The following is a 55,800-nucleotide window of genomic DNA, read 5'->3' as shown; positions in this document are numbered from 1 at the left end:
TACCGCATCACCGAACTGATTCGCCGCAACTTCGGCACCCAGCGTGAACTGGATGCGGCCATTGCCCGCACCGACGATCTGCAGGCGCAACTCGACAATGCGCAGTTCGAGCTGGACAACACCGTGGTTCGAGCGCCGAGCAAAGGCTTTGTCACCCACGTTTCGCTGCGCCCGGGAATGATGGCGAGCAAGCTGCCGCTGCGCCCGTCGATGGTGTTTATTCCGCAGGAAGGTCAGTACTTCGCCGCTTGGATGCGTCAGAACAGCCTGTTGCGTCTGACCGTGGGCGACGAGGCCGAAGTCGCCTTCGATGGCATTCCCGGCAAGGTCTTCGCCGGTCGGGTGAAAAGTGTGATCGGGGTCATCGCCGAGGGCCAGGTGCAACCTTCCGGCACGCTGATCAGCTACACCGGTTCGCCACCGGCCGGACGGGTGCCAGTGATCATTGAAATCACTGACCCGGCGTTCGCCGAATACAGCGCGCTCATGCCGGGCGGCGCCTACGGGCAAGCGGCGCTTTACAGTCAGCACTTTCATCACATCGGCGCGATGCGCAAAATCCTGCTGCGCATGTCCGCCTGGATGAATTACATTTTCCCCTTCCATTGATTTGACTGACTCACGAGGTTCGCACTGACTACTTACAGCACCCACCGCCTGCCACCGCTGTTGCGCCGTATCCTGCGTCCGCTGCTGGACCCGTATCGGCGCTACCGTCACGCCCGCCTGATCCATTCCGTGCGGGTGGCCTTGGGATTGTTGGCGACGATTCTGCTGACCACTGGCATCAATCTGCCCCACGGCGAATGGGCGTCAGTGACCATGCTGGTGGTGATCGGCGGTTTGCAGCACCACGGCAACATCGGCAAAAAAGCCGCCGAGCGCGCCATCGGCACCTTGATCGGCGCGGGGGTCGGATTGGCCCTAGTGGCGCAGCACGCCTGGCTGGGCATGCCGTGGCTGACCTACTTTTCCATGGCTGTGGTCTGTGGGTTCTTCTCGTATCACGCGATTGGCAAGGGCGGCTACACCGCCCTGCTCTCGGCGATCACCGTGTTCATCGTTGCCGGGCATGGCGACAACCCGATCACCGATGGACTGTGGCGCGGCGTCGACATCCTGATCGGCATCGCCCTCGCCCTGGCGTTTTCCTTCGCCCTGCCGTTGTACGCGGTCTACTCGTGGCGCTACAACCTCGCCGACGCCTTGCGCGATTGCGCCACGGTATACGGGCGCATCATCAACGGTGAAGCGGTCAGCGCCGACGAGCATGTACGACTGATGAGCAAGGTGGGTACGGTGATGGTGCAGTTGCGCTCGCTGATGCCGTCGGTGTCCAAAGAAGTGAAAATCTCCATGACCGAACTCGACGCGATTCAGCGCAACCTGCGCATGTGCATCAGCACGCTGGAGATCCTCGGCAATATCCGTCCCAATGCCAGCGACCCGCAGGCCAAGGCACATCTGCAAACGGCGCTGAAGGCTGAGCACCGGCAGATTCGTGTGCAGCTGATCGGCATGGCTCGCGCGTTGAAAACCGGGGCCTCGCAACGGCTGGAGCGACCGATGGAGCTGCCAGCAGCGGACCTCGACGCGCCAGTTGCCAACACGCTCGACGGCTACCGGATGCTGACCCGACAACTCGCTGCCAATATCAGCGAGATGCGCCAGCGCCTGGCAGCAACCGCACCGCGCTGGAACATCTGATCCTTATTGCGCCGCCAGCCGCCGGGCTTTCCAGCCCCAACCTTGTTGCATGCCGGCGGCGGCCAGCAGGATCGCCGCGACGCCTATCCATTGCAGCAATTCGAGGCGATGGCCGAAGGCGAACCAGTCAACGAAGATCGCAGCGATCGGATAGATAAAGGACAGCGCGCCGGTCAATGCCGTCGGCAATTTTTGAATCGCGCCGTACAGCAAAACGTACATCAGACCGGTGTGCACGATCCCGAGAGTCAGCAGACTGGCCCAGGCATCTACGCCTTGCGGCAACGCATCGAAATGCGCGAACGGCGCGAGCAACAACACCCCGGTGCAGACTTGAATCAGCGCGATCAGATGTGGCGGCGTGCCGGTCAGGCGCTTGATGATCAGTGCCGCGATCGCATACAGAAACGCCGCGCCCAACGCCAGGGCAATTCCCATCAAGTAATCGTTACCCTCCTCGCCTTGCGTGCCATGGGCACTGACAATCGCCAGCATGCCCATGAACGAAATCACCAGCCAGAACAGCTTTTGCAGGGTAATTTTCTCGCCGAGAAACAGTGCCGCCAGACCGACCAGCATGAATGGCTGCACGTTATAGACTGCGGTGCCGATGGCAATCGAGGCGCGGGAATAGGACGCAAACAGCAGCACCCAATTGCCGACAATCGCTATTCCACTGAGCACCGCCAGCAGAAACGTTGTGCGGGTCAGAATCCCCGGACGTAGGAATCCGAACGCGGCGCAGACCAACAGCAAGGTGCCAGCGCCGAACACGCAGCGCCAGAACACCACGTCCAGCACCGGTTGCCCGGACACCAGCACAAACCAGCCGATCGTCCCGGATATCAGCATGGCGGCGGTCATTTCCAGCGAACCGCGGCGGATTGCGTTGTCCATCATGTTCTCCTGAGGCTGTGAGCGAAGCATGGCAAAAGTATGCCAAGCGCGCCGCGAGCTGCTCCAGCGCATAAAGCAGGCTAAACTTGATTTTCGCCTTTTTTATCGAGGGTGATTTGCGCCCTTTGCCTAATCCGGAGTTCGAATGTGACTGACGATATCGATCAGATCCTCATCAGCGCCCTGATGGAAGACTCGCGTCGCTCGCTCAAAGCGCTGGCGCAGATCAGCGGCCTGTCATCGCCCAGCGTGGCCGAGCGGTTGCGGCGTCTGGAAGAACGCGGCGTGCTCAAGGGCTACACGGTGGAGATCGATCCGAAATGCTTCGGCTATCAGTTGCAGGCGATCGTCCGTGTGCGGCCGCTGCCAGGGCAATTGCAGGAGGTTGAGCGGCAGATCATGTCGATTCCGGAGTTCACCGAATGCGACAAGGTCACCGGTGACGACTGCTTTATCGCCCGCCTGCACGTGCGCTCGATGGAGCAGCTCGATACCCTGCTCGACCGCCTGAATACGTTGGCTGAAACCAACACCGCGATCGTCAAGAAGACCCCGGTCAAGCGACGTCTGCCACCGATGGCGTAGATGCCTTTTGCCTTTGATCGGCGTAGATTGTGGTTTTTTCGCGGCTAAGGAATGGCGATATGAAAATTCAGGCAATACTGCTGGCCGGCATGCTGCTCGGCGGCTGTGGCACGATTCATACGGTGGCGCGCGACGACCAGGCTGCCATTGACGGGCTCAAGCAGCAGAAAAGTTATTGCGGCGCGGTGCCGAGAATCTACAGCGGCCTCGCTTATGACTTCTGTTCTTTGAATGCGCCGCTGGCCTCGGGTGTCGATGCCGATAATCATCGCAACACTGCGATCCCGGGGCTGTTGGTTGATGCAGTGGTCTCCGGTGCCCTCGATACGCTGCTGCTGCCGTACACGATCTACCGTCAGCAAGTGGACGGCAGCATCGTCATCAATTGAGCAGACACTTTTCTCCAGACGATAAAAAACCCGCCGAAGCGGGTTTTTTATTGCAGCCATTACGATCAGTCGTCGCGGCTCATGATGCCGAACAGTTGCAGCAGGCTGACGAACAGGTTGTAGATCGATACATACAGGCTGATGGTCGCCATGATGTAGTTGCGCTCGCCGCCGTGGATGATCGCGCTGGTCTGGAACAGAATGCACACCGACGAGAACAGCACGAAGCCGGCGCTGATCGCCAGTTGCAGGCCGCTGATCTGGAAGAAGAAGCTCGCCAGCGTAGCGCCCAGCAGGACAAAGAAACCGGCGGTGATGAAGCCACCGAGGAAGCTCATGTCCTTGCGGGTGATCAGCACGTAGGCCGACAGACCACCGAACACCAGTGCAGTCATGGCGAAAGCCGAGCTGACCACTTCAGCGCCGCCCTGCATGCCCAGGTAACGATTGAGGATCGGGCCGAGCAGGAAACCCATGAAACCGGTCAACGCGAAGGCGGAAACCAGGCCCCACGCGGAATCACGGAGTTTGTTGGTGAGGAAGAACAGCCCGTAGAAGCCGATCAGCACCACGAAAATGTTCGGGTAGCCGACACGCATCTGCTGGGCTACGAAGGCCATCACGCCGCTGAATGCGAGGGTCAGGGCCAAGAGACCATAAGTGTTGCGCAGGACGCGGCTAACCTCTAGCTGCTCAGCCTGCACGCTGTTATTAACTGCGTAATCCTGTTCGCGCATGGCGACACTCCTGTTGGTTTGAAACGTTCAGTCGCAAAGATCATAACAGACGCTCTGTAACAAGCCATGCAGAGAGTTTGACAGTGTGTTTCATTCAGGTATTATGGCGCCCGCAACGCAAACGGAGGTGTGGCCGAGTGGTTTAAGGCAACGGTCTTGAAAACCGTCGACTGTAACAGGTCCATGAGTTCGAATCCCATCGCCTCCGCCATCTTTATACGACAAAGCCCTGATTATTCAGGGCTTTGTCGTTTCTGCAAGACATGTTTTGCGCAGCAGCGTTTGCGCATCTATTGAGTCATTTCTCAGCAGTGCCTCGTACACCTGAGGCGCTGCTGTCCAGATAGCCAATGCGTACTCCCTCAGCCAAGCGACTCAAAGACCGCCTTCGCACGCTGTTGCACCGACGCCTGAGGTCTGAGCATTTGCTGCCAGGCGAGCTGCGCCTGGACCTTGGCCACCGAATCCAGCACTTTCTGCGCCCAGCGATCATCCTCGGGATGCACCACGACCACCCGGAAGCCATGATCCTTGCCTTCAATCTGCACGCCCTCCGAATCATCGACATGCAAGTCGATATCGAACGCTGGCGGATACTTGGAAGGCGCATTCGACATTCCGTGCGCCGTCAGGGCACGGTTGTGCAGCACGCTGTTGACCACGCCGTCGACGCGGATGCCGTACAGCGCCAGCCAACGCCTGATATAGGACGGCGTGCGCCCGGACGACGTGTAGACCCAGACACTGCAATCCTGGCGACGCAGCTCGCGGATCAGCGATCGTGTGCCCATCCGCAAAGGTTCACCCAGCCAGCGATGAATACAGGCCGGTAGTCGACTGTTCTCGACTGCGCAGTGATGAAGCTGGCAGGCGAGCGTGTCATCGATATCGAACGAAATCCGTATGCGCTGACGTTCGAACAACTGCGGCAAAGCGCAGCGGATAGCCTGCCCTGCCCGGCTGCCGAAGGTTTTCAATCTGGCAAATGCTGGTGCCCAGTTCATCAATGGCCACCTTGAGAGAGAGGCAAAGGCTTGCCTTTGAGAAAGAACTTCATTGGATCGGGCGCCTGTTCTTCTAAGAATGCTGCATATTTTTTCTTGATCTTTGGCAATTCGTACAACGCCTTGACGCCATGCTTAGCGGAGTTGCGGATGACCGAAGACGGGTTGAAATAGCCCTCGGCGTTTTCCAGGGTCAACACGAATGGAGGCAGCCCTGCCCGCATGAGCAAGTAGCTGACAATCAGCGAGCCACTGCGGTTGTTGCCTTCGATAAACAGCTGCGGCTTGCTCAGAATGCGCACATAGACACCCGCTGCACGCTTCCAGACTGACTCACTACGATACGCGCAATACCAGTTGTACAAGTCCTTGATGCCGCCCTCGACGTTGTTGAAGAAGTGCGCCTCAGTGGCCGCCAGATGCTGGGCGTATTCGAGCCGGCGTGCCGGATCCCGGCCGCAAAGCACTGTGGCATTGATCTCCAGCATCAGGTTCAGTTGCTGCAGATCGAACAGGTCGACGCCGCGGGCAACATATTCGTCAACCAACGCATAGCCTTCAAGCACATTGTGCAGAACTTCGTCAGTGAACGGGTCCCGAGGCTCGGTGAAGTGCCGGCTGAGCTCGGCGAAACGGCTCTGCACTTTCCGCAGTGCGCGTTCAATCGCAGGCAAATCAAGGCGATGCGTGGCAGGCATTGGAGCTCCTTGGAAACGCTTGGTAAATGTCCACCGATGCCCGCCAAATCCATTTGGCTTGTGCAGGTAGGCGGCCGTGACCGGTGTTGAGGCTTAGCTGAACTTGCCGCTGATGTAATCGCCGGTCATCTGTTCACGCGGATTGTCGAAGATCTGCGCCGTCGGGCCCATCTCGACCAGATAACCGGTGCGTGTGCCCTGGGAAATATCCACCGAGAAAAACGCCGTGGTGTCAGCAACACGGATGGCTTGCTGCATGTTGTGGGTCACCAGTGCGATGGTGTAGTCCTTCTTCAACTCGACCATCAATTCTTCGACGCGTCGGGTGGCGATCGGGTCGAGTGCCGAACAAGGCTCATCCAGCAGCAGGACTTCCGGCTCAGTGGCGATCGCCCGGGCGATACACAGGCGTTGTTGCTGGCCACCGGAGAGCGACAGGCCGCTGACCTTGAGCTTGTCCTTGACTTCGTCCCACAGCGCGGCGCCTTGCAGCGCATGCTTGACCCGGTCGCCGATATCGCCCTTGTAGCGATTGAGGCGAAGACCAAACGCCACGTTGTCGAAGATGCTCATCGAGAACGGGTTGGGCTGTTGAAACACCATGCCGATGTAGCGGCGCACGACCACCGGGTCGACGCCCTTGCCATAGACATCCTGCCCGAGGAAATGCACATGGCCCTCGAAACGAAAGCCCTTCACCAGATCGTTCATCCGGTTGAGGCTGCGCAGCACGGTACTTTTGCCGCAGCCTGAGGGACCGATGAATCCGGTGATCTTGTTTTTCTCGATGGGCACGTGGCTGTCACGTACTGCCATGAAGTTGCCGTAGAAAATCTTGTCCAGTTTGCAGTCCATGACTACAGGCGCCTGGGTGACAAACGGAGCGGCAATTTGCGCAGTGGATACGTTCAAAATCAGATGCTCCCGTTCTTAATACTTGGGCTTGCCGAAAATCCGGCTGATGATGTTCACGAACAGCACGATCATCACCAGCACCAACGAGGCCGCCCATGCGAGCTCGAGCTGGTTATCGAAAGGCATGCCGGAGAAGTTGTAGATCAGCACCGCCAGCGAGGCAGTCGGGTTCATGACATCGAGATTGCCCTGGTGGTAGATCCAGTAGTTGCTGAACAGCGCGGTGAACAACAGCGGTGCCGTCTCGCCTGCGGCACGCGCCACGGCGAGCATCACACCAGTCAGGATCGCCGGCATGCCGGTCGGCAAGATGATTTTCCAGATGACCTGCGAGCGAGTGCAGCCCATGCCATAAGCAGCATCTTTCATGATCTTGGGCACCATCCGCATCGATTCTTCGGCGGTCAGCACCACGATAGGCAGCATCAGGACGGCGAGCGCCACGCCACCTGCCGGTGCCGAATACGTGCCGGTGGTCATCACTACCAAGGCGTAGGCAAATACACCTGCCAGGATTGATGGCAGGCCCGTAAGCATCTTGGCGGCAAAACGCGCGGCGTTGCCCAGCTTGCTATCCGGCCCCAGTTCAGCCAGAAAAATGGCCGCCATGATTCCGACCGGCACCGCGATTGCTGCCGCGATACCGACCATCACAAAGGTACCCGCCATCGCGTTGCCGAAACCGCCGCCCATCTCGAAGCCGGTCGGCGGCAGTTCGGTGAAGACTTCCAGGTTCAGACGCGCGCCACCACGAGTGATCAGCATGTAGAGCACGGAAATCAGCGGTACGCTGGCGAGCAAAGCACCTGCCCAGACCAGGGTGGTCAGGATCAGGCTACGCAGCGCGCGGCCTTCGAACCTGCGTTGCAAACTGGGCATCGCACCGGTTGGCGCCGTCAGGTCTGTTGCTGCGGTCAGATCAGTCATCACTTGTTACCCCGTTGGGCGTACATCATGATCATCGAGCCGAAAATGTTCACGATCAGCGTAATCAACATCAGCACGAGCGCGGCATACATCAACACCTCGATCTCGTTCGGCCCGGCTTCGGGGAAGTTCAGCGCCAGCAGAGCGGCAAGCGTGTTAGCGGGTGCAAACAGCGAGAGGGAAATGTTGTTGGCATTGCCGACCAGCATGGCCAGCGCCATCGTTTCACCCAGCGCGCGCCCCAGGCCCAGCACCAGCGAGCCGAAAATGCCGGTGGCGGCCGAAGGCACCATCACTTTGAGAATCGCTTCCCAATGGGTTGTGCCCATGCCGTACGCGGCCTGTTTGGTTTTCATCGGCACAGCCGTCAGCGCGTCCTGCGACACGGCGGCAATGGTCGGCAGAATCATGATCGCGAGCACCAGCGCTGCGGGCAGCAGGCCCGGACCGCTCAGGGACGTGCCGAAAAAAGGTATCCAGCCCAGTTCGCTGTTCAACCAGGTCGTCAGTGGCCGAATCGCCGGGATCACCACATAAATTCCCCACAGGCCATAGACCACGCTGGGAATGGCTGCGAGCAGTTCGACGATGGTGCGAAACAGCGCAGCGAGCTTGGTTGGCAGGAAATCCTGGGTCAGGAAAATCGCCATGCTCACGCCAAAGACACCGGCGATCAGCAAAGCGATGAAGGCGCTGTAAAGCGTGCCCCAGATGGCCGGCAGGATGCCGTATTTGCCCTGGTTGACGTCCCACACGCTGCCCAGAAGCACATCGAAGCCGTGCTTCTCCATACCGGGAAGTGCCTTGCGTCCGACTTCGAACACCAGTGCAAATACCAGCGCCAGAATCAGTACCACACCGATGCGTGCGAGCGCGCGGAAGGTACGATCAACCAGAAAATCCTTCGTCGAGGGTGGCTGGCAGGCAGAGTCGGGATTAACCGGTACGACAAAAGGTTTGTTCATGGGCTAAGTCCGGAACAGGGGGAAAACTCTCCCGGCGTGGCGCAGACGCACACGCCGAGAGAGACCTCACGGCGTTACTGAATGTTGGCGGACGCTTTGCGAACCTGTTCGACGACCGATTGTGGCAACGGGATGTAACCCATCGAATCGGCAATCTTCTGCCCCTCGGTCAGGCTGTATTCGACCATTTCACGCATGGCCTTGGCCTTGGCCGGGTTGCCATTGTCCTTGCGGAAAATCATCCAGGTATAAGAGGTGATCGGATAGGACTTGGCACCGTCCGGATCAGGCAGCCAGGCCACCAGGTTTTCCGGCATCTTCACCGCTGCCAGGGCCTCGGCACCGCTTTCGGCGTTTGGCACGACGTAATTGCCGGCCTTGTTCTGCAACTGGGCAAAATCGACCTTGGCGAGCTTGGCGAAGCCATATTCGATGTAACCAATCGCTCCAGGGGTCTGGCGTACGGTCGCCGTCACGCCATCGTTTTTCGGCGATTTGATGAACTTGTCGCTGGCCGGCCAGTTGACGGTGTTGCCCTCACCCAACGCCTGCTTGAACTCGGCGTTGACGGTTGCCAGGTGCTTGGTGAATACCGCGGTCGTACCGCTGGAATCTGCACGCACGACAACGGTGATCGGCGTATCGGAGAGTTTCAGGTCCGGGTTGGCTGCGACGATCTGCGGATCGTTCCAGCGCGTGATCTTGCCCAGGAAAATGTTGGAATAGACGTCGCGTGGCAGCTTCAGGCCCTTGGGATTGCCCGGCAGGTTATAGGCCAGCACGATTTCCCCGGCGGTCATTGGCAGCAACTGCACGCCTTCGGCGACCTTGGCGATATCTTCGTCTTTCATTGCCGAGTCACTGGCAGCGAAATCCACGGTTTTGTTCAAGAAGTCCTGTACGCCCGCGCCACTGCCCTTGGATTGGTAATCGACAGTGACGCCATCGGATTTCTTGCTGAAATCCTTGAACCAGGTCAGATAGATCGGCGCCGGGAAACTTGCTCCGGACCCCGTCAGGCGAACATTTTCTGCTGCAAAGGAGGCCGAGGTAGCACAAAGAGATACCGCAATGGCGAGCGCAGCAGACTTCATCAAACTTTTCATTAAATGACACCTAGTGATTACGGGCTCCCGAACTCTGCAGCAGTTTTGTGACGATTTCATGAAAGCAAAGTGGCAAGCGTTACCCTCATGGTCCGCAGCAGCGCCTATGGATGTAATCGGCTTCCGGGTTTCGAAAAATCGAATCTTCCTGTGCCGGGCTTGTCACTACCCCCTGATCCCGAGCAGTCACGTGCCAGGTTCACATTGCAAAAACGCCACTTTTCCCCAGCCTTTATGGCCCTCAACCGGAAATGGCGTTAGCATTTCACTCATTCGGCTGAACAAGCCTGTTTATTCAGATCAGGGTCGCATTGTGGAAAAGCTAAAACGCCTTCAAAGCGGGATCGAAGGGCTCGACGCGCTGCTTCAGGGGGGCTTTGTCGCCGGCGCTTCATACATCATTCAAGGGCGCCCGGGCTCCGGCAAGACCATCCTTGCCAACCAGCTAGGGTTTCACCATGCCCGCAACGGCGGCCGTGTGCTGGTCGCCACGTTGCTGGCCGAGTCCCACGACCGCCTGTTCCAGTTCCTGTCGACCATGAGTTTTTTCGACGCATCGCGAGTCGGCGCCGAAATTCAGTTTGTCAGCGCATTCGATACGCTGGAAAACGAAGGCCTCGATGAAGTCGTGAAGCTGCTGCGACGCGAAATCACCCGGCAGAAGGCGACCGTCATGGTCGTCGACGGCCTGCTCAATGCACGCTCCAAAGCCGACTCGCCGATCGACACGAAAAAATTCATCTCTGAACTGCAAGGCCATGCCGCATTTGCCGGTTGCACCGTGCTGTTCCTGACCAGCTCGCGCCTGGATGACGGCAGCCCGGAACACACGATGGTCGACGGCGTCATCGAAATGGGCGAAGAGCTGTTCGGTACCCGTTCGGTGCGCCGCATTCATTTGCGCAAGACTCGCGGCAGCGGCGCGTTGACCGGTCTGCACGAATGTGAAATCACCGATAACGGCCTGGTCGTCTACCCGCGCCTCGAAAGTCTCTACAAGCGCCCTTCCGCCCCCGACAGCGCGGACATGACGCGCATTCCAAGCGGCATTGCGTCGCTCGACGAGATCTTCGGTGGCGGCTTGCACAGCTCCAGCGTCACGCTGGTCATGGGTCCTTCCGGCATCGGCAAAACCACGCTGGGCCTGAAGTTTCTCGCGCAATCTACGGCCGAAGCGCCTGGCCTGCATTTCGGTTTCTATGAAAGCCCGCAGCGCCTGCGCCTGAAAGGCCGTTCGCTGGGCATCGATATTGAACACATGGAACACAGCGGCGCATTGAGCATCGCCTGGCAGCCAACAACGGAAGGTTTACTCGACGGCCTCGGCGCACGCCTGCTGAGCCTGGTCGATGAGAAAGGCATCAAGCGCCTGTTCATCGATAGCCTGAGCGGCATGACACGGGTGTCAACCACACCGGAACGCATCACCGACTTTTTCAGCGCGCTGATGAATGAGCTGCGATCCAGAGGCGTTACGGTGTTCGCCTCATGGGAAATGCGCGATCTGTTCGGCTCCGAGGTCAGCGCACCGAACTCTGACCTGTCCAGTATTGTCGACAACCTGATCCTCATGCGGTTCTTTGAAAATCACGCTGAACTTCGCAGGACGCTTTCCATTCTTAAGGTACGCGATAGCTCCTACAACCCGTCGCGGTTAGAGGTGGTTGTACGCGATCAAGATGTGTTCCTGGAAAAGGCTTTGAAAAATGAACCTTCAGTCGCAGCTGAGTCATTGCCTGGTTCAATTTCGTAAGTCTTCAAGCGGGTTGAAATAACATGACCACCATTCTGGTAGTCGACGACGAGTATCTGATTGCTGACATTCTTGGCTTTGCGCTTGAGGATGAGGGCTTCATGACCGTGACCGCGAGCAACGGCAAGAAAGCGCTCGAGGTGCTGGAAAGAGAACGTCCGGCGCTGGTTATTACCGACTTCATGATGCCAGTCATGGACGGCCTCGAATTCGCCGAAGCCGTGCGTGCCCAGCCGTCCGTCAAACACTTGCCGATCATTCTCATGAGTGGTGCGCAAGCGCACATCGGCATGCAGCGCTCGGATCTGTTTGATGTAGTGGTGCCCAAGCCGTTTGATATTGCGGTGATTGTGGCTGAGGTGAAGAGGCTGTTGGGCTCATAGATACTCGACGACAAAGGCAATTTCGGCATTGGCATCGCCCGCTCGCATTTGCGCATTGGAAGGCTCGATGCGCACGAAGCGGGCTTGCAAGGAAACGGATGCATTACCGCCGCTCGATGTTGGCGCTTTCATTATGTAATTCTGGTTCAGCTTGAGTATCGTCCTGTCACTGAAGCGCATTTGCAATGCCAGCCCTTTGGCAGTGGAATTACTGTTGAGGTGTACCACGCCGGTATCAGCGCTCCATGCAGGGCTGCCCGCAGTGGGCGAAAAGGAGTACCTGAAGTTATTGATTCCGGGAGGACAGTTTTTCATATCAAGAAAGAAGTATTTCTCCTTGGCATAGTCACCGTTCTGCAAAAAATCGCTCATGGTGTAGCTGCCCATATCCACTTTCACATCAGGTGTTTCACAAGACTGCGAGACGATCCGCGTGCCATTTGTATTCATTGCCAGAGGCTCGATTTCTGCAGCGACGAAGGTCCCAAGTTGGCCTGAGGGTATCGTCGCACTGCCGGAAATAGTTCCCGTCTTTACAAAACGCAAGATGTGCTCAGAACCATTCCAACCCCAACCGCCAGCAGTGTCGGTAGTTCCTGGAAAGCCTTTCCACGCTTTCCCCGATGGCGGTCGGCCCCATTGCCAGCCGATTCCGGTATTTCCGATAGGAAAAATCTCCGCGCCCGGCTGAGTAACGCCGACAGTATTGCGTACACCTTCGTTGTGTACCGCAGAGCACCTGAATGAGCTGGGTATGGCGCCCAGGGTCACGATCGGGCTTTCATAGATAACCGTGCCGTTGGGCGTGTCACGAGGCACCGAGATCGTGGCTGGAAGAACCACCCTGACACTGCCCTTGGAATGGTCGGGATAAAATTCGCAAACTGCAGCCATTGCGTTAAATGGCAGTAAATACAAAAAACCGACAATTAAAACATGGGAAAACTTCATAGCAATCTCTCTGAACTCGCCGTGCTTGCAAACATTTGAATGGCGGACGATTGCGTGAACTATCAGCAGTAAACGCCACCAAAGCGGCAGCAGACGATAATGAAAAAAAGGAGCTTGAGCAAAAAGTTTATTTATTCGCAAACAAGACAATTCTCATGGACCCACAAGAAACTTTAGATAGTCGGTTTAAACAAGAAGCCTTCTGCGAATTCGTTAACAAATGTTAGCCGTTATCGACATACGCAAATAGAGCACAATTTAAGACTCGTCTTAAAGGCCCAGCGAATCGAGGTTATTACACTGTCTACTCTTGATAGGAGAAACGATTCCGTGAGAGCCCTCGATACCCTCAATAGCTCAAAACCCCAGAGCAACGCCGCCATCTACTGCCTGACCATTCTTGCGCTGGCACTGATCGCCATGACTGTGGTCGCCGGCTACCAACTCAATGAACTGTTTCCACTGAAGGCTGTGGTGCAACAACAGGAGGTCCAACTCACCCAACGCGCCGATGCAATCCAGTCGATGAGCGCAGAACTGAAGCGCCTGGCGGAACAGAAACAGGTTTTGGAAGCCGACCTGCTTAGCGCAAAGGAACAGGCGAAGGCCGCTGAGCACGCAAAAACCGAACTCGAAAACAATCGACAGGCAGCCCTGACCAGCGCGGCGTTAGAGGATGAAGATTCACTGTGCGCGATCATCGAGCAAAACATCCGACTTGTTGCGGACCAACTCAATCGCGACGATTTCTTCCGCCTGCGTGATGAGCGCGAAGCTGAAGCCGAAGCGGTACTTGAAAGCTATGAAAAACAACTCGCCAGCTGCATTGAACAGTTGACAGCACAAACCGCATCGCCAGCACAATCTGACTCTGCACCCCATGCGCAGGACTTTGCTGCGCCGATCGAGCGCTGATCAAAAAGCCCTGGTAGCCAGGGCTTTACGTTTACTGATTAAAGTTTGAATTCCTTGGTCAGTTTGTTCAGCGACGCGGCCAATGTTCGAACTGTACGATGCCAACGGCCAGCCGATTCCATTCGGCGCGGTGCTGTTGGATAGCGACGGCAAACAACTGGCATTGTCAGATCCGACGGGCAAAGCCCTGGCGCTGGTGACCAAAGATCACGGTGTCATCACCATCAAGTGGCAGGGCAAAAGCTGCCCCGTGCCATACAAGCTGCCGGAAAAGGTCGAAGGTTTGAACTACGAGCAATATCGGTTGGCCTGCTCTTCGAGCGCGAAGTAGACCGACCGCGAGTTTGTCACTCTACGCCCCCTCAGCCAGAACACAGCCCTGATGATTCAGGGCTTTTCAATGCGCACAGTTTGGACATTGCCGTCATCAATAACATCGGAGTTTGCAAAACAGCTGCAATGACCAGGCAATCACTCCCAAGGCGCCGGTGACCACGCTTCCACCAGCCTGTCGATAAACAGCCGAATCTTCGGCGACAGGTGTCGCTTGCTCGGATAAATCACCCGGATCGGCTCGGCAGCCTCGGCGTACTCTGCGAGCAACTGCACAAGCTTGCCACTGCGCAGGTCATCGTTGACCACATAGGATGGCAACGTCGCGATACCGAGGCCTGCCGCAGTCGCCTGATGCAAGGCTTCGGCGCTGTCCATTTGCAGCCGTCCGGCATGAATGACCGGCACAGGCTGACCATTGACGCGAAAATTCCACGCCAGCAATCGGCCGCCGCTGACGAAGTGCAGGCACGCATGCCCGGCCAGATCTTCGGGTGTCTGCGGTGCCGGATGTTCATTCAGATAATCGGGCGAGGCACAGGTGATCATTTGCTGGTAAGCCACCGTGCGCGTGAGTAGCCCGGAGTCTTCCTTGGGCGGACCGATGCGAATCGCCAGATCGAAACCCTCGTCGATCAGGTCGACCAGCCGATCGGAAAACGTCGCGTCGATGGCGAGCGACGGCCAGTCTCTCAGACAGCGCTCGATGTGCTGCACAACGTGCAGCCGGCCCAGTGCTACCGGCAGGCTCATGCGCAAGCGGCCGCTGGGCGTCGAACGGCGGAACGCCAAAGCCTCTTCGACCTCGTCCAGATCCTGCAAGATGCCCACACATCGCTCATACAGCACCCGACCATCGTCGGTCAGGCTCAGGCTGCGGGTGGTGCGGTTGAGCAGACGGACCTGCAGACGCGATTCGAGCCGCACGATCGATTTACCGACGGCCGAGCGGGTCAGCCCGAGTTGCCTGGCCGCCGCCGTAAAACTTCCAGTATCCACCGAGGCGACGAAGGCGGCGATGTCGTTCAGGTTATGCAGTTCCATGTGGCCTCCGGGTTTGGCATTCAGGCGGCTTGGCACCGGTTATGGGGAAACCTATTCCCCAATCATGAGCATACCATTTCGATTAGTTAAGCCATCACTAACGTCTGATCGAGGTCATATGAACATTGAAGTAAAAGCAGCTGTACAAACCTGGGCCAACAGCCTCAGCGATCTGGTGCCCGTGCTGAAGGGTATCGATACCACCACTAAGATGAGCGACATCCGCGATGCCTACGCAAAAATGCTCGGGCAGAATCAACCACCGGCTGGCGTGAGGTTTGAAGCAGTCGACATGGGCGGCGTGCCCGCTACGCTGGTGACTCCGGATGAACTCAAGACCGACGCGGTGCTGATGTACATCCACGGCGGTGCCTACATCGTCGGTCGACCTGACGGCTACCACGGCATCGGCGGCAACTACGCAAAAATGCTCGGCGCGCGGGTGTACATGCCGGATTACCGCCTCGCACCCGAGCATCAGTTCCCCGCCTCCATCGATGACACTTTGCGCGCCTATGAGTGGTTGCTTGAGCAGAACATCGCCGCCAGCAAGATTGCCTTCGCAGGCGAGTCGGCGGGTGGCGCGATGGTGGTCAGCGTGATGGTCGCGGCAAAATCCAAAGGCTTGCCCTTGCCCGCAGTGGGTTCGTCCATCTCGCCATGGGCCAACCTCGAACACACCGGCGCTTCCATGAGCAATCGTGAAGGCCTTGATCCGCTGAACTCCAAGCCCGTGCTGGATATCCTCGCGCGAGCCTTTCTCGGCGACACCTTGGCCAACCATCCGCTGGCGTCGCCGGTGTTCGCCGACGTCACCGGACCGCCACCGATTCTGGTGCAGATCGGCGAAAACGAACTGATGCTCAGTGACGCCATGCGTCTGGCCAATCACCTGGCGGACAACCGCGTCCGGGTCAATCTTGAAGTGTGGCCCGGCATGTTTCACGCCTGGCATTTCTACGCGGGCACGCTGGACGAGGGGCAGCAGGCGCTGGAGAGTTCGGTGCGGTTTATCGAGACGGGATTGACTGAGGCTAATCGCTGACCAAACTGCGTCCGCTGCTGATCGGGGACACTTGTCGCTGTATAGCTCGGCGCCTTGGCGGTATGGTGATTTGCCGACCGCCGAGGAACCGTGAATGCCGAAAAAACCATCAGCCCCTGAGAACACCGCCAGTGCAGCCGACATCGAACGCGCCATTCTGGCCTTGAACAAAATGGCCGAACGCCTGTGGGGCGACGGGCGTGAAGCCGAGGCCAAGGCGCTGCTCGATGCACTGGATGCGCTGAACCGCGCCCTCGACCGGATCCGCATCGGCGAAAGTCGCAGGGCCGTCACCCTGCACTGAATCAGACCTGATAGAACTCGCGATACCACTGCACGAACGCTTGCACGCCCTGCTTGATCGGCACCTGCGGGCTGAGGTCGATGCAGCGTGCCAGCGCCGATACGTCGGCCCAGGTCTTCAGCACGTCGCCCTCCTGCATCGGCAAATAACGGCGCTGAGCCTTGATGCCCAGTGCCTGCTCCAAGCATTCGACGAAGCTCATCAGCGCTACCGGACTGCCGCGACCGATATTGAACAGGCGATTGGTGCCGCGCTCGGCGCTGAGTGCGGGCGGTTTGTCGAGCAGTCGGAAAATCGCTTCGACGATGTCGTCGATAAAGGTGAAGTCCCGCGCCATTTCGCCTTGGTTGTAGAGGTCGATGGCGCGCCCGTTGAGCATCGCTTCGGTGAATTTGAACAGCGCCATGTCCGGTCGCCCCCACGGGCCGTACACGGTAAAGAAGCGCAGGCCGGTGGCCTGCAAGCCGTAGAGATGGCAGTAACTGTGGGCGAGCAGTTCGTTGGCGCGTTTGCTCGCGGCGTACAACGAAACCGGTTGATCGACCGGATCGTCTTCTGCAAACGGCATCTTGGTATTGGCGCCATACACCGAACTGCTCGATGCATAGATCAAGTGCTCTGGCGGGTGACGACGGCACGCTTCCAGAACGTTGAGAAACCCGACCAGATTCGACTGCGCATAGGCATCAGGATTGTCCAGCGAGTAGCGCACTCCGGCCTGCGCAGCGAGGTGAATGACCTGTTTGTAGTGGCCGTGTTCGAACAACTCGGTCAAAGCGCTCTGATCGACAATGTCCAGCCGCTGGAACGTAAAATTGACCAGCGTCTGCAATCTCTGCAAACGCGCCTGTTTGAGTTTGACGTCGTAATAAGGATTGAGATTGTCGATACCCACAACCTCTAGCCCTTCGCGACATAAACGCATGACCGTGTGATAACCGATAAAACCTGCGGCACCCGTTACCAGAACACTCATGATTGCCTCGGCTCACCGGTTTGACTTCAAGAAATATGCAGCACGAACATTTACCCGCGAACGACCGTAACTATTCATAGACGACCTTAGTTACTCGGGCCAGCAGCATCCGACGCGAGGCATCTAAAATCAAAACTTCTTACGAACCGAAACATGTAAGATTGAAACTAATTTGCTATCACGCGCACCATCTAACCTCCGCGACTTCAACAACTTCGAAAAGTTTAAAAAACCCGACGAATAAATTTCACCTTTACCAATCAATAACCTACGTGAGATGGCCATCATCAGCGGATGAAAGGTAATGTTTTTGACTGTTAGCAATTGACAGCTTGCAAAGACTGGCCGATAACTTAGCACTACCCGATGAGCTCGCGCCGACGCACACTTTTTGCTCTCAGGCTACTTATGTAATTGGATCCTGAAGGTCGCAACTGCGAACCGTGCGGTAGCTTTGCTTGAACAAAAGCGCGGACTCGTTATAGCCAAGACGGCCACGGATATAACAATAACCCAGCCAAGTTGATTCATTTTTGAAACACTTCTTCTGCCAATAAACATTGATGCATCTGGCTCGGCACTTTGCCTTGATCAGCCTACTACCTACTAGCAAGCATGACGGCTAGTCCCACGTTATCGGCCGCCCTGCTTACACGATCGCTATGTATGGAGTACTCCAGCATGCTAACGGTTTGCCGCAACGGCTCTAACTGGTATTTATTGCAGTGCAAGCCCCGCCAGGATGAACGGGCACAACTCAATCTGCAGCAACAGAACTATTCGACCTTTCGGCCGCAGCTGATGAGCGAGCGAAGTATTCGTGGCAAACGCCAACGAACACTGGAATCGCTGTTCCCCGGCTACGTGTTCATTGAACTGAGCCGCGACGATAACTGGGCACCGATTCGCTCGACCCGTGGTGTCAGCCGCATCGTCGAATTCAACCATGTGCCCGCCCGCGTCGATGAAGACGTGATCGCGCAATTGCGTGAGCGCAGCCAGGAGTCGCTCGGCTTTCCTGCCGATCCGCAGCTCAAACCCGGCGAACCTCTGCAAATCGTCCAAGGCCCACTGTCCCCGCTCGAAGGCGTGTTCCTGTCCATGCACGGCGACGAGCGCGTGATGATGCTGCTCAATTTTCTCAACCGCCAACAGCACGTCAGCGTCCCGCTGAGTTACCTCGAACGCCAGCGACAATAGTCCGGATCCGCTTCGCCCTGACCCCGACCCCCTTAATCAGGAGCGTGATCCATGGCTCTGAAGCCTCGCTGTTCCCTGGTTTTAGTCGTCGCCTGCTGTGCCCCCGAAGCTGCCTGGAGCGTTGAGCCGCAAGCGATCAATGTCTACGGCTTCGATTTCACCCCGACCTTTGCCTTGTCGGAAAGCTACGACGACAACTTTCGCGAAGTCGAACACGATGTCGAATCGACCATGGTCACCCGTCTGGCGCCGGCCTTCGAGCTCAAGGCGGAGGACCGCAACAGCGCCACGCGGGTGATCTGGGAACCGACCCGCTACATCTATCACAGCGCCTCAGACGCTTCGAACACCGCCCAGCGCCTGCGCGCCGACAGCATCATGGAGTTCACTGATCGGCATCGTCTGAAACTCGAAGCCGAGGCGCGCAAATACGAGCGCACCACCTCGACCGCCGTCGACGGCATCAACGACAAGATCGAGAGTCAGCGGGTCGGCGGCGTCTACACCTTCGGCGCGCGCAGTGCGCTGAACCAGATCGACCTCGGCGCCAGCTACGCACAGCTGCGCTACGACAACTCCGATGGCATCAACGATGACAAGGAGCGCAACACCAGCAATCTGACCAGCACTTGGTATCACCGCCTCGGCAGCAAGACCCGTGGCTTGCTCGAATACGACCACACCCGCTTCGACTACCTGCAATCGAACAGCCCGCGCAGCAGTCGCTCCGACGCAGTGCTGGCCGGTGCCGAGTGGGACATGACGGCGAAAACCACCGGCAAATTGCGCGTCGGTTACGAGCGCAAGAATTTCGACCAGAGCGGTTCCGACGACCTGAGCAACCCGACCTGGCAAGTGGATCTGGCGTGGAAACCGCGCACCTATTCGACCTTCACCTTTCTCGCCCGCCAAGCCATGGCCGAGGGCGACGACGGCTCCGACGCGGTGAAAGCCACCTTCACCCAGATCGGTTGGCGTCACGGCTGGACCGAACGCATCACCAGCGTTGCCGAAGTCGGCATGGGCCATTACGTCTACGAAGGCCAGGACCGTAGCGACGATTTGCAGGACTACAAACTCGGCGTGAATTACGCAATGCGCCGCTGGCTGGACGTCGAAGTCGCCTACCGCCACCGCGATAACGACTCCGATGCCGACAACGAAAGCTTCACCCGCAATGTTTTCCAGATCACGTTCGACGTCAGTCTGTAGGAGGGTTGGGCCATGCATACGCGCCTGATTTTATTGTTGTTGCTGCTCTGGACAGTGCCCACGGTGGAGGCGGCGGACACCGACACCAATTACCGCCTGGCCGCTGGCGATGTCTTGCGCATCATCGTGTTCGGCGAGCCGGAACTGAGCTTCAAGAAGATCCGCCTCAACGATGCCGGCACCTTCTCCTACCCGTTTCTCGGCGAAATCGTCGCCAAGGGCCTGACGCCCAATCAGGTCGAACAGAAGATCGTCGATGGCCTCAGGCAAGGCTATCTGGTCGATCCGAAAGTCAGCCTCAGCCAGATCGAATACCGCCCGTTCTACATCAACGGCGAGGTGCAGAAGCCCGGCAGTTATCCCTTCCAGCCCGGGCTCACTCTGGAAAAAGCCATCGCCCTGGGTGGCGGCCTGACCGAACGCGCCTCAATGAAACGCGTGACGATTTTGCGCGGCAGTGGCGGCCCGCCGGTCACGGAGAACATCTCGCGCACCACCGTCATCGCCCCCGGCGACACCATTTCCATTGCACAAGGCTTTTTCTGATCATGGACAACAGCCCAAGCACCTACCTCGAACGTCCGCTTCAGGGCCACTTGCCAACGCAAGCCGCCGATGAGTCGGACACCCTTGATCTGCTGCACCTGTGGCGGGTGATCTGGTCGGCGAAGTGGAACATCGCCTGGCTGGTGCTGCTCAGTTGCGCGCTGGCCGTGGCGGCGCTGTCGTTCATCACGCCGCAGTACGTCGGCAGTGCGACACTGCTGATCAAGGACAAGACGCCGCCGGTGTTGAGTTTTCAGCAAGCCGCCGAATCCGGCGGCGCCACCACCACTGATTACTTGCAGACTCAGCAAGCCCTGCTGCAATCGCGGGAGCTGGCCGAGCGCGCCGTGCGCAAACTTGGCCTGACTACCAACCCGATCACCGATCCACGCCAGCAGGCGCAGAGTTGGTTCACCCCGCGCCAATGGCTGGCGGACCTCAATCGTGACCAGTGGCTGCCATGGCTGGATCTGCTGCCGCCGCCGAAGCCGCCAGCGACCGAAGAACAAGTGTTCAACGACGTCACGCAAAACCTGATGCTGCATACCAGCGTCAAGTTTGTCGGCAAAAGTCAGTTGCTGGAAATCGAAGTCGAACTGCCTGACCCCGCGCTCGCTGCGGCGGTGGCCAACGCCCTCGCCCAAGGCTTTATCGACAGCCAGCAGGACACCAGCCTGAAGTCTTCGCAAAACAACACCAGTTGGATGAACACCCGCCTGGTCGAGTTGCGCGACAACCTGCGCGTCGCCGAAAACAAGTTGCAGGCCTATCGCGAAGAACAGGGTCTGGTCGATGTCGACGGCGTCGCCACCATCAGTGCCAACGAGCTGCAGATGACCGGCAACCGCATGATCGATGCGCGCCGCGATCGTGCCGAAGCGGAGAGCCAGTTCCGTCAGGCGCAAGCCTTGAGCAACGGCGACATCAGTCGTTTGTCCAGCGTGCCGGCAGTGCTGAGCAATCCGCTGATTCAGCAGTTCCAGGCCGATCTGGCCAAGGCCCAGGCCAAAGTCGAAGAGTTGTCGGGCCGCTACGGGCCGAAGCACCCGGCGCTGATCTCCGCGCGATCCGAACAACGTACGGCGGCCAACAGCCTGCGCCTGCAAGTGCAGCAAGTGGTTGCCGGTATCGAGCGCCAGTATCAACTGGCAGTGGCCAGCGAAGACGCGCTGCGCAAATCCTTCAACAGCAACAAGGCGCAGATTCAGGACATTTCACGCAAGGAATTCCAGCTGCGCGAATTCCAGCGTGAGGTCGACAGCACTCGGGCGCTGTACGAAACCTTCGTCACCCGCCTCAAGGAAACCGCTGCCACTTCGGATATGGATTCGGCCAAGGCTCGCATCGTCGACCCGGCGATCGCACCGCTGGAAGCGAGCAAACCGCGCAAGAACCTGATTCTCGCAATTGTTGCGCTGGTCGCGGCGGTCGTCGGCATCGCCCTAGCCTTCCTCTTCGATACCTTGAGCAACACCTTCAAGACCGACGACACCGTCGAGAGCCTGCTCAATGTGCCGCTGCTCAGCGTCGTGCCGCTGGTGATGAAAAAGAGCCGGCGGCAGCTGGCGCGGCTGTTCGAGGACAACGACCACCCGCGTTTCTGCGAAACCATCCGCAACCTGCGCACCTGGCTGATGCTGCAAAACAACGAACGCCCAGCGCAGGTGGTGCTGGTCACGTCTTCGGTGTCCGGCGAAGGCAAGAGCACCATCGCCAACAATCTCGCTTCGTCGCTGGCGCCGCTGGAACGGGTGCTACTGATTGATGCCGACATGCGTCAGCCGACGCTGTCGCTGAACTTCGATTTCCCGCCGCAGAGCCCCGGCCTCGCCAACCTCATGGCCGGCAGCGCGCGGCTGGAAGACTGCATCCGCAGCGTCGGCAATCTCGACATGCTCCCGGCCGGCTGCCTGTCGCCATCGGCGCTGGACCCGTTCGATGCGCCACGGCTGAAAGCCTCGAGCAGTTCAAGCAATGCCGTAGCCCCCGCGCAGGACTTGCTCAGTTCACCGCGCCTCGGTCGGCTGTTGCAGATTCTCAAGTCGCGCTACCGGCACATCATCATCGATTCGCCGCCGGCAGAAATCGTCAGCGACGCACTGTTGCTGGCCCAGCACTCCGACGCGGTGATCTACGTGGTCAAGGCGCAGAGCACGCCGGTCGGCCAGGTGCGCAAAAGCATCGCCGTGTTGCAGCAGAGCCAGGCGCCGGTATTCGGCGTGGTGCTCAATCAGGTCGATCTGCGCAAGGCGCGCAAGTACGGCCATGGCCATTCGCGTTCCTTCTACGACTACGACTTCGCCCCGCGCTGATCCTTCGGGCCGTGCCGCCCGGCAACAGCAAATCCTTCCCTGTTCGACGAATCGGAGATCGCGCCGATGACCTCGCAATATTCCGCGCAAATGGCACACCGTCGCGGCCTCACCTTCTGGGTGCAATGGCTGTGCGCAATGACCCTGGTCAACCTGTTGCTGATTGTGCTGGTGCACTGGCGCATCGGCGATTTGCCCAGTGAGTACCGCTTGCTGATCATCCTCACCGTGCTTGGCTCGATGCCGGTCTACGGCCTGGTGCAGGTCTACCACAAGCGCCATGGTCTGCTGGTCGGCCTCGGACGTCTGCTCGCCGGCTGGCTGATTCTGCTCGGGCTGCTGATGAGCATCGCCTTCGTCACCCAGACCAGCGCGTTATTCTCCCGGCAGGTGGTGATTGTCTGGGCCGTGGTCGGTTTTCTCGCCCAGGCGGCGACGTTTTTGCCGCTGCATCTGTTCGTGCGCATGTATACCAAGATGATCTGCAACGAGCGCCGCGCGGTGATCATCGGCACCTGCCCGACTGCCCATGAGCTGGCACGCAAACTCCTCGACCCGGATCGCGCGTTGCTGCTCGGGTTTGTCGCGGCGAAAGCCGACAGCGGCCCGGCGCCGAGCATCCTGCCGCTGCTCGGCGAGGTCGAGGACATCCGCGAAATCATTACGCGGTTGCAGGCGCGGCGCGTGTACATCGTGCTGCCGATGGCCGAGGCAGCGACCATCGAAGCGCTGTACATCAACCTGCTCGACATGAACGTCGACGTGGTGTGGATTCCGGATCTGGGCAGCATGGTCTTGCTCAATCATTCGATCTCCGAGATCGAGCGGATGCCGGCGATCTATCTCAACGAAAGCCTGCTCACTTCGCACCCCGGCAGCCTGTTCTGCAAGGACCTGTTCGAACGCAGCGTCGCTGCGGTGGCGCTGATTCTGCTCAGCCCGCTGCTGCTTGGCGTGGCCATTGCGGTCAAGCTGACCTCGCCGGGACCGGTGCTGTTCAAGCAGAACCGCCATGGCTGCGACGGCGAAGTGATCCGCGTGTGGAAATTCCGCTCGATGCGCGTGCACGACGATCAGCAAGTGCGCCAGGCCACCCGCGACGACGACCGCGTCACACCGCTGGGACGCTTTCTGCGGCGCAGCTCCATCGATGAGCTGCCGCAGCTATTCAACGTGCTGTTCGGCCACATGGCGCTGGTCGGCCCGCGCCCCCACGCGGTCACCCACAACATCTATTACACCGGCAAGGTGCGCGCCTACATGGCGCGGCATCGGCTCAAGCCTGGCATCACTGGTCTGGCGCAGATCACCGGGCATCGCGGCGAAACCGAGACCGTGGAAAAGATGCAGCGCCGGGTCGCCCAGGACCTCAATTACATCAATCAATGGTCGCTGTGGCTGGACATCAAGATCCTCCTGAAGACGCCCTTCAGCCTGTTCTCGAAAAACATCTACTGACAGCGGCCAGCGCTCTGGCCCACCCCGCCACGCATGAGGTTTTCCCATGAATGTGAGTGTATTCGGTATCGGTTATGTCGGACTGGTCCAGGGCGCCGCGCTGGCCGAGGTCGGCCACAACGTGCTGTGTGTGGATGTCGACGCGGCCAAGGTGCAGGCCCTGAATGACGGTAGCCTGCCCATCTACGAACCCGGGCTGAAAAGCCTGGTGCGGGACAATCATCACAGCGGCCGCCTGCAATTCGGCAGCGATCTGGCCGCCGCCGTAAAGCATGGCGATGTGTTGCTGATCGCCGTCGGCACGCCTCCGGACGAGGATGGCTCGGCGGATCTCAAACATGTGCTCAGCGTCGCCCGCACCATCGGCGAGCACCTGCGCGGCGAGCAGATCATCGTCGACAAATCCACAGTGCCGGTGGGCACAGCGGACCGGGTGCGCGAATGCATCAGCGCCATCCTCGGCGACAGCGGCCGTGGTGCACTGACCTTCGATGTGGTTTCCAACCCGGAATTCCTCAAGGAAGGTTGCGCGGTCGACGACTGCATGCGCCCCGACCGGATCATCATCGGCACCGACAGCCCGCGCGCCGAAGCGCTGATGCGCGAGCTGTACGAACCGTTCAATCGCAACCGCGAAAAAATCATCGTCATGGATGTGCGCAGCGCCGAGCTGACCAAGTACGCAGCCAACTGCATGCTCGCGACCAAGATCAGTTTCATGAACGAAATGGCCGGGCTCGCGGAAAAGCTTGGCGCCGACATCGAAATGGTCCGCCATGGCATCGGCTCGGATCCGCGCATCGGCTACCAGTTCATCTACCCCGGCATCGGTTATGGCGGTTCGTGTTTCCCCAAGGATGTGCGGGCGTTGATCCATGCCGCCCACGGCGTCGACATCGATGCGCGCCTGCTCCGCGCGGTGGAGTCACGCAACAACGAGCAGAAGAGCACGCTGTTTCACAAGATCGCCGAGCACTTCAACGGCGCGCTGGAAGGCAAAACCTTCGCGCTGTGGGGCCTGAGCTTCAAGCCCAACACTGACGACATGCGCGAAGCCCCCAGCCGCGTGCTGATGGAGGCGTTGTGGCGAGCCGGCGCCAGCGTGCAGGCGTTCGACCCGAAAGCCATGGAACAGGCGCAGCAGCTTTACGGCCCGCGCGATGACCTCTCGTTGGCGGGGACCAAAGAGGCGGCGCTGAAAAATGCCGACGCGCTGGTGATCGTCACCGAGTGGCAATCGTTTCGCGCGCCGGACTTCGAACTGCTCGCCCGCCAGTTGAAAAATCCGCTGATTTTCGACGGGCGCAACCTGTTCGATCCGCAACGCCTCAGCGCACGCGGCTTCACCTACATCAGCGTCGGCCGGCCAACCTGCGCCGCTGAAGCACAGGATCTCGCGTCATGATCCGCCTGGAATTGCTCGACCGTTATTCGCCGGCGCTGCTGGACTCCAACCGGGCGTTTTCCTTTCTCAACTTCGCCTCGATCGGCAGTTTCATCCGCCAGCCGCCGCCTTCGCTGGCGTATTTCTGCGACGGCATGCTGATGTCCGGGTTCATGTCGCGCATCACCGGGCGCGCGGTGCAGCGGGTCAGTTTCGATTTCACCTCGATTGCCGACCCGGTGTTGCGCGAGTCCGAGCAGCGCGGCAAACGTGTCTATGTGGTGGGCGCGCGGCAAGCGGAGCTTGATCGTTTCGTTGACAAGCTCGGCACGCAGTACCCGCGCCTGCAATTGGTCGGCGCACACAACGGTTACTTCGACGCCGAACAAGGTGCGGCAATTCAAGCTGACATCCGACGGCAGCGGACCAACCTGCTGCTGGTCGGCCTCGGCGCCGGTCTGCAAGAGCGCTTTGTCCTCGATGCGCTGCGCGGTGGCTTCAGCGGCGTGGCGTTCACCTGCGGCGGTTTCATTCGTCAGGAGGCCAATGCCAGCGAGCGTTACTACCCCGACGCGATCAATCGCCTGCAACTGCGCGCCTTTTACCGCATGTACCGCGAGCCGCACACGATCAAGCGTTACCTGCTCGACTACCCGAGCAATGCCCTGCGCCTGACCGAACTGATTCTGCGCCAGCAAGTGGCAATCAATGTCACTGCCCCATGAGGATTGTGCCGATGCATATTCTGTTCACGCTCAAGGATTACCAGACTGGCGGCGGCGTCGAGTGCGTGCAGCAACGCCTCGCCGAGCAGTTTCTGGCGGACGGTCGGCGGGTGAGTTTTTTCGTCATGAACGGCGACTCGCCCAACGTCGACGGCGCGCCAAGCATGGCCGGTGGCGGCAGTGGGCTCGCGGGCTGGCTGAAATCGATCGTGCTGCTGCGCCGGCTGATTCGCCGCGAAGGCGTGACGCACCTGATTGGCGCCAAGGAGCAGGCCAATCTCTGCACCTGGTTCGCCACCCTGGGCAGTCCCTGCAAAGTCATTTACACCCGCCACGCCGCGCTGGATTGCGCCGAGCAGAACACCGGACGCGCCAGCCTGCGGCTGTTGTACGCGCTGTACCTGTGCGGCAGCGGCAAGGTGGTCGCGGTGTCCCACGGTCTGCGCCAGTCGCTTGCCGGGTTGATGCCTTGGGGGCGACCGCGCATTCGTTATTGCCCGAACGCAGTGATCAGCGAACAACTGATGCGTGCGGCACAAGCGCCGTTGCCCGGTGGTGTGCCCCATCATTACTGGCTGGGCATCGGCCGATTGGTGCACACCAAAGGCTTCGATTTGCTGCTCGACGCCTACGCGCTGGCGGCGCAACAACGCCCGCTGCCGTATCTGGTGATTGCCGGCGACGGCCCGTTGCGCGCAGCGCTTGAAGCGCAGGCACAACGGCTGGGCATCGAACGTCTGGTGCATTTCACCGGCCATCTGCGCAATCCCTATCCGCTGATCCGTCATGCGCAACTGTTGGTGCTCAGCTCTTTGCACGAAGGCTTGCCGACGGTGCTGGTCGAGGCGCTGGCGCTGGGCACTCCGGTGATCTCCACCGATTGCGGCAGCGGGCCGCGCGAGTTGCTCGATGATGGGCGCCTCGGGCGTTTGGTCAAGGTCAATAATGTGCCGGCCCTGACCGAGGCAATGCTCGACAGTCTGGCCAACCGCGAACCGGCAGCTCCAGCCCGACATTCAGTCAGCGAAGCGATCCTGCCCTATACCAGCCAGTACGCCGCCCAGGCCTATTACCAGGTATGGAACCGATGAAAAAGCTGCTGATCATCCTCCAGGACCTCGGCGCCGGCGGCGCGGAGAAAATGATGGTGCGCCTCGCCGGTGCCTTGGTCGAGGCTGGCAACGAAGTGACGCTGCTGATGCTTACCGGTGCCGGCATCAATCAGCCGGCGCTCGACCCACGGGTGAGGCAAGTGCTGCTCGACAGCCCGCGCAGCGCCGCTGCCGTGCCCGCGCTGATGCGCTTTTTGCGCAGCAACCGCTACGACGCGCAACTGGCAGTGCTCACTCATGTCAACGTCGTGGCGATTGCCGCCGCCGCGCTGTCCGGGACGCTGGCGCGGCTGCACGTCAGCGAGCGCAATGCCTTTTCGCGGGACAAGCATGTCAACCCGGCCCTGTCGGTCAAGCTCGCCTACTGGCTGGCGCCGTGGCTGTACCGGCTGATTCCCAACCCGGTGATCTGCGTATCGCGAGGTGTCGCCGAAGATCTGGTCGACACCACCATCGCCCGCCCGCGCGATGTGACGACCGCTGACAACCCGGTGCTCGACAACGATTTTCGCGACAAGCCTGCCGCCGCGCCGAGCCATCCCTGGTTGAAGGACAAAACCACTCCGGTGATCGTCGCCGTGGGTCGCCTGGCGCAGCAAAAAGGTTTCGACACTTTGATCGACGCCTTCGCCCGCCTGCCACAGAACGACGCGCGCCTGATCATTTTCGGCGAGGGCGCATTGCGCGCCGAACTGCTCGCCCAAGCGGCGGCGCTTGGCGTCGCGGAGCGTTGCGATCTACCGGGTTACGCCAGTGACCCTATCGCCGAGATTGCCCGGGCAGATTGTTTTGTCTTGTCGTCGCGTTTCGAGGGCAGCCCCAACGCTTTGGTCGAAGCACTGTCGACCGGCACGCCGGTGGTAGCGACACGCTGCCCGTATGGCCCGAAGGAAATCCTCGCCGATGGCGCCGTGGCGCCCTTGGTCGAGGTTGACGATCCGGCCGCCCTCGCCGCCGCGATCAGTGCACAAATGGCCACGCCGCGAGCCGTGCATCGCCAGCGCCGTATCGAGGCCGCCGCGCGCTTTGTCAACGCTCGCGCGGTGCAGACCTACCTCAAGGCGTTACTCGGGAGGCGCTGAGATGAACCGCCTGCAAGTGCGTTATTCGACGCTGGCCGACGCCTTCACCTTGTTTGGCGTGCTGTTCTATACGCAAGTGATCGGCTTCTTCCTGCGCCTGGGTAATGTGAGCACGCTGGACGATGCCCAGCAGGATCTGGAAGGCAATCTGGCCAATCAGGTCTGCGGCTTGCTGACCTTGCTGGTGCCGCTGTTTTTCTTCATCCGGCACAAGGTCTTCCTCAGTAAAAGCTTCTACCGGCAGAACCTGTTCTTGCTGCTGTTTCTCGGCTGCGTGGCGGCGTCGATCAGTTGGTCGAGCGAGCCGATGCTCAGTTTCAAGCGTTTCGTCGCGCTGCTCAGTGTGGTGTTCTTCGCCGGTTTCATTGCCTGGCGCTACAGCCTGGAACGCATTGCGTTTCTGTTCGGCTGCGTGATCGGTGCGGCGGCGCTGGTCGGCTTGATCTTTGCCGTGATTCGCCCGGACATCGCCTTTATTTCCGGCGGCATCCGTGACGGTGCGTTTCGCGGGGTGTTCGCGGAGAAGAACGCCGGTGCACGCCTGAACGCTATTGCGATCCTGTTGCTGCTGCCGATGATCCGCCAGCGCAACCCAATGGCCATGCTCTACGGACTGTTCGCGCTGATCGCCATCGGTCTGGCGCAGTCAGCCACGGCGATTGCGCTGATCGTCGCCGGCACCGCCAGTTACGCCTACTTCATCACGCTGATCCGCTTGCGCATCAACCGCTCACTGTTGGCGTTCACGGCGGCGACGCTGGTGTTCTTCCTTCTGTGTGGCGTGCTCTACGCCAACTACGCGATGCTGCTGGAACTGGTTGGCCGTGACCCGTCGCTGACCGACCGCACGCTGATCTGGGAGCTGTTGCAGCCGCTGATCGATGCGCAATTTCTCAAGGGCTACGGTTTCGGCGCGTTCTGGGCCAGTGCCGATGCCGATGCGTTTATCACGCGGTGGGGCTACATCGGCAATGCCCACAGCGGCTACGTCGAAACCCTGCTCAACGGCGGTTTGATCCAGTTGATCGCCCTGCTGCTGATGTTTGCCCAGACCCTGAGCAAGCGCTATCGCGCAATCACGGCAGATCAGTCGGCGCGCTATCAGGCGTGTGCGCTGGTAATCATCGGCCTGTTCGTGGTGACCAATTACGTCGCCTACGTGATCCCCAACTATCGCTCGGGCGAGTTCCTGATTTTCTGCGTGCTCAGCCTGACCTTCCGCCATCACCTCATCGCCCGTCCGCAGCCGCTGCCAGCGGCGAATGCTCGGCCAATGCGCGGCACTTTCCGGGAGCAACGCCCATGCTGAATGATCCCTCCGCCGTCACCGTGTGCGTGGTGATTCCGCTGTACAACGCCGTCGCCAGCATCCAACGCACACTGGATTCGGTGTCTGCACAGACTCGCCTGCCGGACAAAGTCATCGTCGTCGATGACGGTTCCAGTGATGCCGGGCCAGAGATCGTCAAGCACTACGCCGCGCCCTTCCCCATCGTGCTGTTGCAGCAGCCCAATCAAGGCCCGGCCAGTGCGCGCAATCGCGGCGTGTTCAGTGCCAAAGAAACCTTTATCGCCTTCCTCGATGCTGATGACCGCTGGCATCCGGAGAAACTGCAAAAGCAACTGGCGCTGCACGCGGAGTTGACCCGACAGGGACGCAAAGTCGGTCTGGTCGATTGCTTTCAGATGAGCGAATTCAGTGACGGCAAACGCCAGTTGGAGGATCGCTGCAAACACGGCGAGCACTTTGCCGATTTCATGCGCGAGAACATCATCAACGGCACCTCCGGCGTACTCGCCCTGCGCGAGATCATCGTCGCCATTGGCGGCTTCGATCAGAGCCTGCGTTTTGCTGAGGATCGCCTGCTGTGGACGCGCATCGCCGAAATCAGCGAGATCCACAGCGTGCCGCAGATCCTCCACTGGCGCGCCGTCAACGCCGCCAACATCACCGCGCAACCGCACAAGTATTACCCGCACAAGCTGCGTTTCATCCAGCTGTACCTGGCGCGTTACGGCACCCGGCTGAACCAGCAGCAACGGATCTATTTCGTCCTCGCCAACCACGCCGAATTTCTCAATGCGTTTTCCCGGCGCGGCGATCATCGGCGGGTCATCGAAGTGTTCCGGCAGATGCTCGGGCATTCGTGGCAGACGCTGTTTTTCTTCCAGGGCAAACCAACCCTGCGCTACCTCTATGCCTGCTTGAAAAGCCTCGGCAACAGCCGCTGAATGTCGGGGATCGCGCCATGGCCAACCGCCGCCTAATGACCCTCGTATGGATTTTCACCGAGAAGTTCGGCCTGATTTTCCTGTCGATGATTACCTTTGTCGTCTACGCACATCTGCTGACGCCGACGGAGCTGGGCATCGGCACGCTGATCATCGCCGTGGTCGAAGTGGTCGGCATTCTGTTTTCGTCGATGCTGGAAGACCCGCTGGTGCGCCTGCAACGTGTCGAGGACAAACACATCAGCAGCGTATTCTGGTTTTCCGTGCTGGTCAGTCTGTTGTCGATTGCGTTGATTACGCTGGCGGTGGTGCTCTACACGCCTTCCACCGCGCTGCGCTGGATGACCGCCGTGGCCTCGGTGAAAATCCTTTTCACCCTGATGGCGCGGGTGTATGTGGCGCAGATGCGCCGCAGCGGCAATTTCAAGTTGCTGGCCTCGCGCACGTTGCTCGGCAAAGTTGCTGGCGGGGTCGGCGGCGTGGCCGTGGCGCTGTTGGGTTTCGGTCCGTGGGCGGTGGTCGCTCAGGCGTTGATCATGGACGGTATTTCCACGCTGGTGTTGATGCGCAGCGAACGTCGGCGCATTCCTTTTCTGATTGATCGCCAGGTGCTGGGCGAACTGCTGCGCGCCGGTCTCCCCGTTTGCGTCAACGTCATGAGTTCGCAAACCCTGCAACGCGGCGTCAACCTGATTCTCGGTCTCACCGCTGGCGCCCATGCGGTGGGCATGTTCAACCTGGCCATGCGCATCATCGACCTGCCGCGCTCGGCGATCTACAACGGCTTGATGAGTTACGCCTTGCCGGTGTTCGCCCGGCGCAGCGCTGAACCGTCGCGCCTGATCGGCGTGATAGGTGATTCCACGGCGATCAGCGGTTTCGTGCTGACACCGCTGTTCTTCGGCATCGCCCTGACCGCCGAAGACATCATCCTGCTGATCTTCGGCGCGAAATGGGCCGACGCGATTCCCTTGCTGCAAGTGCTCGCCTGCACGGCGGCGCTGGGCAATCTGGCGCTGTACGCGACCACCGCGCTGGTGGCGGTCAATCGCACGCACCTGACGCTCAAGGCCGAAGTCGCCACAACTCTGCTCGCGCTGGCGCTGGTCTATCTGCTTGGGTCGAGCTACGGCGGCGTGGCGGCGGCGCTGGCATTGCTGCTGCGTATGCTGCTGATCACGCCGTTGCAGGTACGCGGCCTGCGCACCGCCATCGGTTATGACTGGCGCAGCTTCTTCCAGTCCAGTTACCGCAGCCTGTCTGCCTCTGGCGTGATGGTCGTCGTGGTGCTGTGGCTGTCGCCGCAGACCGGCCTGCCCGGCTACGCGCACCTGGCCGGCGACATTGCCATCGGCGCGCTGACCTACGCTTTGGCCTACAGCCTGCTGCACCCGCGCTGGCCGCAAGAATTCAAGTTGGTGTTCACCGCCCGCTGAGCCGGATTTCCTCGCAATGGAGCACGTCGTCATGCGCAAAACCACGTTGATCACGGGCGGTGCCGGCTACATCGGTTCGCACACGGCATTGCAACTGATCGAGTCGGGCCGCTCGGTCCTGATCCTCGACAACCTGTGCAACAGCAGCCGCGAGGCCATCGTACGGCTGGAGTTGTTGAGTCATTCGCAGATCGATTTCATCGAGGGCGACATCCGCGACGCGGCGCTGCTGGAAGAGATTTTCAGCACCTACGCGATCGACTCGGTGTTGCATTTCGCCGGGCTCAAAGCGGTTGCGCAAAGCGTGCGCCGGCCGCTGGATTACTACGCCAACAATGTCGTCGGCACGCTGAACCTGTGTCAGGCGATGGCCCGCGCCCACGTGTTCAATCTGGTGTTCAGTTCCTCGGCGACGGTGTATGGCGAGCCTGCGGTAATGCCGATCAACGAAGACCACGGCACCGGCAAACCGGCCAATCCTTACGGGCGCTCGAAGTTGATGATCGAAGAACTGCTCAGCGACCTCGCGCTCGCCGATTCACGCTGGAACATTGCCGTGCTGCGCTACTTCAACCCGATCGGCGCGCACGATAGTGGGCTGATCGGCGAGGCGCCCAACGGTCGGCCGAACAATCTGCTGCCGTGCCTGACCGAGGTTGCCAGCGGCCAGCGCGCGGCGTTGACCGTTTATGGCAACGACTATCCAACGGTCGACGGCACCTGTATCCGCGATTACATCCATGTGCTGGATCTGGCCGAAGGTCATCTCAAGGCACTGCAGGTTTTGCAAGGCACTGAGCATGGCCTGCAAGTATGGAACCTCGGCACTGGCACCGGCTACAGCGTGTTGCAGATCATCAGCGCCTTCGAAGATGTCAGCGGCCTGCGCATTCCCTACCGCTTCGCCCCGCGCCGCGCCGGTGATATCGCCGAGTGCCGCGCCGACGCGAGCAAGGCCGGGCGCGAATTGGGCTGGTGCGCGCAACGCGAACTGACGCAAATGCTCGTCGACAGCTGGCGCTGGCAGACCAACAACCCATGGGGCTACCGCCCGCAACCGGCGCTGCTGCTGGCGGTGGGCACTTGAACCGGGGCAAATCCACGTTAGGGACGACTCATGAACAGATCACGTTGCTTGCTGTTTGTCTTGCTGCTGAGCGCTGGCGTCAGCGCCAATATTCCAGGACCGGTCACGAATGGACTGGTGTTGTGGCTGGACGGCAATGATCCGGCCTCGATGACACTGGAGGGGCAAAACCAGGTCGTGCGCTGGCTGGATAAATCCGGCAAGGGCAATGACGTGGTCGTCGACAATCGCGCGGCGACGACTTTGCCCACGCGCGTCGACAACGCCCTCAACGGCCACGGTGTGGTGCGCTTCAGCGGCACGGCGGCATTCATGGGCCAGGCGATTCGCACGAGCAAAGGCCCGGTGACGGTGTTCGTCGTCTCGCGGCGCTTGCCCGAGCAGGCCGGCGGCAAGGCCTGGCAGCGCCTGTTCAGCTCGCGACCGCAACTGGCGGATAACGATAACGTCGCGCCGAATTTCGGCATCAGCGTGCAGCAGACCACCGCGTACGAGCCGGCGCTGGCGTTGCTGGAAACCACTGACGTGCCGATCGGCCCGTTCGCGGTGGCGCGCAATGTGGTGGGCACCTCGGAAATCCTCCGCGGTGACATCGCCGAAGTACTGGTTTATGACCGCCCATTCAGCAGCCAGGAAAAACGCCGCAATGTGTTTGAGTATCTGGCGCAAAAGTGGGCGGTCGCCATTCCGCAACAGGTGGATGCGTGGACTCGCGTCGGCCCATTAGGCCCGACCCCGACGCACGTTACGCCCGACCTGCCGTTATCGGACCAGGCCAATGCCGGCGGTTGGAAACGCGATACGCGGCTGTCCGACGAATTCAACGGCAGCGCGCTCGATGCCGAACGCTGGCACGTCAACAACGCCACCGGCACCGATTCCCTCGGGCGCAAACCGGCGCTGTTTTTGCCGGAGAACGCCAAGCTCGGCAACGGCAATCTGAACATCACTTTCCGCAAACAGACCCTCCCGGAGAAATACGTCGCCCTGGGCTACAAGGATTACAGCTCGGCGATGGTCCGAACCAACGAACGGGGGATGTACGGCTATTACGAAGCGCGTGCAAAACCGATGAATTCGGCCGGTTCCAGTGCATTCTGGCTGGCGTGGACCGGGCTGCCGGACAACGCCACGGAAATCGACATCTTCGAAATCGGCGGCAAGACCCGCAACGAAGCCTTTGATCGCCTGTACAACATGAACGCCCATGTCTGGGCCAGACCGCAGAATGATCAACACCTGAGTTCCGGCAGTACCTGGATCGCACCGTGGCGGCTGGCCAATACTTTTCATGTCTACGGCTTTGACTGGCAACCCGATACTTTGCGCTGGTACGTCGACGGCGTGCTGGTGCGAGAGGCGAAAAACAACTACTGGCACTTCCCGATGCAAATCGTCTTCGACAGCGAAGCGATGTGGGACTGGTTCGGCGTGGTCGACGATGCTGACCTGCCGTCGGTGTTTCGCATCGATTACGTCAGGGTCTGGACCCGCTCAGCGCAATAGCAGCGGGTTCAACGGTTGTGCACCATCGCCTGCATCTGCCACAGCGTGCGGAACCGCCCTTGGCTTTCGCGCAGTTCTTCGGGAGTGCCGTCCTGGACGATCTCGCCGTCCTCCAGCACCAGCACCCGATCGAAGTTGGCGATGGTCGAGAGGCGGTGGGCCACGGCGAGTACCGTGCGGCCGCGCATCAGGTTGCTCAATGCGCGCTGGATGATCGCTTCGGAATCGGAATCAAGTGCCGAGGTCGCCTCGTCGAGAATCAGGATCGGTGCGTCTTTCAAAAACGCCCGCGCCAGCCCCAGGCGCTGGCGTTGCCCGCCGGACAACGTCACTCCCCGTTCACCCACCAGGGTGTGATAACCCTGCGGCAACGCCTGGATGAATTCATCGCAAAACGCTTGGCGCGCCGCCTCGATGATCTGCTGCTCGGTGGCGTATGGCTGGCCGTAGCCGATGTTTTCCAGAATGCTGCGATTGAACAGCGCCGGTTCCTGCGGCACCACAGCGATCTGCCGGCGCAGGCTGTCCTGGCTGACCGAGCGGATGTCGCGGTCGTCGATCAGGATCACCCCGCTGCGCACGTCATCCAGGCGTTGCAGCAAACCGAGCAAGGTCGATTTTCCCGAGCCCGAGGTGCCGGCAATGCCGACGCTTTGCCCGGCCGGAATATCGAGAAAGAAATGCTCTAAGACCTTGCGCCCACCCGGGTAGGCGTAACTGACGTCGAGCATTTTGATGTGCCCGCGCGTCGGCGCCAGTTCCTCCAAGGCGTCGCTGAGCTCGTGGGGTTGGGCGACGATGCCCAGGGTTTCGCTGATGACGCCCATCTGCTGGCTGGTTTCCACCAGTGCCAGCGCCAGTTCGCGCGAACCGTGCAGGATGCGGAAGGTCAACGCGCTGACCATCACCACATCCCCCGCCGTCACCTGTCCCGCTCGCCAGAGCAGAATCGCCCAGCCGAGCATGCCGCCGGCCATAACGGTCAGGCAGATGTCGTGCAGTACCCGGGCTTTTTCCATGTACATCCAGCTGCTGCGGTGCGAATCGGCCTCGATGCCGATCTCGCGCTCCAGGCGCAAGCGCTCGCGTTCCCGCCCGGAAAAAGCCTTGATCGTCCATACGTTGGAAACCAGATCGACAATCTCGCCACCGACCCGCGCCGACTGCGAAGCGAAAGCGATGTGCCGGCTGCGGCCGCGCACGCCGAATATGGTAATCAGCGCGGCGACGACTATCACGCAACCGACCAATGCCAGCGCCATCGCACCGTGCACCGCCAACAGCAAGGCCACGGCACCGATGAAATCCACGCATGGCGGCACGATACGCCAGGTCAGCCCGCCATACACTTTGTCGGCAGCGGCACCGATCGCCGAGACGCGATTGGCCAGCGAACCGGAGAAATGCCGCCGGAAATAACGCATCGGGTGGCCGGTCAGATGATGGAACAGGTCGACGCGCAGATCCGCACAACTGCCGACGATGGTGTGGCAACCGACCCAACCGCCGAGGCGCCACAGCAGGTTTTCCATCACGATCAACGCCATGAACAGGCCGAACGCGTGCCAGACCTGTTCCGCCGCCGACCCGGCGGCCATGGCATCGACCAGCAGTTTCATGCCGTATTGAACCACCACCGCACAGCAAGCCGCGCCGATCACCAGTGCGACCATGGCGACGAAGTGCGCCGGGCGAATTCTTATGTAGCGCCATAGAAACGCGGCGGCTGACGCCGGCAACGGTTCATCCCGCATGCGCTGGAAGTTCATCTCGCCCGCCCCTCGATTTGCCCGCCATTGACCCTGCACAAACACGCGGCAACCCGCTCGGGCACCTGCGCCAGCTCGACATGCAGCGGGTGAAACGCTGCGCGCTCGCCTTCGCCATCGGGGTAGCCAAACACCCCGGTCGGGCAATAGCGGCCATCATCCCAACCGGGATAATCGAGAAACGGGTACCAGCAAATACCCTGCACCGGCACGCCGCGTTCAAGCGCCAGCAGTGTCTGCTCGACGATGTACGCCAGCCACGGCAGGCGTTCATCATCTTCGGCACCGGTTTCGGCGATCAGCACTGGCCGTTGATAACGCTGGTGCAGTTCCTTGAGCATGCCCGACAACGGCCGGAAGTCGCGCTCGCCGCGAAGGATCCGCCGGCCGTGGAAATACCACTGGTTATGCGCATAGAAATTGGCGCCGACGATATCCAGGTAATGCTCCTGCCCGCCCAGACCCGGCCATTCACGGCCGGTGAGCAGATCCCACGCCTGGAATTGCGACAATCGATAGGCTTCCGCCGCTTCGATATCGTCGCTGCGCCTGGAGCCAGCGATTACATGGATCAACGGGTCGCACTGGACGAATCGCGCATTCGGCGCCTGCTCGCGAATCGCTTCGATCGCAGCAATGCTCGCCCGCACCAGTTGATGTTTGAGTTCCTGCGCGCGCCCGCGTGCGTTCGGATTGAAATACGCCACCTCGCCTCCCGCCCAACTCCAGAAGGAAATCTCGTTGATCGGCGAGTAGAACGGAACGCTCACGCCCTCGTCGGCCATCAGCTTCGCTGCAGCAGCGGCGAAGCGGGCGAAACGCTCGACAAATTCCGGGCGCCAGATATCCAGATCATCCGGGTAGCCGTAATGGCACAGATCCCAGACCACCTGCACTTGCTGCGCTTGTGCCGCTTTGAGCATCGGCAGAAAACTGCTCCAGTCATAGCGCCCGGGGCTGCGCTCGATCAGATGCCAGCGCAAGCCGTCGCGGGCGCAACGAATGCTCAACACGTTTAGTCGCTGGTAGTCCTTGGCGGCCCAGCGCGCATGCCCGGTGTCGGCTAGCAGATCCAGGCGCCGACCGTCCTGGCGGCGCTGGCTGGAACATTCGAAACCGGCCATGACGAAGCTGCTGAAGATCGAAGACGCATCTGCGTCGGGCTCATCGCCTTTCGGCTGCGCGGTCATGAAGCATCGATCTCAGTTTCAGCCGTGGTTTCTGCCTGCGCCGCCTGAATATCCCGATACAAGGCCAGCGCCTGGCCCACCACCTGATCCATGTTGTAGTACTTGTAGGTACCCAGTCGGCCGAGGAACGTCACGTTCGGCGTCTGCTCGGCGAGCGCTCGATAGCATTTGTACAGCTCGGCATTTTCTGCGCGCGGCACCGGGTAATACGGGTCGCCATCGTCACAGGGAAACTCGTAGGTGATGCTCGTGCTCGGGTGCGTTTGCCCCGTCAGGTGTTTGTATTCAGTGATGCGCGTATACGGCACATCCGGGTGCGGATAATTCACTACCGCCACTGGCTGATAGTGTTCCTGCTCGAGGGTCTGGTGTTCGAAGCGCAAGGACCGATACGGCAAACGGCCCAACTGGAAATCGAAGTATTCGTCGATCGGGCCGCAGTAGATCAGATGCGCGTACTTCACCTCGTCGCGCACCGCCTTGAAATCGGTACTGAGCAACAGATCGATGTTCGGGTGATCGAGCATGCGTTCGAACATTTGCGTGTAGCCGCCCGAGGGCATGATCTGGAAGGTGTCACCGAAATAGCGGTCGTCTTCGCTGGTCCGCGTCGGAATGCGCGAAGTCACCGATTTATCCAGTGCCGAGGGATCCAGCCCCCACTGCTTGCGCGTGTAGCCGCGAAAGAATTTTTCGTAGAGCTCACGGCCGATCTGATTGACCACGACGTCTTCGGACGTGCGAATGGTCGCCACCGGTTCGGCGCGTTCGGCGAGAAACACTTCGGCTTCTTCGGAGGACATCGACAGGCCATAGAGCGAATTCAGCGTGGTCAGATTGATTGGAATCGGCACCAGTTGGCCGTCGACCTGGGCGAGAACTCGATGCTCGTAGGGTCGCCATTCGGTGAAGCGCGACAGGTAGTCGACAATGCGCTGGGCATTGGTGTGAAAGATGTGCGGACCATAGCGGTGCACCAGTACCCCGGCCTCATCGTAATGGTCGTAGGCATTGCCGGCGATATGCGGGCGCCGATCAATCAGCAACACCCGGCGCCCCAATCCTTGGGCCAGACGCTCGGCGATGACACTGCCGGCGAACCCGGCACCGACGATCAGGTAGTCGTAGGCTTGGCCGGACTTTGCGCTCTCAAGGCTTATCGTAGGCATTCGATCTGCTCCTGCATGAAGCGGCTGGTGTTGTCCCACGACATGCCGGCGATTGCGGCATCGGCGCGCTGCAGAAATTCGATGGTGCCTTTGAGTGGCAAAGCTTTTTCGATCGCCTCGACGAAGGCCTCGGCAGTGTCGGCGATGAACACCGCGCCGCTCTCGCCGTAGCCGCTGATCACATCGTGAATCGGCGTCGACACCACTGGGCAACCGCCAGCGAGGTATTCGGGAGTCTTGGTCGGGCTGATGTAACGCGTGGAGGCGTTGAGGGCGAACGGCATCAGTGCCACGTCCCAGCCAGCGAGGTAGTCCGGCAGCTCGGCATATTGCTTGCCGCCCAGATAATGAATGTTCGGCCGTTGCGACAGCGTCTGCGGATCGATCTTCACCACCGGACCGATCAGCACGATCTGCCAGTCGGGACGCATCGCCGCCACGCGGTCAATCAATTCGATATCGAAGCGTTCATCGATCACGCCGAAAAAGCCCAGGCGTGGCCGCGCTATGGATGCTTGATCGGGCGGTTCCGGCAGTACCTGCCGCGCCGCCGCGAAATGCGCGATGTCGACGCTGCTCGGTACCGGATAGGCATTACCGTGCTGGCGCTGCTTGACCTCCCACAGACTGAAGCCGCCGGTAAACACCACGTCAGCCCGGGCGAGCAGTTGCTGCTCCATGTCGATCAAGCGCGCCGGTGCGCCCATGAACGCCGACAGTTCATCCATGCAGTCATAGACGGTAACCCGAGCGTCGAGGTGCTCGGTAAACAGCAGGCTCATCGGCGTGAAATACCACAGCAAAAGATCGCCCTGAACGCGTCCGGCGAGGCGCTCATCGAGCAATTGCCTCTGCGCCTGCTCGATCGCCTCGCCACTCATGCCGATCGGCAATTGCGGCACCGCCACTTCTATTCCCGCCGCCGGATTCGAAAGCTCGAGTCTGGGCGTGGCGTCTTCGACAAATACCGGCTCTTCGAAAAACACCACGTCGTAGTGTTTGGCCAATCGCGACATGACGTGCTGCGGCCGTTGATAAACAAATCCCCAGCGCAGATGCGACAGGCACACCAACGTGGGTCGCACCTGAAGGGATGCTTCGACAGCATTTTGCGCGCTCGCCAGTGCAAGCGCCTCGGGTTGTTCTGCCAGGTTCATAGCCAGATCCTCATCAAAAAACAAGACGACTCAGTGCCGAGCCACCGGGCCGTCACACTTGTCGACACTGCAAGTGCAGGGCATTTCTCGATGAGGCCGTAAGGCTCTTGAAGGTTGGAATCACGGCGTTCACACGACGTTCAGCCCAACCTTGAACACAGCCGATGAACTGCACATACCGGCTGGCAAACAAGGTTGAACTTGCCGATCAATCCAGCCCCTACCGTCCAGAACAACCATGGTTTTCGCCGCCGCACAGGCGCATCGAAACCATCTACGAAGCCATCGCCGATGGCGTCACTTGTGAGGGCGGGCGCATGATCTTGATTACGGGTGGTGCGGGATACATTGGTGCGCATGTCGCACTGCAATGGCTGGGCAACGGCGAGGATGTGGTGATCCTCGATAATTTGTGCAACAGCCAGCGCGCGGCGATCGCGCGCATCAGTACGCTGGCCGGAAAACGACCGGAGTTCATTCAGGGTGATGTGCGCAATCGACGACTGCTCGACAATCTTCTGCACGATTACCCGATCGATGCCGTGGTGCATTGCGCCGGGTTGAAAGCGGTCGGAGAAAGCGTGCGTGAACCTCTGCGCTATTTCGACACCAATGTCGGCGGCAGCCTGACGCTGTGCCAAGCCATGGCCCAGGCCGGAGTTTTCCATCTGGTGTTCAGTTCATCGGCCACTGTTTATGGCGACTGCGCCACCCTGCCAATTAACGAAAACTGCGCCACTGGCCAGCCGACCAATCCTTACGGCATGTCGAAACTGATGTCGGAAAACATCATGAAGAGTGTCGCCAGTTCCGACCCGCGCTGGTCGATCGGCCTGCTGCGCTATTTCAATCCGATTGGTGCGCACCCTTCCGGCCTGCTCGGCGAGGCACCCACCAGCACGCCCAACAACCTGCTGCCCTATCTGCTGGAAGTTGCCAGTGGCCAGCGCGCGCAGCTGTCAGTGTTCGGCAACGATTACCCGACCCCGGACGGCACCGGCATTCGCGATTATCTGCACGTCGTCGACCTTGCACTCGGGCACGTCTGCGCGCTCGACGCCTTGCGCGATCGCCATGGTGTGAGCATCTGGAACCTCGGTACCGGGCGCGGCTATTCGGTGCTGGAGGTGATCAGCGCCTTCGAACAGGTCACCGGCATCAAGATCCCGTTGCGTATTGAAGCGCGGCGCCCCGGCGACATTGCGCGCTGCTGGGCGGACCCGCAAAAAGCCCTCGAAGAACTGGGCTGGCAGGCGAGCCGCTCACTGCACAGCATGCTCGCCGATGCCTGGCGCTGGCAGTGCAATCAACTCGGCCAGGTTGACGTTCGCCAGGCCAATTGAAAGCTGCGCACGGTCACTCATTCTCGTGGCCGTGCGCATCGGCACAGGACAATCGTCCGGACTCGCCGCCGGCGATTCGTTCTGCCTGATCGATGCCACGTTTGAGCGCATCCTCGACTTCCCATTCTACGCCGGGCAATTTCCTGATGCGCTCGTAGGCGCACTCGCCGGTTGCGGTGTAAACGCTGATGAACATTTCGACGTCGCCATCATCGGCTTCCCGTGCCCGTACCTCGATATGACAGCCGTTTTCAACCTCTTCGGTATGGCACTTTTCCGCCTTTTCCGTCGCCTTCCATTTGTTGTAGGTTTCGCCGCGTTTGAACATGTCGTACTCCTGAACTCAACTCGCTCACGTCAAAGATCTTTCCTTTGGCGGAATAATTCCACGGATTGCCAAGAGGCATTTTCAGCATAGCGCGTTGATTCGCGTCCGCCGTTTCGCTAGTTCAACCGTTCGTCAGCTTGCGTAACATTCTGTAAAACCAACGCCGGAATGCTCATTCAAAAAGTTCGAGGCCCGGGCGAGCTCAAGTACAACTCGTTATTCAGCCCAGTGTGATTAGCCGGTACAGAAACAGGGTTTTCTGTCCATGGCCAACTGTTGCCCGAAGAAAACAAGGATCGATATAAAGAACAGGAGCATGTATGAAGCGAACAATCAGCTATTGCCTGGTCTATCTCGCTACCAGCGTTCTGCTCGCCGGTTGCAATCTGGTGGTGTTCAACCCCAAGGGCGATGTTGCCCGAGATGAACGCGACCTGATCATTCTCGCCACGGGCCTGATGCTGTTGGTGGTGATCCCGGTCATCGTCATGACCTTCCTGTTCGCCTATCGCTACCGCGCGACCAACAAGAAGGCCCGTTATTCGCCACGTTGGGCCAGTTCGCACAAGATCGAGGCGGTGGTCTGGGGCGTGCCGTTCCTGATTATTTGCGTACTCGGCTGGGTGACCTGGGAAACCACCCATGCACTCGATCCCTATCGCCCGTTGGACTCCGACGTGCCGCACCTCAATGTGCAAGTGGTGGCAACGGACTGGAAATGGCTGTTCATTTACCCCGATCTGGGTATTGCCTCAGTCAATGAACTGGCGATACCGGTGAATACGCCGGTAAGTTTCACCGTCACTTCCGACGCGGCCATGACTTCATTCTTTATTCCGGCACTCGGTGGGCAGATATATGCCATGGCCGGCATGCAGACCAAGTTGCATTTGATCGCCAATGAAATCGGCCAGTATCGCGGGATTGCTGCGAACTATAACGGCCACGGTTTTTCCGACATGCACTTCAGCACCCTGGCACTCAGTGGCGCTGATTACGAGGCGTGGGTCAACAAAGTCAAAGCGGCGCCCGGGCAACTTGATCAAGCCAGTTATGCCGAGTTGGCCAAGCCTTCAGTGGCGCACAAGATCACTTATTACTCGGCTGTGCAGGAGCGACTGTTTCTCGACATCGTCGACAAATACGAAGGAATGAACAAAGCACCGCGCAAGAAGGAAACCCAGGTGCAACGCAACGGCGACGATGTGCGCGTCAATCAACAACCGAGTCTGCTGGCCGAGGAGCGTTAAATCATGTTCGGGAAACTTTCATGGGACGCGGTTCCATTGCACGAGCCGATTGTCATGTACACCCTGGCTATCGTCGGCCTGATGGGTTTTGCCCTGGTCGGTACCGTCACCTGGAAGCGCAAGTGGGGCTACCTGTGGCGCGAGTGGTTCACTTCGGTCGATCACAAGAAAATCGGCTGCATGTACATCATCGTCGCGTTGGTCATGCTGCTGCGCGGTTTCTCCGACGCGATCATGATGCGTACCCAACAGGCGATGGCATCCAGTGGCGGGCCGGGTTATCTGCCGCCGGAACACTACGACCAGATCTTCACCGCCCACGGCGTGATCATGATTTTCTTCATGGCGATGCCGTTCGTGGTCGGCCTGATGAACATCGTCGTGCCACTGCAGATCGGCGCCCGCGACGTCGCCTACCCGTTCCTCAACGCGCTGAGTTTCTGGCTGTTCGTGGTTGGCGCGGCGCTGGTGAATATTTCCCTGGGCGTCGGTGAATTTGCCCGCACCGGTTGGGTCGCCTACCCGCCCCTGTCCGAACTTGGCTACAGCCCCGGGGTCGGGGTGGATTACTACATCTGGTCATTACAGATATCCGGCATAGGGACGCTGTTAACCGGGGTTAACTTCTTCGTGACCATCCTGAAGATGCGCACCGAAGGCATGACCCTGTTCAAGATGCCAGTGTTCACCTGGAACGCACTGTGCACCTCGATCCTGATTCTCGCTGCGTTCCCGATCCTTACCGCCACCCTGCTGATGCTGACCCTCGATCGTTATCTGGGCATGCACTTCTTCACCAACGAGGCCGGCGGCAACCCGATGATGTACGTCAACCTCATCTGGGCGTGGGGCCATCCGGAGGTGTACATCCTGATCCTGCCGGCGTTCGGGATCTTCTCGGAGATCGCCGCGACCTTCAGCAGCAAACGCCTGTTCGGCTATGTCTCGCTGGTGTGGGCGACGATTGCGATCACGATTCTGTCGTTCATCGTCTGGCTGCACCACTTCTTCACCATGGGCGCGGGGGCCAACGTCAACGCGTTCTTCGGCATCATGACGATGATCATTGCAGTGCCGACCGGGGTGAAGATCTTCACCTGGCTGTTCACCATGTATCGCGGCCGCGTGCGCTTCGAAACGCCGATGCTGTGGACGCTGGGCTTTATCGTCACGTTCAGTATCGGCGGCATGACCGGCGTGCTGCTGGCGGTGCCCGGGGCCGACTTCCTGCTGCACAACAGCCTGTTCCTGATCGCGCACTTCCATAACGTGATCATTGGTGGCGCGGTGTTTGGCTACATGGCCGGGCTGACTTACTGGTTCCCGAAAGCCTTCGGTTTCCGCCTCAACGACCGCCTCGGGCGCATCGCGTTCTGGTGCTGGCTGGTCGGTTTCTACTTCGCGTTCATGCCGTCTTACGTGCTCGGTTTCATGGGCATGACCCGACGCCTGAACCATTTCGACAACCCGGCCTGGCAACCGTGGCTGCTGCTGGAACTGTTTGGCGTCGGCATCATTCTTTGCGGCGTGTCCGCGCAGGCGTTGCAGCTCTACGTGAGCATCCGCAACCGCGCGAAACTGCGCGACCTCACCGGCGACCCGTGGGACGGCCGTACGCTGGAATGGGCCACGGCCTCGCCGCCACCGTTCTACAACTTCGCCGAGCAACCGAAAGTCAACGATCTCGACGCCTATTGGGGCATGAAGGAGCGCGGCGTCAGCACCCTCAGTCACACCGACTACCGCGCCATCCATATGCCGCGCAACACCTCCGCCGGCCTGGTGATCAGCGTCTTCGCGCTGATCTGCAGCTTCGCCCTGGTGTGGCATATCTGGTGGCTGGCGATCTTCGGCCTGGTCGCTTCGGTGGTGGCGATGATCGTGCGCAGCTATGACGAAGACATCGACTATTTCGTCCCGGCGCAGGAAGTGGCGCGGATTGAAAAAGCGCGTCTCAAAGACTTGGCGGAGGCTTGAACATGTCCAATATCGTTCTGGATAAAGACATCGCGCACAGCCATGAACATGGCCATGAAGACGCGGGCTCGATGCGCATTTTCGGTTTCTGGATCTACCTGATGACCGACTGCATCCTGTTTGCGACGCTGTTCGCAGGCTATGCGGTCCTGCGTGACAGCGTGGCTGGCGGCCCCTCGACAGTCGACATTTTCGAACTGCCCTACGTCCTTGCCGAAACCGCGTTGCTGCTGCTCAGCAGCATCACTTACGGCTACGCGATGCTGGCGATGAACCGCAATGACAAATCCCACGTGCTGCGCTGGCTTGGCGTCACCTTCGTGCTGGGTTGCGGCTTCATCGCCATGGAAATCAACGAATTCCATCATCTGATCGCAGAAGGCTACGGGCCGGATCGCAGCGGATTCCTGACCGCGTTCTTCACCCTCGTCGGCACCCACGGCGCGCACGTGCTCAGTGGTCTGGTGTGGATGGCGGTGTTGATGCTGCAAGTAAGCAGCCGGGGCCTGACCAACACCAATACGACACGCTTGAGTTGCCTGAGTCTGTTCTGGCACTTCCTCGATGTGGTGTGGATCTGCGTATTTACCGTGGTTTATCTGCTGGGGGTGGTGTGACATGTATAACCAGAGCCCGATTCATAGCAGTGCCGGCACCAGCCATGGCACCAGTCGTTCATACATGGTCGGTTTCATCATTTCGGTGATTCTGACGGTGATTCCCTTTGGCCTGGTCATGTACCCGACGCTGCCACGTAGCGTCACCGCTTGGGTGGTGGTCGCGCTCGGTGTGGTGCAGGTCTTCGCCCACCTCAAATATTTCCTGCATCTGGACACCGCCAAGGAGCAGCGCTGGAACCTCAGAGCGCTGATCTTCTCGGTGGTGATCATTCTTCTGCTGGTGGGGCTTTCGCTATGGATCATGGACAGCATTCACCACAACATGCTGGCGCACTGAAGCAATGGCGGCTGTCGCTGAATGTCGGGCTGGAATTGACCAAGCCCGGCATCATCGTCGGCAATCTGGCTTCGGTGTTCGGCGGTTATCTGCTTGCCGCCGGTGGCCGCCCGGTGTCCCTGGCGCATTTCTTGGCCGCCCTGCTCGGCACCGCGCTGGTCATCGCTTGCGGTTGCGTGATCAATAACTGCGTCGACCGCGATATCGATCGGCGCATGGTGCGCACCTGTCATCGGGCGCTGGCCGTTCGCGCTGTGTCGTTGCCCAGTGCGTTTTGCTACGCGACGGTGCTGGGTGTGATCGGCTTCGGTTTGCTGTGGGTCGGCACCACAGCATTGGCCTGCGCCATGGCGGCAGTCGGTCTGATCGTTTATGCGGGCGTTTATACCTGCCTGATGAAACGCCGTTCGCACTGGGGCACGCTGGTCGGCAGCCTGTCCGGGGCCATGCCGCCGGTGGTCGGTTATTGCGCCGTGACCGGCAGCTTCGATGCCACGGCGCTGATGCTCATCGTGGTGTTTTGCTGCTGGCAGATGCCCCACTCCCACGCGATCACCGTCATGCGCCATGAAGACTTTCGTGCCGCCGGATTGCCAACCTTGACGCTCAGACAGGCACGACGCGAGATCAACCTGTACATGGTCGCGTTCCTGATCAGCGCGGCGATATTGGGCTGGGTTGCGGCTATCAATGTTTCTTATCCGCTGGTGGTACTTGGCCTGGGCGGCCACTGGTTTTATCTGACGTTGCGACCGGTGCGAACCACCAATGCGAAAGTCTGGGCGCGGCGCATTTTCAGCGTATCGATCCTGCTGATCCTGGCGCTGAATCTTTCCCTCGCGTTGAACGCCGTACTGCCCTCGCCCTCTGCGCTCTACCACTCATCGGGCGTGGGGGAAAATCATCAAACGCAGGTGCGGGGCGGGTTATCAGAATCGGTAACGACTGGCCTGACAGACCACCTGGAGGAAACCCATGGCTAACGATCCTTCAACAATTGATTGCGCCTGCCCGGGCTGCACCTGCAAATGCAGCGGCGAGCAAACCTTCGAGCGTGACGGCAAGCAGTTTTGCAGTCAGGCCTGCGCGGATCTTCACCCGAAGGGCCAACCGTGCCCGTCCTCGGCCTGCCATTGCGAGCAGAACCTTGGGGCCGATGAGCGCAATGTCAGTGACTCGAAACTGGATCAGGCAGTCGAGGAAACCTTTCCCGCCAGCGATCCGATTTCCCCGTGATCCGCCAAGGGTGCTCGCCTTCGAGGCACTTTTTTATATCAGCAGGAGACAACGAAATGGACGAGGAAACCATCCGCAAGATCGCCTACAGGCTTTGGGAGGAACAAGGTCGGCCGCACGGAAGTGATTTCGAGCACTGGTTGCAGGCGCGCGCAGAACTGGATGCGTTCGATTCCGATGGCTTGCCAGGTTCGGTCGCCAGCAGCGTAGCGCCGCCGGCACCACGGAAAAAGGCCAAGCCTGGGACCGTTGCTCCCGCGACCAGAACCCGCAAAAAAACCACGTCTGCTGCTAAATGACCGATCTTCAAAGGCGCGCGCTTGCGGGAGGAATGGGCTCGTGAAGCGCGGCATCAATCTGGTGCTGGCGGCCTTCGCGTTGACGGCGTTGTCCTACGGTCTGGCACGCTTCGCCTATGGCCTGCTGCTGCCGCAGATTCGTCAGGATCTGGCACTGAGCGTTTCCGCCGCTGGATGGATCGGCGGCAGTGCATTTGCGGCGTATTGCGTGGGCATCGTCGCGACGTTTGTGTGCAACGGCAAAGTGAGTCCGCGTAGGTTGACGGTGATGGCCGGCGCCGCTGCGACACTGGGCATGGGACTGGTGGTTGTCGCTTCGTCGGGGCTGACGTTGGGCTGCGGCGTGGCGCTGGCGGGATTGAGCACGGGTCTGACTTCGCCGCCATTGGCCAGTGCGGTGGCAGCGCGTCTTGATGATGCGGATCGCCCGCGAGCCAATGGTTTTATCAATGCCGGGACAGCGGCGGGCATCGTTTTTTCCGGTTTGGCGGCGATATTGGCGGCCGGGCAATGGCGCCAGCTGTATGCCCTGTTTGCCTTGATCGGCATCGGCGTCACGATCTGGCTCTGGTTTGCGGTACCGCGCCGGGTCGAGCGTGACGTTGCGCAGAACTTCTCGCTGGCAATGCTGCGTCGACCCGGCGTACTGCCTTTGTGCGCCAGTGCTTTCCTGATGGGGTTGGCGAGCACGGCGATCTGGACATTCGGTGCCGATATCCTGCGCAGCGAGGCTGGATTCTCAGATCAGTCGATAGCATGGGCGTGGATAGTCCTGGGTGCGGCGGGAATCAGCGGATGCATGACGGGCGTGTTCACCGGCCGATTCGGTGTCGTGCGTATTCAGCATCTGGCACTGGCAGGGATCGCCCTCGGGACATTGGGCCTGTCGGCCGCCTCGATATCAGCCGGGTCTGGCCTCATCGCAATGTGCCTGTTTGGCGCGGCCTATATCGTTTCCTCGGGCGTTTATCTGCTGCAAGGCATCCGCCTGTTTCCGGATCGTCCGGACTTGGGATTGGGCATACCGTTTCTGCTCCTGGCACTCGGCCAAACCGCCGGCACGCCGATTTTCGGTGCAGTGCTGGAGGCAACGGGCGTGATCTTTGCCCTTTGTGTTTTCGCGGCGGCCGCTTGCGCCGCCATGGTGCTGTGCCCAAGAGATGGTGAAAGTCCGCGCGGACAGATGTGCCAATCCACCGAAGGCTTGGGTCGCTAATGATTTTTATCGTCAGGAGTACAAACCATGGCCGTAAACATCAGCAATCTCACCCTCTCCACTCCGGTCCCCGTTTCGGCAACCAATCCGGTCGCACTTGAGCTCAACGGCGCCGAGGCCATTGCGCAGTTCCCCAGCATCGTCACGGTGCTGCCGGATGGATCGCTGCAACTGTCCGCGCCAACCAAAGGCGCCTCGAGCAAGAGCACTCACCGCACCCGCTGCGAATGGAAAGAATCCTTTTATTGGTCGCTGGGCAGCGCCGCTGACCACCTCAACTATCAGGAGATGACCGTGACCAAGGTCAACTCTGCGCAGAAAGTGGTTATCTCGCAGATGCATGTGAAAAACGACGACGGCCCGGTCATCAAAGTGTTCTGGCAGAAAGGCAACATCACCATGGGCTTCCGCCAGAGCTTCAACCAGCCCACCCCGGTCAACACCACGGTGCTCAAGGGCGTGCCGCTGGGGGCGAAGTTCAAGATCACCATTCGCGCCAATTCAGCCGGCGTGGCTCGAGTCACCGTTGACTACAACGGCGTTGTCGGTACATCAGGTGATTTGCAGCTCGACTCAACGTGGAATTCGCAGGTGTTCAATTTCCACGGCGGCGTCTACAACCAGATCGACTACACCGACGCCACGCCGCCAGAGGATGGCTCGATCTGCATCATCAGTGACTTGTTGATTTCGCATACTTAGGCGCTGAAACGAGCAAGGGCCTGCGGCAGCTTTCGCTGGCAGGCCCTTGTCAGAGCTGAGCTCGATGTTGGGTTTTCAGCCTCCTCTTCGACTTCGAAATTGCCTGCGTCCTAACGTCGCAGCCTTCGGCTATTGGCAAATCCTGCGCAAGCCGTAGAATCCCGCGCGCTCTTGCAGAGGTCCAGTCTGGTCATAGACAGGCCTTTCCAGGACTGGCCATGCCTCATTGACGTACGGCCGACGCCACCGCCCTGCCCGATCGGCAGACATTTGCACAACACCTGTTCCAGCCTGGCAACCGCATGCGCAGAGGCGCACGTTGCGCTGTACGATTTCTTGAGGTTTTTATGTCTCCGCGTTTGCTGGCCATGGCGCTGGCGCCCCTGCTCGGGCTGTTCATTATTGCTCTGGGCAACGGTTTTCTGTCTTCCCTGACCACCCTTCGCCTGGACGCCGCCGGCGCCTCGGCGACGATGATCGGAATTGTTTCGTCGGCCTACTTCATCGGCCTGACGCTGGGCGCGGTGTTCAACGACCGGCTGATTCTGCGCATCGGCCATATTCGTGCCTACGGCAGCTTCGCCTCGCTGATCGCCGTGACGATCCTGTTGCAGGGTCTGTTCTATGACACCTGGGGCTGGCTGATCCTGCGCCTGATCAACGGCTGGGCCACGGTCGGTGTGTTCCTGGTGATCGAAAGCTGGCTGCTACTGGCCGGTGACGAGAAGATTCGCGGGCGCTTGCTCGCGCTGTACATGATCGTGCTTTATGGCGCTGGCGTTCTGGGCCAGGCGACGCTGGGAACCATCACTGGCATGAGTGACAGCGCGCCGTTCATGGTCGCCGGCATGCTCGCTGCGTTGTCGGTGCTGCCGATCGTGATCCTGCCGCGCGTATCGCCGCTGCTCGATCAGGTCGAGCCGCTCAAGCCCCGGCAACTGCTGGGCGTGACGCCAACCGGGCTGGTCGGCTGTTTCGGTTCGGGCGTGACCATCGCGGCGATCTACACCTTGTTGCCGCTGTATCTGCAACGCAGAGGTCTGGACGTCGGTGAAGTCGGCAGCATGATGGCCTGGACGATTCTCGGCGCGATGCTGCTGCAGTATCCGGTCGGACGCTGGTCCGACCGCACCGATCGCTTGCAGGTGCTGACGCTGCTGACGGTGGCGTGCACCGCGTTATCACTGGTGATTGTGCTGCTGCCGCTGTCTTCGACAATGCTCGCGGCGATGCTGTTTCTGCTCGGTGGCGGTGTCTTCGCGCTGTACCCGGTGGCCGTCAGCCACGCGGCCGACCGCGCCCCGGCCGAAGCGCTGGTGCCGATGATTCAGGGTTTGCTGCTGATCAACTCGCTGGGCTCGGCCATCAGCCCGATGATGATCTCGCCGGTGATGAACTCGTTCGGCGCCAACGGCCTGTTCTGGGTCTTCGCAGTGGTCAATTTGAGCATGGTCAGTTTTTTCTTCTGGCGCCGTGGCAAACGCCCGGTGCCGGCCAACCCCGCACCGTTCACGGCGGCAGCCACCTATTCGCCGACGGGTGCGGAGTTGCGGGTCACCGAGGATTTGCGCGTCGCCGCTGAGGAGCATCCGGCGATGATGGATGCGATCAGCGGGGAACTGGTGACGCAGCCACGGTGACCGCTGATCAGCAAGTGCCCGGCGGGATGCCGTCCTTGTTGAAGTCCTTCAAGCGCTCGCGCTCTTCTTCGGTGGAATGCGCCGGGGTTGTTTGATCCGGTACTTCTTGCGGCACTTCGGTTTTTTCATCAGTCATGGTTCTGCCCTCTTTGTCGATGCTATTTCGGCATCGGCGGAGCGCTGGTGGTTCCGGATTTCGCACCTTGCCCAAGCCATCGACGCGGCAAAAACCAGGAACATCTCGAAGCGTAAACGCACAAAGGCCTGCTTGGCTTTCGCTAGCAGGCCTTTGTTGAAAGATGGTGCCCGAAGCCGGAATCGAACCGGCACGCCCTTACGAGCGGGGGATTTTAAGTCCGTAATTTTTTTCTTTTAAATCATCCGCTTAGGGACATGATTTTTCCGCATCGCACACATTTCTTATCCGTTCCAAGACAGCAAAATCAGTACCTCAAAATAAATTGCGGAAAGAAACCGGGCTGTAGAGAGGCCTGGCCGTCACCGTGCGCCGGTCGACTGGATCTCAGATCAGTTGAGCCATACTCATGGAAAGATGATCAGTCAGCAGTACGGAGCGTGGACCAAGGACGACGGACCGGACGTGGTAGATAGGCTACAGATCGACATGAATCTATCACTGGTAACTGTCGCCCCATCTAGCTAGGCAGAAAGGATCGGTGTACCCAGCTTACAAGGGCCCGGTTTCCGAGGTGGCAAGAAAGGGTGCCCACGCTTGGGCTAGGTGTAGGGGCCAATTGACATAGGCAGGAATTCCACCTGTCAGTCTTCAAGGGCCGCTATCGGCCCAGAGTGTGTCAAAACCGCTTGTTAGCGGCTTCCACTCTAATGTTTTTTCCTACTCAGCCCAGGTCAGACATCAGTTGCTCAGATTCAGTATAAGATTCCGGAAATCAGCAGGTACGCCGACAACGTGGGCTAGATGCTAGAAATCTGGGGGTTGGATGATTGCAAGCAACGTTTCATATCTTTGTCCGGTTTGTGGATACCCCGGGCTTGAAGAGCCTCCATACGATGAGGTTGGCTGCTCTTCTTTTGGCATGTGCCCGTCCTGCGGTACGCAGTTTGGCTATGATGACGCAACATCTGCTCATGCTGATTTGCGGAAATTATGGATCTCTAAAGGAATGCTTTGGTGGAGCAAAGCTCAAGCGTCGCCGAGTGGTTGGGACCCGGTAAGGCAACTACAGGCGGTTGAAAAACGCATCAATATCTGAACAGAACACCGCTCTTAGCCCTGCTATGATTTCTGAGGATTTCATCGCAGGGATCGCCCATGAAGCGCTTTATCCAAGGTGAACATCGAGGCCAAGAAACCTTCCTTCCCGCGAGCCTCGACGATTACGTCACGGATGCCAATCCGGTGCGCGTAGTCGACGTCTTTGTCGACGAACTCGACCTGGTCAAACTGGGTTTCGAAGGCGCCATACCGGCTGATACTGGCCGGCCGGCTTACCATCCCGCGATCCTGCTGAAAATCTACATCTACGGCTATCTGAACCGCATTCCATCGAGTCGGCGTCTTGAACGAGAAGCCCAACGCAACGTCGAGCTGATGTGGCTGACTGGACGTTTGATGCCCGATTTCAAGACCATCGCCAACTTCCGAAAAGACAACAGCAAGGCCATCCGAGGTGTCTGCCGCCAGTTCGTGGTGCTGTGCCAGCAGCTAGGACTGTTCGAAGAAAATCTGGTCGCCATCGACGGCAGTAAATTCAAGGCCGTCAATAACCGCGACCGCAATTTCACCAGCGCCAAGCTGAAACGGCGGATGGAAGAAATTGAATCAAGTATCAATCGGTACCTGACTGCGCTCGACGAAACCGATCGGCAAGAACCCTCGGTCGCTCAGCCCAAGGCTGCTCGTCTGCAAGAGAAAATCGACAAACTCAAAGCTCAGATGAAAGAGTTGCAGGTCATTGAAACTCAGCTCAACGAATCACCGGATAAACAGGTCTCACTGACCGATCCAGACGCCCGTTCCATGATGACGCGCGGCACTGGAATCGTCGGTTACAACGTGCAGACAGCGGTCGATACCCAGCACCATTTGATCGTTGCGCATGAGGTGACCAACGTCGGTTCCGACCGCGATCTACTCAGCTCGATGGCCAAGCAGGCCCGCGAGGCGATGGCGTCAGATACGTTGTCGGTAGTGGCTGACCGAGGTTACTTCAAAAGCGAACAAATCCTGGCTTGTCACGATGCAGGCATCACCGCCTATGTGCCCAAACCGATGACCTCTGGAGCCAAGGCTGACGGACGTTTCAATAACGATGCCTTCATCTATGACGCGGCAAAAAACGAATACATTTGTCCCGCTGGAGAGGCGTTGATCTGGCGCTTTTCCAGCGTTGAAAAAGGCCTGACGCTGCACCGTTACTGGAGTTCTAATTGCCAGGGATGCGTGCTGAAATCGAAGTGCACACCGAGCAAGCAACGGCGAGTTCGGCGATGGGAGCATGAAGCCGTATTGGAGGAAATGCAGAACAGGCTGAGCAACGCGCCGGACATGATGCGAGTCCGCAAGCGTACGGTCGAGCATCCCTTCGGGACACTCAAACAATGGATGGGCGCCACACATTTCCTGACACGAAAGCTGAACGGAGTAAGTGCGGAGATGAGCTTGAACGTCCTCGCCTACAACTTGAAACGAATCATGAAAATTCTCGGTACCAGCAGTTTAATGAAGGCGCTGTCGGCCTGAAGAGGTCTGTATTTTGGCCACCCAGCAAGGTAGAAGCGGCGCGAGGGGCTCCCAGACCCTCGTGATGATCCGCAGGACTTGTTGTGAGCAATTACTCAGCTAACAACCGTCAGCGCTGCGCGCCGACAGTGCATCAGCGCGTTTTTACACACTCTGGACCGAAAGCGGCCGTTCACGAACGACTACCTTCGGCCAAAAGTAGCCCTGATGGCGGGCTATAATTCTCTGATGCTCAGAATAAACGGGGGATGACAGCGGGGTGGAAAAATAGGCTGTAAGTCGACGCTGCCTCATAACACCACCTTCGCCACGGTAGAGAAGCCATCGGGCTTTCTACTTCAGGCGAACGAAGACCATTCAACGCTACAGGTGAGAATTGGCGGTATGTGCTTCTCCCTTAATAATACTGGCCTACGGCGAGCAAGCTCTCGAGACACGTCTAATCATAACCCCTATCCTCCGAGCTTGACCGGTTGAGGAAGGAGCTCTCGGCTGAAGAGGGATTGCGACGGCGAAAAGTCCGTATCCCAGGCGAACGCAGTGGCGCTCGAACAATCTCGGTCGGTACCCAGGTGACGGTTAGCGGCGAAAGAGCCACTGCAATGGCGAACGCATTCAGTCCCCCTGTGCCGATAACATCAGAGCAGATAGCCCTTTTTTCGCCATTGAAGGTACATGCGGCAAGATTATCAAAGAGCATCCGAGTGCGAGCTTTATCTGACTGTTGTAAAGGTGGCCTGGACTGAGCCTGCAAGAGAGATTGGAAATCTGCTCCATCACTCGTTGCCCGCATCCTGGGTTCTGATGTTGGCCAGTCGGATGGTGCTGGCGGTACTGCAGAAATACCGGTCATCGGCATGCCTCATATCACGCTTGGTGTCATGAATCTCGCCAGTGTTCCTGGCGTGACAGTTCCGTTCTTTGCTTCATCAGATCCCGCTGAACCAGTTGTAGCCCTGGTCTTCCCAATACCCGCCCGGGTTGTCGTTGCTGACGAAAATCTCGACAACATGCTTGGGGTTTTTGAATCCCAGTTTGGTGGGGACCCGAACCCTCAGCGGATAGCCGTACTCGGGCGGCAGCGCCACGTCAGCGTAATCCAGTGCCAACAGCGTCTGCGGGTGCAAGGCAGTCGGCATGTCCAGACTGGAGTAGTAACGATCGGCACATTTGAAACCGACAAATTTCGCTGTGGTGTCGGCGCCGATGTGTTCCAGGAAGGTTTTCAGCGGTACACCTCCCCATTGACCGATCGCGCTCCAGCCCTCAACACAGATCAGCCGAGTGATATCGCTGCGTTGCGGCAGCTTGCGCAAGCTTTCGAGTGTCCACGGCGCCTTGTCCCTGATCCGGCCGGAGACGGCGAGCGAGTAACTGGTCAGGTCTACTTCAGGGATATCGTCCTGACCATAGAAAGCGTTGAACGGAAACGGCTTGGTGATCTGCGCGCGGGCGAAGGTCGGCGCCAGTTTCCGTCCACTGAACAGCCACGCCTGGACCCGGTCGTTCCAACGCGACATGGCCCAAAGCACTTTGTCGACCTGATCGCCGTCCTGCAGGTTGCAACCGGTCAGCATCGACATCGCGCCAACCGTCAGGCCGGCCCGAAGAAAATGCCGGCGCTGAATGTTTTCCAGTTCAAGCTGTTGCGCAGGTTCAATCCTGACGCGCTGACGCGTTGTTATTTTAAATTCAGTCATGACCCATTTTTCTCGTTATTAGGCGTCCGCACTCCACCCGTGATCATTGGCACCAGGGTTTTTGGTACCAGAATCACCAAGACCAGGTGAATCACTACAAACGCTGCAATCATCGCCATGGCCGCAAAATGTACGTAACGAGCAACGTCATAGCCGCCCAGTAACGCGACCAGCTCTTGAAGTTGAACCGGTTTCCAGATCGCTACACCCGAGATC

Annotated in this window: 55 protein-coding genes and 1 tRNA gene (2 of these 56 only partly in view); 37 read left to right on the top strand and 19 right to left on the bottom strand. The window is 59.5% G+C overall.

Annotation, left to right across the window (positions count from 1 at the left end):
- A protein-coding gene (locus AC0IXA_RS00740) for an HlyD family secretion protein (protein WP_323164878.1) crosses the window boundary here: on the top strand, window positions 1-609 show its 3' portion. Its footprint begins 351 nt before the window's first position; 609 of the gene's 960 nt are visible here — the last part of the coding sequence; the start codon falls outside the window, past its left edge; its stop codon occupies window positions 607-609.
- A gap of 57 nt (window positions 610-666) precedes the next feature.
- Complete coding sequence (locus AC0IXA_RS00735) at window positions 667-1,707, top strand: FUSC family protein (RefSeq protein ID WP_471811613.1); 1,041 nt, start codon at window positions 667-669, stop codon at window positions 1,705-1,707.
- A 3-nt stretch (window positions 1,708-1,710) separates the two neighbouring features.
- Here AC0IXA_RS00735 and AC0IXA_RS00730 read toward each other — a convergent pair whose 3' ends face one another.
- Window positions 1,711-2,604 carry a DMT family transporter gene (locus tag AC0IXA_RS00730; protein ID WP_471811140.1) on the bottom strand — a complete coding sequence of 298 codons (894 nt, stop codon included), beginning with the start codon at window positions 2,602-2,604 and terminating at the stop codon, window positions 1,711-1,713.
- Between the two features lie 147 nt (window positions 2,605-2,751).
- Here AC0IXA_RS00730 and AC0IXA_RS00725 point away from each other — a divergent pair, with 147 nt between their 5' ends.
- Window positions 2,752-3,189, top strand: coding sequence for an Lrp/AsnC family transcriptional regulator (locus tag AC0IXA_RS00725; RefSeq protein ID WP_056785725.1), 438 nt, complete (start codon window positions 2,752-2,754; stop codon window positions 3,187-3,189).
- A 59-nt stretch (window positions 3,190-3,248) separates the two neighbouring features.
- Window positions 3,249-3,578 (top strand): YceK/YidQ family lipoprotein, encoded by a 330-nt coding sequence (locus tag AC0IXA_RS00720; protein ID WP_400503224.1) that lies wholly within the window; start codon window positions 3,249-3,251, stop codon window positions 3,576-3,578.
- A gap of 65 nt (window positions 3,579-3,643) precedes the next feature.
- Here the strand turns inward: AC0IXA_RS00720 and AC0IXA_RS00715 are convergent, their stop codons facing one another.
- A complete protein-coding gene (locus AC0IXA_RS00715) occupies window positions 3,644-4,315 on the bottom strand; it encodes a Bax inhibitor-1/YccA family protein (RefSeq protein WP_008006561.1) in 672 nt (223 codons plus the stop codon).
- Between the two features lie 123 nt (window positions 4,316-4,438).
- Between AC0IXA_RS00715 and AC0IXA_RS00710 the strand changes: the two genes are divergently transcribed.
- Window positions 4,439-4,526, top strand: a tRNA-Ser gene (locus AC0IXA_RS00710).
- Between the two features lie 151 nt (window positions 4,527-4,677).
- On the opposite strand, the gene AC0IXA_RS00705 is transcribed toward AC0IXA_RS00710, so the two are convergent.
- The 6 genes from AC0IXA_RS00705 to pstS all read right to left on the bottom strand — a co-directional run bounded on the left by AC0IXA_RS00705 (window position 4,678) and on the right by pstS (window position 9,930).
- Window positions 4,678-5,319, bottom strand: coding sequence for a hypothetical protein (locus AC0IXA_RS00705; RefSeq protein WP_471811137.1), 642 nt, complete (start codon window positions 5,317-5,319; stop codon window positions 4,678-4,680).
- Window positions 5,319-6,017 (bottom strand): hypothetical protein, encoded by a 699-nt coding sequence (locus tag AC0IXA_RS00700; RefSeq protein WP_076563142.1) that lies wholly within the window; start codon window positions 6,015-6,017, stop codon window positions 5,319-5,321. The genes AC0IXA_RS00705 and AC0IXA_RS00700 overlap by 1 nt, the downstream gene beginning before the upstream one ends.
- A 93-nt stretch (window positions 6,018-6,110) precedes the next feature.
- Window positions 6,111-6,872 (bottom strand): phosphate ABC transporter ATP-binding protein PstB, encoded by a 762-nt coding sequence (gene pstB / locus AC0IXA_RS00695; RefSeq protein ID WP_016774591.1) that lies wholly within the window; start codon window positions 6,870-6,872, stop codon window positions 6,111-6,113.
- A gap of 75 nt (window positions 6,873-6,947) precedes the next feature.
- Entirely contained in the window at window positions 6,948-7,859 is a 912-nt protein-coding gene (gene pstA, locus AC0IXA_RS00690) for a phosphate ABC transporter permease PstA (protein ID WP_016774590.1), read from the bottom strand.
- The gene (pstC, locus tag AC0IXA_RS00685) at window positions 7,859-8,824 is read right to left on the bottom strand and encodes a phosphate ABC transporter permease subunit PstC (RefSeq protein WP_024012838.1); all 966 of its coding nucleotides are present in this window, start codon (window positions 8,822-8,824) and stop codon (window positions 7,859-7,861) included. Before pstC ends, pstA begins: the two co-directional genes overlap by 1 nt.
- Before the next feature lie 74 nt (window positions 8,825-8,898).
- The gene (pstS, locus tag AC0IXA_RS00680) at window positions 8,899-9,930 is read right to left on the bottom strand and encodes a phosphate ABC transporter substrate-binding protein PstS (protein ID WP_051600442.1); all 1,032 of its coding nucleotides are present in this window, start codon (window positions 9,928-9,930) and stop codon (window positions 8,899-8,901) included.
- Window positions 9,931-10,243: 313 nt separating this feature from the next.
- Between pstS and AC0IXA_RS00675 the strand changes: the two genes are divergently transcribed.
- Together AC0IXA_RS00675 and AC0IXA_RS00670 are read left to right on the top strand one after the other, a co-directional pair.
- Complete coding sequence (locus tag AC0IXA_RS00675) at window positions 10,244-11,683, top strand: ATPase domain-containing protein (protein ID WP_471811611.1); 1,440 nt, start codon at window positions 10,244-10,246, stop codon at window positions 11,681-11,683.
- Between the two features lie 23 nt (window positions 11,684-11,706).
- Window positions 11,707-12,066: a response regulator gene (locus AC0IXA_RS00670; protein ID WP_016774585.1), complete on the top strand. Its 360-nt coding sequence runs from the start codon at window positions 11,707-11,709 to the stop codon at window positions 12,064-12,066.
- On the opposite strand, the gene AC0IXA_RS00665 is transcribed toward AC0IXA_RS00670, so the two are convergent.
- The gene (locus AC0IXA_RS00665) at window positions 12,061-13,017 is read right to left on the bottom strand and encodes a fimbrial protein (RefSeq protein ID WP_471811134.1); all 957 of its coding nucleotides are present in this window, start codon (window positions 13,015-13,017) and stop codon (window positions 12,061-12,063) included. The genes AC0IXA_RS00670 and AC0IXA_RS00665 overlap by 6 nt on opposite strands.
- Window positions 13,018-13,347: 330 nt before the next feature.
- Here AC0IXA_RS00665 and AC0IXA_RS00660 point away from each other — a divergent pair, with 330 nt between their 5' ends.
- Window positions 13,348-13,932 (top strand): hypothetical protein, encoded by a 585-nt coding sequence (locus AC0IXA_RS00660; RefSeq protein WP_471811132.1) that lies wholly within the window; start codon window positions 13,348-13,350, stop codon window positions 13,930-13,932.
- A gap of 82 nt (window positions 13,933-14,014) precedes the next feature.
- Window positions 14,015-14,263 carry a FimD/PapC C-terminal domain-containing protein gene (locus AC0IXA_RS00655; RefSeq protein WP_471811130.1) on the top strand — a complete coding sequence of 83 codons (249 nt, stop codon included), beginning with the start codon at window positions 14,015-14,017 and terminating at the stop codon, window positions 14,261-14,263.
- A 140-nt stretch (window positions 14,264-14,403) separates the two neighbouring features.
- Here AC0IXA_RS00655 and AC0IXA_RS00650 read toward each other — a convergent pair whose 3' ends face one another.
- On the bottom strand, window positions 14,404-15,309 hold the full coding sequence (locus AC0IXA_RS00650; protein ID WP_130909794.1) for a LysR family transcriptional regulator: 906 nt from the start codon (window positions 15,307-15,309) through the stop codon (window positions 14,404-14,406).
- Window positions 15,310-15,427: 118 nt separating this feature from the next.
- Between AC0IXA_RS00650 and AC0IXA_RS00645 the strand changes: the two genes are divergently transcribed.
- Together AC0IXA_RS00645 and AC0IXA_RS00640 are read left to right on the top strand one after the other, a co-directional pair.
- Window positions 15,428-16,354, top strand: coding sequence for an alpha/beta hydrolase (locus AC0IXA_RS00645; protein WP_471811128.1), 927 nt, complete (start codon window positions 15,428-15,430; stop codon window positions 16,352-16,354).
- 94 nt (window positions 16,355-16,448) lie between these two features.
- Window positions 16,449-16,658 (top strand): hypothetical protein, encoded by a 210-nt coding sequence (locus AC0IXA_RS00640; RefSeq protein WP_095179863.1) that lies wholly within the window; start codon window positions 16,449-16,451, stop codon window positions 16,656-16,658.
- 1 nt (window position 16,659) lies between these two features.
- Here the strand turns inward: AC0IXA_RS00640 and AC0IXA_RS00635 are convergent, their stop codons facing one another.
- A complete protein-coding gene (locus AC0IXA_RS00635; protein WP_471811126.1) occupies window positions 16,660-17,634 on the bottom strand; it encodes an NAD-dependent epimerase in 975 nt (324 codons plus the stop codon).
- 681 nt (window positions 17,635-18,315) lie between these two features.
- On the opposite strand from AC0IXA_RS00635, the gene rfaH reads away from it, so the two are divergent.
- The 14 genes from rfaH (at window position 18,316) to AC0IXA_RS00565 (ending at window position 34,926) form a co-directional block, all read left to right on the top strand.
- Window positions 18,316-18,834, top strand: coding sequence for a transcription/translation regulatory transformer protein RfaH (rfaH, locus tag AC0IXA_RS00630; RefSeq protein ID WP_136493439.1), 519 nt, complete (start codon window positions 18,316-18,318; stop codon window positions 18,832-18,834).
- 51 nt (window positions 18,835-18,885) lie between these two features.
- Window positions 18,886-20,046 (top strand): outer membrane beta-barrel protein, encoded by a 1,161-nt coding sequence (locus tag AC0IXA_RS00625; RefSeq protein WP_122699309.1) that lies wholly within the window; start codon window positions 18,886-18,888, stop codon window positions 20,044-20,046.
- Between the two features lie 12 nt (window positions 20,047-20,058).
- On the top strand, window positions 20,059-20,592 hold the full coding sequence (locus tag AC0IXA_RS00620; RefSeq protein ID WP_071172312.1) for a polysaccharide biosynthesis/export family protein: 534 nt from the start codon (window positions 20,059-20,061) through the stop codon (window positions 20,590-20,592).
- Between the two features lie 2 nt (window positions 20,593-20,594).
- Entirely contained in the window at window positions 20,595-22,904 is a 2,310-nt protein-coding gene (locus AC0IXA_RS00615; RefSeq protein WP_341637647.1) for a GumC family protein, read from the top strand.
- A gap of 66 nt (window positions 22,905-22,970) precedes the next feature.
- Complete coding sequence (locus tag AC0IXA_RS00610) at window positions 22,971-24,362, top strand: undecaprenyl-phosphate glucose phosphotransferase (protein ID WP_471811123.1); 1,392 nt, start codon at window positions 22,971-22,973, stop codon at window positions 24,360-24,362.
- 46 nt (window positions 24,363-24,408) lie between these two features.
- Window positions 24,409-25,767 carry a UDP-glucose dehydrogenase family protein gene (locus AC0IXA_RS00605; protein ID WP_471811121.1) on the top strand — a complete coding sequence of 453 codons (1,359 nt, stop codon included), beginning with the start codon at window positions 24,409-24,411 and terminating at the stop codon, window positions 25,765-25,767.
- Window positions 25,764-26,471, top strand: coding sequence for a WecB/TagA/CpsF family glycosyltransferase (locus AC0IXA_RS00600; RefSeq protein WP_471811119.1), 708 nt, complete (start codon window positions 25,764-25,766; stop codon window positions 26,469-26,471). The genes AC0IXA_RS00605 and AC0IXA_RS00600 overlap by 4 nt, the downstream gene beginning before the upstream one ends.
- A gap of 11 nt (window positions 26,472-26,482) precedes the next feature.
- The gene (locus AC0IXA_RS00595) at window positions 26,483-27,562 is read left to right on the top strand and encodes a glycosyltransferase (RefSeq protein ID WP_471811117.1); all 1,080 of its coding nucleotides are present in this window, start codon (window positions 26,483-26,485) and stop codon (window positions 27,560-27,562) included.
- Window positions 27,559-28,665, top strand: coding sequence for a glycosyltransferase (locus AC0IXA_RS00590; RefSeq protein ID WP_471811115.1), 1,107 nt, complete (start codon window positions 27,559-27,561; stop codon window positions 28,663-28,665). Before AC0IXA_RS00595 ends, AC0IXA_RS00590 begins: the two co-directional genes overlap by 4 nt.
- 1 nt (window position 28,666) lies before the next feature.
- A complete protein-coding gene (locus AC0IXA_RS00585) occupies window positions 28,667-29,974 on the top strand; it encodes an O-antigen ligase family protein (RefSeq protein ID WP_471811113.1) in 1,308 nt (435 codons plus the stop codon).
- Window positions 29,968-30,897 (top strand): glycosyltransferase family 2 protein, encoded by a 930-nt coding sequence (locus tag AC0IXA_RS00580; RefSeq protein WP_471811111.1) that lies wholly within the window; start codon window positions 29,968-29,970, stop codon window positions 30,895-30,897. Before AC0IXA_RS00585 ends, AC0IXA_RS00580 begins: the two co-directional genes overlap by 7 nt.
- Before the next feature lie 17 nt (window positions 30,898-30,914).
- Window positions 30,915-32,333, top strand: coding sequence for an oligosaccharide flippase family protein (locus AC0IXA_RS00575; RefSeq protein WP_471811109.1), 1,419 nt, complete (start codon window positions 30,915-30,917; stop codon window positions 32,331-32,333).
- A gap of 31 nt (window positions 32,334-32,364) precedes the next feature.
- Window positions 32,365-33,420: a UDP-glucose 4-epimerase GalE gene (gene galE, locus AC0IXA_RS00570; protein WP_471811107.1), complete on the top strand. Its 1,056-nt coding sequence runs from the start codon at window positions 32,365-32,367 to the stop codon at window positions 33,418-33,420.
- Window positions 33,421-33,450: 30 nt separating this feature from the next.
- Window positions 33,451-34,926, top strand: coding sequence for a family 16 glycosylhydrolase (locus AC0IXA_RS00565; RefSeq protein WP_471811105.1), 1,476 nt, complete (start codon window positions 33,451-33,453; stop codon window positions 34,924-34,926).
- Window positions 34,927-34,934: 8 nt separating this feature from the next.
- Here AC0IXA_RS00565 and AC0IXA_RS00560 read toward each other — a convergent pair whose 3' ends face one another.
- Genes AC0IXA_RS00560 through AC0IXA_RS00545 form a run of 4 tightly spaced genes read right to left on the bottom strand, consistent with a single transcriptional unit; the run spans window position 34,935 to window position 40,211 of the window.
- On the bottom strand, window positions 34,935-36,695 hold the full coding sequence (locus AC0IXA_RS00560) for an ABC transporter ATP-binding protein (protein ID WP_471811103.1): 1,761 nt from the start codon (window positions 36,693-36,695) through the stop codon (window positions 34,935-34,937).
- Window positions 36,692-37,885 (bottom strand): glycoside hydrolase family 1 protein, encoded by a 1,194-nt coding sequence (locus tag AC0IXA_RS00555; RefSeq protein WP_471811101.1) that lies wholly within the window; start codon window positions 37,883-37,885, stop codon window positions 36,692-36,694. The genes AC0IXA_RS00560 and AC0IXA_RS00555 overlap by 4 nt, the downstream gene beginning before the upstream one ends.
- Window positions 37,882-39,054 carry a UDP-galactopyranose mutase gene (gene glf, locus AC0IXA_RS00550; protein WP_471811099.1) on the bottom strand — a complete coding sequence of 391 codons (1,173 nt, stop codon included), beginning with the start codon at window positions 39,052-39,054 and terminating at the stop codon, window positions 37,882-37,884. Before glf ends, AC0IXA_RS00555 begins: the two co-directional genes overlap by 4 nt.
- Window positions 39,042-40,211 (bottom strand): glycosyltransferase family 1 protein, encoded by a 1,170-nt coding sequence (locus AC0IXA_RS00545; protein ID WP_471811097.1) that lies wholly within the window; start codon window positions 40,209-40,211, stop codon window positions 39,042-39,044. Before AC0IXA_RS00545 ends, glf begins: the two co-directional genes overlap by 13 nt.
- A gap of 317 nt (window positions 40,212-40,528) precedes the next feature.
- Between AC0IXA_RS00545 and galE (AC0IXA_RS00540) the strand changes: the two genes are divergently transcribed.
- Window positions 40,529-41,554 (top strand): UDP-glucose 4-epimerase GalE, encoded by a 1,026-nt coding sequence (gene galE, locus AC0IXA_RS00540; RefSeq protein WP_471811609.1) that lies wholly within the window; start codon window positions 40,529-40,531, stop codon window positions 41,552-41,554.
- 13 nt (window positions 41,555-41,567) lie between these two features.
- Here galE (AC0IXA_RS00540) and AC0IXA_RS00535 read toward each other — a convergent pair whose 3' ends face one another.
- The gene (locus tag AC0IXA_RS00535) at window positions 41,568-41,882 is read right to left on the bottom strand and encodes a hypothetical protein (protein ID WP_016774554.1); all 315 of its coding nucleotides are present in this window, start codon (window positions 41,880-41,882) and stop codon (window positions 41,568-41,570) included.
- A 320-nt stretch (window positions 41,883-42,202) separates the two neighbouring features.
- Here AC0IXA_RS00535 and cyoA point away from each other — a divergent pair, with 320 nt between their 5' ends.
- The 10 genes from cyoA to AC0IXA_RS00485 all read left to right on the top strand — a co-directional run bounded on the left by cyoA (window position 42,203) and on the right by AC0IXA_RS00485 (window position 51,159).
- Window positions 42,203-43,132, top strand: a complete 930-nt coding sequence (gene cyoA / locus AC0IXA_RS00530; protein WP_110646534.1) for a ubiquinol oxidase subunit II — start codon at window positions 42,203-42,205, stop codon at window positions 43,130-43,132.
- Between the two features lie 3 nt (window positions 43,133-43,135).
- Complete coding sequence (cyoB, locus tag AC0IXA_RS00525) at window positions 43,136-45,109, top strand: cytochrome o ubiquinol oxidase subunit I (protein WP_039760284.1); 1,974 nt, start codon at window positions 43,136-43,138, stop codon at window positions 45,107-45,109.
- Between the two features lie 2 nt (window positions 45,110-45,111).
- Window positions 45,112-45,726 carry a cytochrome o ubiquinol oxidase subunit III gene (locus tag AC0IXA_RS00520; protein WP_024012803.1) on the top strand — a complete coding sequence of 205 codons (615 nt, stop codon included), beginning with the start codon at window positions 45,112-45,114 and terminating at the stop codon, window positions 45,724-45,726.
- Between the two features lies 1 nt (window position 45,727).
- The gene (gene cyoD / locus AC0IXA_RS00515; protein ID WP_016774550.1) at window positions 45,728-46,066 is read left to right on the top strand and encodes a cytochrome o ubiquinol oxidase subunit IV; all 339 of its coding nucleotides are present in this window, start codon (window positions 45,728-45,730) and stop codon (window positions 46,064-46,066) included.
- A complete protein-coding gene (cyoE, locus tag AC0IXA_RS00510; RefSeq protein ID WP_471811093.1) occupies window positions 46,024-47,049 on the top strand; it encodes a heme o synthase in 1,026 nt (341 codons plus the stop codon). The genes cyoD and cyoE overlap by 43 nt, the downstream gene beginning before the upstream one ends.
- Complete coding sequence (locus AC0IXA_RS00505; RefSeq protein ID WP_166554697.1) at window positions 47,042-47,302, top strand: metallothionein; 261 nt, start codon at window positions 47,042-47,044, stop codon at window positions 47,300-47,302. The genes cyoE and AC0IXA_RS00505 overlap by 8 nt, the downstream gene beginning before the upstream one ends.
- 56 nt (window positions 47,303-47,358) lie before the next feature.
- Window positions 47,359-47,601, top strand: coding sequence for a DUF2934 domain-containing protein (locus tag AC0IXA_RS00500; protein ID WP_136493453.1), 243 nt, complete (start codon window positions 47,359-47,361; stop codon window positions 47,599-47,601).
- 40 nt (window positions 47,602-47,641) lie between these two features.
- Window positions 47,642-48,817, top strand: a complete 1,176-nt coding sequence (locus AC0IXA_RS00495; protein WP_471811090.1) for an MFS transporter — start codon at window positions 47,642-47,644, stop codon at window positions 48,815-48,817.
- Between the two features lie 27 nt (window positions 48,818-48,844).
- Window positions 48,845-49,519 (top strand): polysaccharide lyase family 7 protein, encoded by a 675-nt coding sequence (locus AC0IXA_RS00490; protein WP_122507221.1) that lies wholly within the window; start codon window positions 48,845-48,847, stop codon window positions 49,517-49,519.
- Window positions 49,520-49,866: 347 nt separating this feature from the next.
- Window positions 49,867-51,159, top strand: coding sequence for an MFS transporter (locus AC0IXA_RS00485; protein WP_263216943.1), 1,293 nt, complete (start codon window positions 49,867-49,869; stop codon window positions 51,157-51,159).
- Window positions 51,160-51,166: 7 nt separating this feature from the next.
- Here AC0IXA_RS00485 and AC0IXA_RS00480 read toward each other — a convergent pair whose 3' ends face one another.
- A complete protein-coding gene (locus AC0IXA_RS00480; RefSeq protein WP_341637663.1) occupies window positions 51,167-51,295 on the bottom strand; it encodes a hypothetical protein in 129 nt (42 codons plus the stop codon).
- A 1,158-nt stretch (window positions 51,296-52,453) separates the two neighbouring features.
- Between AC0IXA_RS00480 and AC0IXA_RS00475 the strand changes: the two genes are divergently transcribed.
- Window positions 52,454-53,884, top strand: coding sequence for an IS1182 family transposase (locus tag AC0IXA_RS00475; RefSeq protein ID WP_281881221.1), 1,431 nt, complete (start codon window positions 52,454-52,456; stop codon window positions 53,882-53,884).
- 929 nt (window positions 53,885-54,813) lie between these two features.
- Here AC0IXA_RS00475 and AC0IXA_RS00470 read toward each other — a convergent pair.
- On the bottom strand, window positions 54,814-55,584 hold the full coding sequence (locus AC0IXA_RS00470; RefSeq protein WP_039760272.1) for a molybdopterin-dependent oxidoreductase: 771 nt from the start codon (window positions 55,582-55,584) through the stop codon (window positions 54,814-54,816).
- Window positions 55,581-55,800 carry the 3' portion of a cytochrome b/b6 domain-containing protein gene (locus tag AC0IXA_RS00465; protein ID WP_110599401.1) on the bottom strand. Its footprint extends 401 nt past the window's final position, so only the last 220 of its 621 coding nucleotides appear in the window; its start codon lies off the right edge, out of view — the gene reads right to left on this strand; it ends in the stop codon at window positions 55,581-55,583. The genes AC0IXA_RS00470 and AC0IXA_RS00465 overlap by 4 nt, the downstream gene beginning before the upstream one ends.

Source organism: Pseudomonas sp. AC083 (assembly GCF_979253165.1).
Note: the sequence above shows the minus strand (reverse complement) of the source record. Positions and strands in the feature narration are given on the sequence as shown.

What these genes read in the sequence shown, in the direction of transcription:
- AC0IXA_RS00730 (WP_471811140.1), bottom strand. Translation starts at nt 2,604, where the DNA reads ATGGACAACGCAATCCGCCGCGGTTCGCTGGAAATGACCGCCGCCATG.
- AC0IXA_RS00720 (WP_400503224.1), top strand. Translation starts at nt 3,249, where the DNA reads ATGAAAATTCAGGCAATACTGCTGGCCGGCATGCTGCTCGGCGGCTGT.
- AC0IXA_RS00715 (WP_008006561.1), bottom strand. Translation starts at nt 4,315, where the DNA reads ATGCGCGAACAGGATTACGCAGTTAATAACAGCGTGCAGGCTGAGCAG.
- AC0IXA_RS00705 (WP_471811137.1), bottom strand. Translation starts at nt 5,319, where the DNA reads ATGAACTGGGCACCAGCATTTGCCAGATTGAAAACCTTCGGCAGCCGG.
- AC0IXA_RS00700 (WP_076563142.1), bottom strand. Translation starts at nt 6,017, where the DNA reads ATGCCTGCCACGCATCGCCTTGATTTGCCTGCGATTGAACGCGCACTG.
- pstB (WP_016774591.1), bottom strand. Translation starts at nt 6,872, where the DNA reads ATGGACTGCAAACTGGACAAGATTTTCTACGGCAACTTCATGGCAGTA.
- pstA (WP_016774590.1), bottom strand. Translation starts at nt 7,859, where the DNA reads ATGACTGATCTGACCGCAGCAACAGACCTGACGGCGCCAACCGGTGCG.
- pstC (WP_024012838.1), bottom strand. Translation starts at nt 8,824, where the DNA reads ATGAACAAACCTTTTGTCGTACCGGTTAATCCCGACTCTGCCTGCCAG.
- pstS (WP_051600442.1), bottom strand. Translation starts at nt 9,930, where the DNA reads ATGAAAAGTTTGATGAAGTCTGCTGCGCTCGCCATTGCGGTATCTCTT.
- AC0IXA_RS00670 (WP_016774585.1), top strand. Translation starts at nt 11,707, where the DNA reads ATGACCACCATTCTGGTAGTCGACGACGAGTATCTGATTGCTGACATT.
- AC0IXA_RS00665 (WP_471811134.1), bottom strand. Translation starts at nt 13,017, where the DNA reads ATGAAGTTTTCCCATGTTTTAATTGTCGGTTTTTTGTATTTACTGCCA.
- AC0IXA_RS00655 (WP_471811130.1), top strand. Translation starts at nt 14,015, where the DNA reads ATGTTCGAACTGTACGATGCCAACGGCCAGCCGATTCCATTCGGCGCG.
- AC0IXA_RS00650 (WP_130909794.1), bottom strand. Translation starts at nt 15,309, where the DNA reads ATGGAACTGCATAACCTGAACGACATCGCCGCCTTCGTCGCCTCGGTG.
- AC0IXA_RS00645 (WP_471811128.1), top strand. Translation starts at nt 15,428, where the DNA reads ATGAACATTGAAGTAAAAGCAGCTGTACAAACCTGGGCCAACAGCCTC.
- AC0IXA_RS00640 (WP_095179863.1), top strand. Translation starts at nt 16,449, where the DNA reads ATGCCGAAAAAACCATCAGCCCCTGAGAACACCGCCAGTGCAGCCGAC.
- AC0IXA_RS00635 (WP_471811126.1), bottom strand. Translation starts at nt 17,634, where the DNA reads ATGAGTGTTCTGGTAACGGGTGCCGCAGGTTTTATCGGTTATCACACG.
- rfaH (WP_136493439.1), top strand. Translation starts at nt 18,316, where the DNA reads ATGCTAACGGTTTGCCGCAACGGCTCTAACTGGTATTTATTGCAGTGC.
- AC0IXA_RS00625 (WP_122699309.1), top strand. Translation starts at nt 18,886, where the DNA reads ATGGCTCTGAAGCCTCGCTGTTCCCTGGTTTTAGTCGTCGCCTGCTGT.
- AC0IXA_RS00620 (WP_071172312.1), top strand. Translation starts at nt 20,059, where the DNA reads ATGCATACGCGCCTGATTTTATTGTTGTTGCTGCTCTGGACAGTGCCC.
- AC0IXA_RS00615 (WP_341637647.1), top strand. Translation starts at nt 20,595, where the DNA reads ATGGACAACAGCCCAAGCACCTACCTCGAACGTCCGCTTCAGGGCCAC.
- AC0IXA_RS00610 (WP_471811123.1), top strand. Translation starts at nt 22,971, where the DNA reads ATGACCTCGCAATATTCCGCGCAAATGGCACACCGTCGCGGCCTCACC.
- AC0IXA_RS00605 (WP_471811121.1), top strand. Translation starts at nt 24,409, where the DNA reads ATGAATGTGAGTGTATTCGGTATCGGTTATGTCGGACTGGTCCAGGGC.
- AC0IXA_RS00600 (WP_471811119.1), top strand. Translation starts at nt 25,764, where the DNA reads ATGATCCGCCTGGAATTGCTCGACCGTTATTCGCCGGCGCTGCTGGAC.
- AC0IXA_RS00595 (WP_471811117.1), top strand. Translation starts at nt 26,483, where the DNA reads ATGCATATTCTGTTCACGCTCAAGGATTACCAGACTGGCGGCGGCGTC.
- AC0IXA_RS00590 (WP_471811115.1), top strand. Translation starts at nt 27,559, where the DNA reads ATGAAAAAGCTGCTGATCATCCTCCAGGACCTCGGCGCCGGCGGCGCG.
- AC0IXA_RS00585 (WP_471811113.1), top strand. Translation starts at nt 28,667, where the DNA reads ATGAACCGCCTGCAAGTGCGTTATTCGACGCTGGCCGACGCCTTCACC.
- AC0IXA_RS00580 (WP_471811111.1), top strand. Translation starts at nt 29,968, where the DNA reads ATGCTGAATGATCCCTCCGCCGTCACCGTGTGCGTGGTGATTCCGCTG.
- AC0IXA_RS00575 (WP_471811109.1), top strand. Translation starts at nt 30,915, where the DNA reads ATGGCCAACCGCCGCCTAATGACCCTCGTATGGATTTTCACCGAGAAG.
- galE (WP_471811107.1), top strand. Translation starts at nt 32,365, where the DNA reads ATGCGCAAAACCACGTTGATCACGGGCGGTGCCGGCTACATCGGTTCG.
- AC0IXA_RS00565 (WP_471811105.1), top strand. Translation starts at nt 33,451, where the DNA reads ATGAACAGATCACGTTGCTTGCTGTTTGTCTTGCTGCTGAGCGCTGGC.
- AC0IXA_RS00560 (WP_471811103.1), bottom strand. Translation starts at nt 36,695, where the DNA reads ATGAACTTCCAGCGCATGCGGGATGAACCGTTGCCGGCGTCAGCCGCC.
- AC0IXA_RS00555 (WP_471811101.1), bottom strand. Translation starts at nt 37,885, where the DNA reads ATGACCGCGCAGCCGAAAGGCGATGAGCCCGACGCAGATGCGTCTTCG.
- glf (WP_471811099.1), bottom strand. Translation starts at nt 39,054, where the DNA reads ATGCCTACGATAAGCCTTGAGAGCGCAAAGTCCGGCCAAGCCTACGAC.
- AC0IXA_RS00545 (WP_471811097.1), bottom strand. Translation starts at nt 40,211, where the DNA reads ATGAACCTGGCAGAACAACCCGAGGCGCTTGCACTGGCGAGCGCGCAA.
- galE (WP_471811609.1), top strand. Translation starts at nt 40,529, where the DNA reads ATGATCTTGATTACGGGTGGTGCGGGATACATTGGTGCGCATGTCGCA.
- AC0IXA_RS00535 (WP_016774554.1), bottom strand. Translation starts at nt 41,882, where the DNA reads ATGTTCAAACGCGGCGAAACCTACAACAAATGGAAGGCGACGGAAAAG.
- cyoA (WP_110646534.1), top strand. Translation starts at nt 42,203, where the DNA reads ATGAAGCGAACAATCAGCTATTGCCTGGTCTATCTCGCTACCAGCGTT.
- cyoB (WP_039760284.1), top strand. Translation starts at nt 43,136, where the DNA reads ATGTTCGGGAAACTTTCATGGGACGCGGTTCCATTGCACGAGCCGATT.
- AC0IXA_RS00520 (WP_024012803.1), top strand. Translation starts at nt 45,112, where the DNA reads ATGTCCAATATCGTTCTGGATAAAGACATCGCGCACAGCCATGAACAT.
- cyoD (WP_016774550.1), top strand. Translation starts at nt 45,728, where the DNA reads ATGTATAACCAGAGCCCGATTCATAGCAGTGCCGGCACCAGCCATGGC.
- cyoE (WP_471811093.1), top strand. Translation starts at nt 46,024, where the DNA reads ATGGATCATGGACAGCATTCACCACAACATGCTGGCGCACTGAAGCAA.
- AC0IXA_RS00505 (WP_166554697.1), top strand. Translation starts at nt 47,042, where the DNA reads ATGGCTAACGATCCTTCAACAATTGATTGCGCCTGCCCGGGCTGCACC.
- AC0IXA_RS00500 (WP_136493453.1), top strand. Translation starts at nt 47,359, where the DNA reads ATGGACGAGGAAACCATCCGCAAGATCGCCTACAGGCTTTGGGAGGAA.
- AC0IXA_RS00490 (WP_122507221.1), top strand. Translation starts at nt 48,845, where the DNA reads ATGGCCGTAAACATCAGCAATCTCACCCTCTCCACTCCGGTCCCCGTT.
- AC0IXA_RS00485 (WP_263216943.1), top strand. Translation starts at nt 49,867, where the DNA reads ATGTCTCCGCGTTTGCTGGCCATGGCGCTGGCGCCCCTGCTCGGGCTG.
- AC0IXA_RS00480 (WP_341637663.1), bottom strand. Translation starts at nt 51,295, where the DNA reads ATGACTGATGAAAAAACCGAAGTGCCGCAAGAAGTACCGGATCAAACA.
- AC0IXA_RS00475 (WP_281881221.1), top strand. Translation starts at nt 52,454, where the DNA reads ATGAAGCGCTTTATCCAAGGTGAACATCGAGGCCAAGAAACCTTCCTT.
- AC0IXA_RS00470 (WP_039760272.1), bottom strand. Translation starts at nt 55,584, where the DNA reads ATGACTGAATTTAAAATAACAACGCGTCAGCGCGTCAGGATTGAACCT.